Annotated in this window: 45 protein-coding genes; 23 read left to right on the top strand and 22 right to left on the bottom strand. The window is 62.9% G+C overall.

Annotation, left to right across the window (positions count from 1 at the left end):
- The first annotated feature begins 624 nt into the window (after positions 1-624).
- Positions 625-2,064, top strand: coding sequence for an IS1182 family transposase (locus ACLP2E_RS01905; protein ID WP_442462094.1), 1,440 nt, complete (start codon positions 625-627; stop codon positions 2,062-2,064).
- A 97-nt stretch (positions 2,065-2,161) separates the two neighbouring features.
- Here the strand turns inward: ACLP2E_RS01905 and ACLP2E_RS01910 are convergent, their stop codons facing one another.
- On the bottom strand, positions 2,162-2,554 hold the full coding sequence (locus ACLP2E_RS01910; protein WP_442462093.1) for a hypothetical protein: 393 nt from the start codon (positions 2,552-2,554) through the stop codon (positions 2,162-2,164).
- On the opposite strand from ACLP2E_RS01910, the gene ACLP2E_RS01915 reads away from it, so the two are divergent.
- A complete protein-coding gene (locus ACLP2E_RS01915; protein WP_442462092.1) occupies positions 2,553-2,738 on the top strand; it encodes a hypothetical protein in 186 nt (61 codons plus the stop codon). The genes ACLP2E_RS01910 and ACLP2E_RS01915 overlap by 2 nt on opposite strands.
- A 297-nt stretch (positions 2,739-3,035) precedes the next feature.
- On the opposite strand, the gene ACLP2E_RS01920 is transcribed toward ACLP2E_RS01915, so the two are convergent.
- From ACLP2E_RS01920 to argJ, 3 genes are all read right to left on the bottom strand, one after another.
- Complete coding sequence (locus ACLP2E_RS01920; protein WP_442462091.1) at positions 3,036-3,623, bottom strand: GNAT family N-acetyltransferase; 588 nt, start codon at positions 3,621-3,623, stop codon at positions 3,036-3,038.
- Between the two features lie 290 nt (positions 3,624-3,913).
- Complete coding sequence (locus ACLP2E_RS01925; RefSeq protein ID WP_442462090.1) at positions 3,914-4,315, bottom strand: (deoxy)nucleoside triphosphate pyrophosphohydrolase; 402 nt, start codon at positions 4,313-4,315, stop codon at positions 3,914-3,916.
- Positions 4,316-4,448: 133 nt separating this feature from the next.
- Positions 4,449-5,696, bottom strand: a complete 1,248-nt coding sequence (gene argJ, locus ACLP2E_RS01930; protein ID WP_442464993.1) for a bifunctional glutamate N-acetyltransferase/amino-acid acetyltransferase ArgJ — start codon at positions 5,694-5,696, stop codon at positions 4,449-4,451.
- Between the two features lie 175 nt (positions 5,697-5,871).
- Between argJ and ACLP2E_RS01935 the strand changes: the two genes are divergently transcribed.
- The 4 genes from ACLP2E_RS01935 to ACLP2E_RS01950 are packed head-to-tail and all read left to right on the top strand — an operon-like array spanning position 5,872 to position 8,510.
- Positions 5,872-6,816 carry a metallophosphoesterase family protein gene (locus ACLP2E_RS01935; RefSeq protein WP_442464994.1) on the top strand — a complete coding sequence of 315 codons (945 nt, stop codon included), beginning with the start codon at positions 5,872-5,874 and terminating at the stop codon, positions 6,814-6,816.
- On the top strand, positions 6,813-7,181 hold the full coding sequence (locus ACLP2E_RS01940; protein WP_442461088.1) for a c-type cytochrome: 369 nt from the start codon (positions 6,813-6,815) through the stop codon (positions 7,179-7,181). Before ACLP2E_RS01935 ends, ACLP2E_RS01940 begins: the two co-directional genes overlap by 4 nt.
- Positions 7,182-7,197: 16 nt before the next feature.
- Entirely contained in the window at positions 7,198-7,731 is a 534-nt protein-coding gene (locus ACLP2E_RS01945) for a sigma-70 family RNA polymerase sigma factor (protein WP_442461089.1), read from the top strand.
- Positions 7,728-8,510: an anti-sigma factor family protein gene (locus ACLP2E_RS01950; protein ID WP_442464995.1), complete on the top strand. Its 783-nt coding sequence runs from the start codon at positions 7,728-7,730 to the stop codon at positions 8,508-8,510. Before ACLP2E_RS01945 ends, ACLP2E_RS01950 begins: the two co-directional genes overlap by 4 nt.
- A gap of 224 nt (positions 8,511-8,734) precedes the next feature.
- On the opposite strand, the gene ACLP2E_RS01955 is transcribed toward ACLP2E_RS01950, so the two are convergent.
- The 5 genes from ACLP2E_RS01955 to ACLP2E_RS01975 all read right to left on the bottom strand — a co-directional run bounded on the left by ACLP2E_RS01955 (position 8,735) and on the right by ACLP2E_RS01975 (position 14,292).
- A complete protein-coding gene (locus tag ACLP2E_RS01955; RefSeq protein WP_442464996.1) occupies positions 8,735-9,508 on the bottom strand; it encodes a TonB family protein in 774 nt (257 codons plus the stop codon).
- Complete coding sequence (exbD, locus tag ACLP2E_RS01960; protein WP_442461092.1) at positions 9,505-9,930, bottom strand: TonB system transport protein ExbD; 426 nt, start codon at positions 9,928-9,930, stop codon at positions 9,505-9,507. The genes ACLP2E_RS01955 and exbD overlap by 4 nt, the downstream gene beginning before the upstream one ends.
- Positions 9,931-9,933: 3 nt before the next feature.
- Positions 9,934-10,824, bottom strand: a complete 891-nt coding sequence (gene exbB, locus ACLP2E_RS01965; RefSeq protein WP_442464997.1) for a tonB-system energizer ExbB — start codon at positions 10,822-10,824, stop codon at positions 9,934-9,936.
- Between the two features lie 44 nt (positions 10,825-10,868).
- Complete coding sequence (locus ACLP2E_RS01970) at positions 10,869-13,142, bottom strand: TonB-dependent receptor domain-containing protein (protein WP_442464998.1); 2,274 nt, start codon at positions 13,140-13,142, stop codon at positions 10,869-10,871.
- A 256-nt stretch (positions 13,143-13,398) separates the two neighbouring features.
- Positions 13,399-14,292: a peptidylprolyl isomerase gene (locus ACLP2E_RS01975; protein ID WP_442463273.1), complete on the bottom strand. Its 894-nt coding sequence runs from the start codon at positions 14,290-14,292 to the stop codon at positions 13,399-13,401.
- A 161-nt stretch (positions 14,293-14,453) separates the two neighbouring features.
- Here ACLP2E_RS01975 and ACLP2E_RS01980 point away from each other — a divergent pair, with 161 nt between their 5' ends.
- The 9 genes from ACLP2E_RS01980 to ACLP2E_RS02020 all read left to right on the top strand — a co-directional run bounded on the left by ACLP2E_RS01980 (position 14,454) and on the right by ACLP2E_RS02020 (position 22,811).
- Complete coding sequence (locus ACLP2E_RS01980; protein ID WP_442464999.1) at positions 14,454-14,690, top strand: hypothetical protein; 237 nt, start codon at positions 14,454-14,456, stop codon at positions 14,688-14,690.
- A 90-nt stretch (positions 14,691-14,780) separates the two neighbouring features.
- On the top strand, positions 14,781-16,370 hold the full coding sequence (locus tag ACLP2E_RS01985) for a glucan biosynthesis protein (protein ID WP_442465000.1): 1,590 nt from the start codon (positions 14,781-14,783) through the stop codon (positions 16,368-16,370).
- A gap of 22 nt (positions 16,371-16,392) precedes the next feature.
- Positions 16,393-16,545, top strand: a complete 153-nt coding sequence (locus ACLP2E_RS01990; protein WP_442463276.1) for a hypothetical protein — start codon at positions 16,393-16,395, stop codon at positions 16,543-16,545.
- Positions 16,542-17,285 carry a metal ABC transporter ATP-binding protein gene (locus ACLP2E_RS01995; protein ID WP_442465001.1) on the top strand — a complete coding sequence of 248 codons (744 nt, stop codon included), beginning with the start codon at positions 16,542-16,544 and terminating at the stop codon, positions 17,283-17,285. The genes ACLP2E_RS01990 and ACLP2E_RS01995 overlap by 4 nt, the downstream gene beginning before the upstream one ends.
- A gap of 28 nt (positions 17,286-17,313) precedes the next feature.
- Entirely contained in the window at positions 17,314-18,312 is a 999-nt protein-coding gene (locus tag ACLP2E_RS02000; protein WP_442465002.1) for a WD40 repeat domain-containing protein, read from the top strand.
- Positions 18,313-18,410: 98 nt separating this feature from the next.
- Entirely contained in the window at positions 18,411-19,484 is a 1,074-nt protein-coding gene (locus ACLP2E_RS02005; protein WP_442465003.1) for a sensor domain-containing diguanylate cyclase, read from the top strand.
- A gap of 134 nt (positions 19,485-19,618) precedes the next feature.
- Positions 19,619-21,259, top strand: coding sequence for a CYTH and CHAD domain-containing protein (locus tag ACLP2E_RS02010; RefSeq protein ID WP_442465004.1), 1,641 nt, complete (start codon positions 19,619-19,621; stop codon positions 21,257-21,259).
- Positions 21,260-21,337: 78 nt separating this feature from the next.
- Positions 21,338-22,072, top strand: coding sequence for an SIR2 family NAD-dependent protein deacylase (locus ACLP2E_RS02015; protein ID WP_442461245.1), 735 nt, complete (start codon positions 21,338-21,340; stop codon positions 22,070-22,072).
- A 94-nt stretch (positions 22,073-22,166) separates the two neighbouring features.
- Positions 22,167-22,811, top strand: a complete 645-nt coding sequence (locus ACLP2E_RS02020) for a 2OG-Fe(II) oxygenase (RefSeq protein ID WP_442465005.1) — start codon at positions 22,167-22,169, stop codon at positions 22,809-22,811.
- A 4-nt stretch (positions 22,812-22,815) separates the two neighbouring features.
- On the opposite strand, the gene ACLP2E_RS02025 is transcribed toward ACLP2E_RS02020, so the two are convergent.
- Both ACLP2E_RS02025 and ACLP2E_RS02030 read right to left on the bottom strand, forming a co-directional pair.
- The gene (locus ACLP2E_RS02025; RefSeq protein ID WP_442465006.1) at positions 22,816-23,886 is read right to left on the bottom strand and encodes a glycosyltransferase family 4 protein; all 1,071 of its coding nucleotides are present in this window, start codon (positions 23,884-23,886) and stop codon (positions 22,816-22,818) included.
- 79 nt (positions 23,887-23,965) lie between these two features.
- On the bottom strand, positions 23,966-26,305 hold the full coding sequence (locus tag ACLP2E_RS02030) for a putative bifunctional diguanylate cyclase/phosphodiesterase (protein ID WP_442465007.1): 2,340 nt from the start codon (positions 26,303-26,305) through the stop codon (positions 23,966-23,968).
- Between the two features lie 224 nt (positions 26,306-26,529).
- Here ACLP2E_RS02030 and ACLP2E_RS02035 point away from each other — a divergent pair, with 224 nt between their 5' ends.
- Positions 26,530-27,834: a UDP-glucose dehydrogenase family protein gene (locus ACLP2E_RS02035; protein WP_442461241.1), complete on the top strand. Its 1,305-nt coding sequence runs from the start codon at positions 26,530-26,532 to the stop codon at positions 27,832-27,834.
- A 24-nt stretch (positions 27,835-27,858) separates the two neighbouring features.
- On the opposite strand, the gene ACLP2E_RS02040 is transcribed toward ACLP2E_RS02035, so the two are convergent.
- On the bottom strand, positions 27,859-28,158 hold the full coding sequence (locus ACLP2E_RS02040; RefSeq protein WP_442461240.1) for a hypothetical protein: 300 nt from the start codon (positions 28,156-28,158) through the stop codon (positions 27,859-27,861).
- 241 nt (positions 28,159-28,399) lie between these two features.
- Between ACLP2E_RS02040 and ACLP2E_RS02045 the strand changes: the two genes are divergently transcribed.
- Positions 28,400-28,978, top strand: a complete 579-nt coding sequence (locus ACLP2E_RS02045) for a PRC-barrel domain-containing protein (RefSeq protein ID WP_442461239.1) — start codon at positions 28,400-28,402, stop codon at positions 28,976-28,978.
- A gap of 69 nt (positions 28,979-29,047) precedes the next feature.
- Complete coding sequence (locus ACLP2E_RS02050) at positions 29,048-30,253, top strand: MFS transporter (RefSeq protein WP_442461253.1); 1,206 nt, start codon at positions 29,048-29,050, stop codon at positions 30,251-30,253.
- Here the strand turns inward: ACLP2E_RS02050 and ACLP2E_RS02055 are convergent.
- Positions 30,243-31,298, bottom strand: a complete 1,056-nt coding sequence (locus tag ACLP2E_RS02055; RefSeq protein WP_442461238.1) for a glycosyltransferase family 4 protein — start codon at positions 31,296-31,298, stop codon at positions 30,243-30,245. The genes ACLP2E_RS02050 and ACLP2E_RS02055 overlap by 11 nt on opposite strands.
- A gap of 221 nt (positions 31,299-31,519) precedes the next feature.
- On the opposite strand from ACLP2E_RS02055, the gene ACLP2E_RS02060 reads away from it, so the two are divergent.
- Both ACLP2E_RS02060 and ACLP2E_RS02065 read left to right on the top strand, forming a co-directional pair.
- A complete protein-coding gene (locus ACLP2E_RS02060) occupies positions 31,520-33,289 on the top strand; it encodes an ABC transporter ATP-binding protein (protein WP_442461237.1) in 1,770 nt (589 codons plus the stop codon).
- Positions 33,290-33,414: 125 nt separating this feature from the next.
- Positions 33,415-35,637 (top strand): amylo-alpha-1,6-glucosidase, encoded by a 2,223-nt coding sequence (locus ACLP2E_RS02065; RefSeq protein WP_442461236.1) that lies wholly within the window; start codon positions 33,415-33,417, stop codon positions 35,635-35,637.
- A gap of 26 nt (positions 35,638-35,663) precedes the next feature.
- Here the strand turns inward: ACLP2E_RS02065 and ACLP2E_RS02070 are convergent, their stop codons facing one another.
- From ACLP2E_RS02070 to ACLP2E_RS02105, 8 genes are all read right to left on the bottom strand, one after another.
- Positions 35,664-36,287: a DUF2147 domain-containing protein gene (locus ACLP2E_RS02070; RefSeq protein ID WP_442465008.1), complete on the bottom strand. Its 624-nt coding sequence runs from the start codon at positions 36,285-36,287 to the stop codon at positions 35,664-35,666.
- 52 nt (positions 36,288-36,339) lie between these two features.
- Complete coding sequence (locus ACLP2E_RS02075; RefSeq protein ID WP_442461234.1) at positions 36,340-36,582, bottom strand: cysteine rich repeat-containing protein; 243 nt, start codon at positions 36,580-36,582, stop codon at positions 36,340-36,342.
- Between the two features lie 32 nt (positions 36,583-36,614).
- Entirely contained in the window at positions 36,615-37,733 is a 1,119-nt protein-coding gene (gene hpnH, locus ACLP2E_RS02080; RefSeq protein ID WP_442465013.1) for an adenosyl-hopene transferase HpnH, read from the bottom strand.
- Between the two features lie 90 nt (positions 37,734-37,823).
- Positions 37,824-40,772, bottom strand: a complete 2,949-nt coding sequence (gene dxs, locus ACLP2E_RS02085) for a 1-deoxy-D-xylulose-5-phosphate synthase (protein WP_442465009.1) — start codon at positions 40,770-40,772, stop codon at positions 37,824-37,826.
- A gap of 92 nt (positions 40,773-40,864) precedes the next feature.
- Complete coding sequence (locus ACLP2E_RS02090) at positions 40,865-41,362, bottom strand: hypothetical protein (RefSeq protein WP_442465014.1); 498 nt, start codon at positions 41,360-41,362, stop codon at positions 40,865-40,867.
- A complete protein-coding gene (locus ACLP2E_RS02095; protein ID WP_442465010.1) occupies positions 41,349-43,805 on the bottom strand; it encodes an efflux RND transporter permease subunit in 2,457 nt (818 codons plus the stop codon). The genes ACLP2E_RS02090 and ACLP2E_RS02095 overlap by 14 nt, the downstream gene beginning before the upstream one ends.
- A 185-nt stretch (positions 43,806-43,990) precedes the next feature.
- On the bottom strand, positions 43,991-45,352 hold the full coding sequence (locus ACLP2E_RS02100; RefSeq protein ID WP_442461230.1) for a chloride channel protein: 1,362 nt from the start codon (positions 45,350-45,352) through the stop codon (positions 43,991-43,993).
- Between the two features lie 55 nt (positions 45,353-45,407).
- Positions 45,408-46,442: a YeiH family protein gene (locus ACLP2E_RS02105; RefSeq protein WP_442465011.1), complete on the bottom strand. Its 1,035-nt coding sequence runs from the start codon at positions 46,440-46,442 to the stop codon at positions 45,408-45,410.
- 194 nt (positions 46,443-46,636) lie between these two features.
- Here ACLP2E_RS02105 and ACLP2E_RS02110 point away from each other — a divergent pair, with 194 nt between their 5' ends.
- Positions 46,637-46,945, top strand: coding sequence for an ArsR/SmtB family transcription factor (locus ACLP2E_RS02110; RefSeq protein ID WP_442461228.1), 309 nt, complete (start codon positions 46,637-46,639; stop codon positions 46,943-46,945).
- Positions 46,946-46,964: 19 nt separating this feature from the next.
- Here ACLP2E_RS02110 and ACLP2E_RS02115 read toward each other — a convergent pair whose 3' ends face one another.
- The gene (locus tag ACLP2E_RS02115; protein WP_442461227.1) at positions 46,965-47,639 is read right to left on the bottom strand and encodes a DsbA family oxidoreductase; all 675 of its coding nucleotides are present in this window, start codon (positions 47,637-47,639) and stop codon (positions 46,965-46,967) included.
- A 149-nt stretch (positions 47,640-47,788) separates the two neighbouring features.
- Here ACLP2E_RS02115 and ACLP2E_RS02120 point away from each other — a divergent pair, with 149 nt between their 5' ends.
- Both ACLP2E_RS02120 and ACLP2E_RS02125 read left to right on the top strand, forming a co-directional pair.
- Positions 47,789-48,109, top strand: a complete 321-nt coding sequence (locus ACLP2E_RS02120) for a hypothetical protein (protein WP_442461226.1) — start codon at positions 47,789-47,791, stop codon at positions 48,107-48,109.
- Between the two features lie 64 nt (positions 48,110-48,173).
- Positions 48,174-48,782 (top strand): DsrE family protein, encoded by a 609-nt coding sequence (locus tag ACLP2E_RS02125; protein ID WP_442465012.1) that lies wholly within the window; start codon positions 48,174-48,176, stop codon positions 48,780-48,782.
- The last annotated feature ends 447 nt before the right edge of the window (positions 48,783-49,229 follow it).

The following is a 49,229-nucleotide window of genomic DNA, read 5'->3' on the forward strand; positions in this document are numbered from 1 at the left end:
GAGAACCGGAACGCTTCGCGCCTCGCCGCCGGGAAACACAACCTCGCGGTTGAGCGAATGAAAACGGGGTGAAAATGAACGAAAAACAGCGGAAATAAGCACGTTTTTACGCAAATCGATCGAAAAACGCGCCTTTTTTCACATTTTCCCATCCCGCCGCGTTCGCTTTTTTTTGCAACCTATGCGTGATTTTCGAAAGACCGGCGCCTGAAGACGCTCAAGGCTCAAGGCTCAATCGGTCGAAGTTAACAGCGACGTCACGGCCGTCCCCGGACTTGATCCGGGGATTCGTCCCGGCCATCCACGCGGCGCCGCTGCGCATTATTTTCGGCTTTATGGCTCGCGGCTTGGCGTGGATACCCGGCACAAGGCCGGGCATGACGGCAATCACGCCAGGCGATTAAGTCAGGAGCCTACGGCCGTCGAAAGACGGCGTCTGACGACGCTCATCTGGCTTATGCGAGGAGTTCCATCATCGCGACGAGCCGCGATCACGGAGACTTGGTGTTATGAGCTAAGCCGCCCGCCTGAGGGCGAAGCTTCGCCCGTTGTCCGTCGCCGTCACAGGCTGTGTGAAAACGATGAATCAGCTATAATTTGGGAGGCCATGCTGCGGGGATTGCAATGAAGCGCTTCGTCGAGGGGGAAGACCGAAAACAAGGCGTATTGCTTCCCGAGTTCCTTGACGATTACGTGGCAGAGAACAATCCGGTTCGGGTGATCGAGGCATTCGTCGAAGAGCTGGATTTGCGGGGCTTGGGCTTTGAGGGCGTCGTTCCCGAGACGACGGGCCGTCCCGCCTATCATCCCGCCACGATGCTGAAGATTTACGTTTACGGCTACATCAACCAGATCCAGTCAAGCCGACGTCTTGAGCGCGAAACCGCGCGCAACGTCGAAATGATGTGGCTGACGGGCCGGCTGACGCCGGACTTCAAGACGATCGCAGACTTTCGCAAGGACAATGGCCCGGCGATCCGCGCCGCCTGCCGGCAGTTCGTGGCGCTCTGCCGAAATCTCAATTTGTTCACCCAGGCGATCGTCGCGATCGACGGCAGCCGGTTCAAGGCGGTCAATTCCCGTGACAGGTCGTTCTCACGCGGCTCGATCCAACGCCGCATGGAGCAAGTCGAGGCGAGCATCACACGCTATCTGTCGGCGCTGGAGACGGCGGATCGCCACGAGGGCGAACTGGCGCAGATGAAGTCGGGACGACTGAGGGACAAGATCGCCTCGCTGCGAGAGCAAATGCGCAAGTACAAGGCGTTGGAAGTCGCCGTGCACGCTGCGCCCGACAAGCAGATTTCGCTGACCGATCCGGACGCGCGGTCCATGGCGACGACCGGCAAGGATACGGGCCTGGTCGGCTATAATGTTCAGGCCGTGGTCGATGCGCAGCATCACCTGATCATCGCTCATGAGGTCACCAATATCGGCCACGACCGCACTCAACTCTCGAATATGGCGAAGCAAGCGCAGACGGCGACGGGAACCCGTGAGCTGACGGCGATTGCCGATCGCGGCTACTTCAAGGGCGAGGAGATACTGGCCTGCGAGGCGGCGGGCGTGACGCCGCTTGTTCCCAAGCCGTTGACCTCGGGGGCCAAGGCTGATGGCCGGTTCGGCAAGCAGGATTTCGTCTACGATCCGCAAGAGGACGTCTACCGGTGTCCCGCGGGCGAAACGCTGATTTGGCATTGTACGAGCGTTGAAGAGGGCATGAAACTGAATTGCTACTGGACGACGAAATGCGCCAGCTGCGCGCTGAAGTCGCAGTGCACGCGTTCAAAGGAGCGGCGCGTCAAACGCTGGGAGCACGAAGCCGTGCTCGACGCGATGCAGGAACGGCTGGACCGCGCGCCCAACAGCATGCGCATCCGGCGTCAAACCGTCGAACACCCGTTCGGATCCATCAAAGCCTGGATGGGCGCGACCCACTTCCGGATGCGCACGCTTGAAAAGGTGAAAACGGAGATGAGCCTTCACGTTCTCGCCTACAACTTGAAGAGGCTGATCGCCATCCTCGGCGTTGGGCCGACCATCCAAGCGATGAGAGCCGCCTGAGGCGCCTTCGCACGAAATCCAAACCGCCCGAAAACTCTCCGCGCTTCATGGCCGCTGTTGCCGCAAGTTCCGAAAATCGTGTTTTCGCACGGCCTCGTCACATAGCCGACGCGCGCCAGCGCCGCGAGAACGGCGGCGATCTTGTGCGCGACTTTTCTGCCCTGTTTGAAGGTTTTGGCGATAGCGTCGGCGTCGAGCGGATTTTGGGGGAAGCGAGCGCCGCTATGACCGCGGCGGTCTGCATGACGTCCTCGTTCGGAAAGGCCGGCTTCGCGCCGGCCGGCGCGGCGGCCTCGGCTGTCATGCCGCCGCCGACCAGATCGAGTTCGGCCTTTTCCTTCGGCGATCCGAAGCGCGGGATTTGATAGTCCGGGCGCAACCAGCGGATTTTTCCGCGCGCTCTTCCCTGGCTCGCTCCTTGTTGAGCGCGACGAGGCGCGCCAGAATGGTCGTCGTCGGAAAGGTCTGCCGGCCAGCAAGATTCGTGCATGGTCACGGCCAAGGGATTAAAATCCGACATGCGTCCGCCCGCCATGCTGCTCGCTGCTGGTCTATTACGAATTTTACGACGACATGAACGACGCCATCGCGCGCGAAAGCAGGTCAAGGCGGGCAGCCGGAAAAAGAAGCTGCTCATGATCGAAACGATGAATCCCGGCTGGGCGGATTTGTAAGAGACGCTGAATGTTTAGAGCCGTTTGGGCTTGATTAGCTTCGGCGCCGTCATTGCGGCCGCGAGCCGAAGGCGCGCCAGGAAGCAGTCCAGCTTTGCCTCGAATCGCAGCCGCTGGATTGCTTCGCTCCGCTCGCAATGACGCCCCCGGTTGAAATCGACGGCTTTAACGAAAAAAGCGCGCCGTTCTTCGCGGCGCGCTTTTTTCAATTCGGGGGTCCGGCCGCTTGTCTAACCGCATATGCCGATCCGAAAAGTCTGCAACTTTTCGGGCATATCCTCGCGCGGACGGGGAATTTTACGGGCGGGGCTGCAGCGAGAACACGCGCGTCTGCAGATCCAGCATCGCCGTGGCGAAACTCGTCGCATTATCGGCGAATTCGCTCCAGACCGAGGAGGCGGACGGCGCGCGCGCCACCAGCCTGCCGGTCATGTCGTCGGTCTCGAAGCGCAGATCCGCGGAGAACTTGCGCGCCAGAGACTGCATGGCGACATTGCGCGCCAGGCAGGACATGTAAAGCGCGTCGGCGCGACGGTTACGGGCGGCGCGCACGATGCGCGACATCAGTTCCGTTCCGACGCCACGCCGGCGCCAGCCCTTTTCGACGCTGAACGCCGCTTCGACCGAGCCGCCAATGATATTGTTGCCCACGGCGCGCAGTTCACCGGCGCCGCGCATGGTCCCATCGACATAATAGCCGTAGATCACGTCATCGATGCCGAAACAACGATCTGCGTAGCGAATGAGAAACTCGTCATTCACAGCCATTGCAAAGCGGTCAAACCGGCTCTGCGCGTCGAGGCGCAATAGATGCTCCCGAAACGCGGGAAGATCAGCCGGCCATAGTCTGCGTATGACGCCGCCATGGATCATGGTCTGTTCCATGTGGTTAATTCCTTATCCCTTACGCGGCCTTAGGCCGCTATTGCAGGCAACCCTCCAGAACGCTTCCTCTCTCTGCGCATAATATGCTGCACTGCAGCATAAAGTTCAAGCCTGAACTTTGTGCACACGCGATTATTCACATTTGCGTGATCGCACAATATGCCAAAATGTCACACCCAGCTTGGTAGATAGTGAAGGGTTGTTAGTTGATCAAGCGCTGCAATTTTGCAGTGCAGCATCCTAATTACACATAAAGAGATGAATGGTTCCTGAACCGGTTTTTGACCTAATCATGGCAACAATTCGATCAACGCTGGAATCAGCGGCTCATCGGCCGGCGGCATGGGTACATCCCGCAACTGCCTCGCGCGAAGCCATTTGAGCGCTTGGCCCTCGCGCGGGCTCACGAGCCCCTGCCAACGCCTGCAAACGTATAGCGGCATCAAAAGGTGAAAACTTTCGTAAGCATGACTGGCGAAAGTCAGCGGCGCGAGACAGGCCTCCTTGACCTCGATCCCCAGCTCCTCGCGCAACTCGCGGATCAGCGCCGCCTCCGGCCGCTCGCCCGGATCGACCTTGCCGCCGGGAAATTCCCAAAGCCCCGCCAATTGCTTGCCCGGCGGACGCTGGGCTAAGAGAATCCGGTCGTCGGCGTCGATCAGGGCCACGGCGACGACCAGCAGGATTTTCATGGAATGGAACCTCGTCCGATCCGATGAAATCGGATCGGAGCTCGATTTTCTTGTTTTGACGCGTATTCGGTAACCCGGCCCTTCGGGTCTTCACGCGAACCGGCGACCACTTCGCTCGAAAACACTATGTCCGTCACGAGCGGTAATCGCCGTTTATCGCGATATATTCCTTGGTCAGGTCGCAGGTCCAGACGGTCGCCTTGCCCTTGTTCAGACCGAGATCGACGCCAATCACGATCTTGTCCTGTTTCATGATCTGCGACACCGCCGCCTCGTCGTAATCGGGGTCGCGCAGGCCTTGGTGGGCCACGCGTATGTCGCCGAACCAGATCGACAACAGATCGCGCTCCGCCTTTTCGCCAGCCTTGCCGACCGCCATCACCACCCGGCCCCAGTTGGCGTCCTCGCCGGCCACCGCCGTCTTGACCAAGGGCGAATTGGCGATGGAAAAGGCGATTTTCTTGGCCGCCTTGTCGTTTTCGGCGCCAAAAACCTGCACTTCGACGAATTTGCGGGCGCCTTCGCCGTCGCGCGCCACCTGCTGCGCCAGATCGAGCAGCACGGCGTCGAGTTTTTCGCGGAAATCGTCCAGTTTCTTGTCGTCGGCCTTCTTGATTTTTTTCGCGCCGCGAGCTTCCGCCGCGCCCGTCGCGAAAAGCATCAAAGTGTCCGAGGTCGAGGTGTCGCTGTCCACCGTCACCGAGTTGAAAGTGTTTTTCACGCCGCGCGACAGCAGGGTTTGCAGCGCATCGGAGGAAATGGCCGCGTCGGTGAAGACATAGGACAACATCGTCGCCATATCGGGGGCGATCATGCCCGCGCCCTTGGCGAAGCCGTTGATCGTCACCTCGACCTTGCCGATTCTGGCCTTGGCCGTGGCGACTTTGGGAAAAGTGTCGGTGGTCATGATCGCCTTGGCCGCGTCGAGCCAGCCGTCGGGCCGCGCCTGCGCCGCCAGTTTTTCGAGAATTCCTTCAAATTTCGTAGCGTCGAGCGGTTCGCCGATCACCCCGGTGCTGCTGAGGAAAATCTCGTCCTCGTCGGAGCCGACCGCCTTGGCGGCCAGTTCCGCCGTCAGTTCCGTCGCCTCGCGGCCGAGCTTGCCGGTGAAGGCGTTGGCGTTGCCGGAATTGACCACCAAGGCCCGCGCCTTGCCCTGGCCGAGGTTTTTCCGGCACCAGTCCACCGGCGCCGAAGGGCATTTCGAGGTGGTGAAGACCCCAGCCACCGTCGCGCCCTCGTCGAATACCGCCAGCAGCACGTCGGTGCGGCCCTTGTAGCGGATGCCGGCCGCGCCGGTCGCCAGGCGCACGCCCTCGATGGCGGGCAGTTCGGCAAAATTTTTCGGGGCGAGCGGAGAGACGGGTACTGCAGCGGCCATGGCTTTATCCTGACGTTTTGGTCCCGCGGATTTGCGTCGGCCAATGCGGCGCCGTCAAGACGCTTTGGCGACGCATGGACGAAAATCTCGCGGCCTTTCTCTTTGCGGCTGGGGAATAAACCGGCCAGTCCTCGAGTCTCCTTATCGACGCTCCCTCGCGTTGCGGAGAAAGCCCATGAGCAAGCCCATCGTCCAAAGCGACAATGCAGTGCCGCCCAATCGCCGGCGCGTCCTCGAATGCATGGCCTGGGCCGGAACGGGCGTCGTCTGGACCGTCGCAGGCGGCGTTCCCTCCTCGCGCCTGATCGGCTCGGCGCAGGCGAAAACCGCCGCCTTTTCCTTCGTGCAGATTTCCGACAGCCATATCGGCTTTGAAAAGCCGGCGAATCCCGATTCGCTGAAAACCCTGAACGAGGCGCTCGACCAGGCAGTCGCTTTGTCGACAAAACCAGATTTCATGATCCATACCGGCGACATCACCCATCTGGCCCTGCCGCAGCAATTCGATGACGCCTCAAAAGCGATCGGACGCGCCGGTTTGGAGGTGCATTACGCGCCGGGCGAACATGACATTCTCGATGCGGAAACGGCCAAAGCCTATATGGAGCGCTTCGGCAAGGGCGCGCGCGACGGCGCTTACTATTCCTTCGACTTTTCTGGCGTCCACTTCATATCCTTGAACAATGTCGTCGATCTGAAAAAGAACGGCCTCGGCTTTCTCGGCCCCGATCAACTGACCTGGCTGGCGGATGACCTGCGGGACAAGACCGATTCGACCCCGATTGTCGTGTTCTGTCACATTCCATTGTGGACCATTGCGCCGGAATGGGGCTGGGGCACCGAGGATTCGCAGCAGGCCTTGGCCCTGCTGGCGCGCTTCGGCTCGGTCACCGTGCTGAATGGGCATATTCACCAATTGATGCAGAAGGTCGAAGGCGCCGTGACCTTTCACACCGCGCGCTCGACCGCCTTTCCGCAGCCGGCGCCGAAAACCGCGCCGGCGCCGGGGCCGATGCTGGCTCCGCCCGGCCAGCTGCGATCCCTGCTTGGAATAACCCAAGTCGCCATTGCGCACGGCGTGAGCCCCTTGGCGATCACCGATTCGGCGCTGGCGAAATGAGAGCCGCTCTTTTCCTCGCCGCATTGCTGGCGGCCGCCTTGCTGCTGGCGCCTCCCGCAGTGGCCGGCGGCGACGCCGAGCGCGGTGAAGCGCTTTACCAGGGCTGCCAGGACTGCCATTCGCTCGACAAGAACGATATTGGCCCCAAACATCGCGGCGTTTTCGGGCGAAAGGCGGGGTCGGTCAGCGATTACGCCTATTCGGGAGCGCTGAAAAATTCGAGCATCGTCTGGGACGAGGCCACTCTCGACAAATGGCTCGCCGGTCCGCAGGATTTCCTCCCTGGCGCAAAAATGTTCTATCATCTCGACGACGCCAAGGATCGCGCCGACGTCATCGAGTTCTTGAAGACTCTGCGCCGCTGAATCGGGGAAGAGGTCCGTGACCGCCAGCGAAACGGCCCGACGACGTTTCAACGCCAGCGTCCTCCCGCATCTCGACGCCGCTTACTCGCTCGCCAATTTTTTATGCGGCAATGGCGCCGACGCCGAGGACATTGTGCAGGACTCCTGCCTGCGCGCGCTGTCGGCGCTGGAGACGCAATCCATCGAACAGCCGCGCGCGTGGCTGCTGACCATTGTCCGCAATGCGAGTTTGAGCTTTCTGGCGCGAAAAAATCCGCGCTCTCGGCTGGATGCGGATATTGGCGACCTCGAAAGCGACGGGCTGTTGCAGGCGGGCGATCCGGCGCCGGACGCCGAGGCGCGGATGATCGCCGCCGACGAGGGCGCCATGCTGCGCAAGGCCATCGCGGGCCTGCCGCTGGCCTTGCGCGAGACCCTGCTGATGCGCGTTCTCAGCGGCCTGAGCTATCGCGAAATCGCCGCGGCGACCGACGCGCCGATCGGCACGGTGATGTCGCGTCTCGCCCGCGCCCGCGCGGCTCTGGCGACCATTTGGGGAGACGCAAAGTGAGCGCGGCAGAGGAAAAAATCCTGAAACTGCAAGCGGCGCTCGACGGCGAACTCGACGCGGCGGGCATGCTGGATTTCGAGCGCGCCTGCGCCGCCGATCCCGCTCTCGCCGCAGAATTCGCTCGGGCAAAGGCGCTCGACGCCGCATTGCGCCGCGCCCTGCCCGCCGAAGCCGCGCCGGAGGCTTTGCGCGCCCGCATCGTCGCCCTGGCGGCGGCGCCGCCCGCGCGGCGGACCAGAATTTTCAGTGCGCCGTGGCGCGCCATGGCCGCCTCGCTGCTGGTCGGGGTACTGGCCGGCTATGGCGCTTTTTCCTCGCGTGGAACCGCCCCGTCCGAGGACCGGGCGCTGGTCTCCGCCTTCATGCGCACGCAAATCGGCGGCCAGAGCGTCGACATCGCGTCGAGCGACCGGCATACGGTCAAACCCTGGCTGGCCGGACGCGCGCCTCTGTCCGTCGCCGCGCTTGATCTCGCCTCCGCTGGTTTTCCGCTGGCTGGCGGCAGGGTCGAGGCTATTGACGGTAAAATCGTCCCGACGCTGGTTTATCGGCGACGCGAACATCGCATCGACGTGACCGAACTGGCGCTGACAGGCGGCGGCGACGAAAGGGTCAGGCTGAGCCGCCTCGACGGCTATCATCTGGCGCATTGGAGCGATTCGGATCGCGCCTATGTCGCTGTCACCGACCTGCCCGAATCGGAACTGGCCGATTTCGTCGCTTTGTTCCGTGCCGCCGCCAACGGCGAACGCGAGGAAGTGAAAAAGCCTGCGCCGTAAGGCTGATCCGCGCCTGCCCTCTGGAAGCCGGTAGAAATTGACTGCAAAAGCGAACTGCGGGACGCTCGCCAAGGGCGCTTCTATCGGCTTCCGGCTCGTTGCGCTCTTACGACATGAAGGATCCGCCAGCCGCTTTTCCCGCACTCAGGCGACCTTCCGATAGCGAGATGAACCGGCGCTTGTGAAATCCCGCTCGGGCGGAGTGGCTGGCCCGCGCGACCAAATCAACGCCACAGCGACGAAGCGTAGCGAATAGGCACGACGAAGGACAGCCGATTCTCGGCGACGTCGCTCGGCGGCGCGGGGAAGGGTTCGGCCCGGCGGACCAGGGCCAGCGTCTCCGCGTCGAGGATGGCGGAGCCAGAACTTTTCACGATCCGGCTTTCCAGCAGGCGGCCCTGCCGATCGATGCTGAACGCCAGGCGCGCGACTCCCGATTGGCCCCAGGCTTGATGGGGATAGCGTTTCGCACGCTCCAGATGGGCGACCAAAGACCGCTGCCAATGCAGGTCCACTGCCGAGGGTCTTTGCGTCGCCTGACCGACGGCGGGCGCGGCCGCCTGAACGGCGGTCTCTGCGGCGGCGGGTGGCGCGGCGGCGACCGAGGCTTCGACCTGCGGCTGTTCCTCCGCCTCTTGCGGCTGTTTTTCCGCCATGACCGGCGCGGGGTCGGCCGCATCGGGGTCCTGGACCTTCTCCTGAACGGGCGGCGGGTCCAGCCTGGGCTTTTCGCTCGCTTCGACGCGGTCGATTTGCTCGGCGTCCGGCGTCGGCGGACCCGGCGCAAGATCCGTCTCGGTCGATGAAGGCGCGACCGGGATCGGCGCCAGTTCGATCAGCGCCACCGGCGATCCGCCGTCGAGGTCGGTTTCTTCGTCCCGCTGGAGCAGCGCGAAGGCGGCCAGTCCATGGGCCAGCAGAACGACGAAGGCGCACAAGGCCCAACGTAAAAATTCCGGCCGCATCGGCGAAACCAGTCCTGGCGCCGCGGCCGTCATGGCGGGGCGTCCGTTTCAAGGCCGACCAGCGCGAGCTTGAGATAGCCGGCGGAACGCAATTCATTCATCACCTGCATCAACTCGCCATAGGCGACCGTCTTGTCGGCGCGCAGATACACGCGCCGCTGCTTGTCGCCCTCGCTGGCCTCCGACAACGCCGCACCGAGGTGTTCCGGCGACACCGGCAGATCGCCGAGAACCAGCGAGAGGTCCGATTTCAGGGTGAGGAACAAGGGCTGGTCGGGACGTTTTTGCGGCTGCGCGTTGGCGATGGGCAGATCGACGGAAATATCGACCGTCGCCAACGGCGCCGCGATCATGAAAATGATCAGAAGAACCAGAATGACGTCGATAAACGGCGTGACGTTGATCTCGTGCATTTCCGCCAGATCGTCGTCGCCATGATCGAGACGCACGCTCATGGCTCACTCCGCTGCGTTTTTGGCCCGATAACACGACGACTGCGCGCTCTCGGCCCGGTCGAGGTCGCGGCTGGCGATGCGCAGGATTTCCGCCGTTCCGTCGGCGCAAAGCGCCTTGTAACCGGCGACGCCGCGCGAAAACATGTTGTAGATGACGACCGCGGGGATGGCGGCGAACAGGCCGAGCGCGGTGGCGAGCAAAGCCTCGGCGATTCCCGGCGCGACAATCGCGAGATTGGTGGTGTGCTGTTTCGAAATGCCGATAAAAGAGTTCATGATGCCCCAGACGGTGCCGAACAGGCCGACGAAAGGCGCGATGGCGCCAATGGTCGCCAGCGCGGCTGTCCCATGCATCATGCGCCGGCCGAGGGCCGCCTCGATCCGCTCCAGCCGCGAAGCCAGACGCTCCTTGATCGACGCCTTGTCATGGATGCCGTCCGACATTTCGATTTCACGCAGAGCGGCTTGCGCCGCCGCCTCCAATTGCGCCTGACTGGCCAAGGCCCGACCGGCTTCCGCCAGCGTGTTCGACCGCTCGAGCAAAAGGTTTTGCGCGGCGACGCGCCTCCTGGCGGCAAAAAGCTCCCAGCCCTTGGCCAAAGCGATGGTCCAGGTGACCAGCGAGGCCAGCACGAGGCCGATCATTACCGCCTTCACCACCACATGGGCGGAGGAAAACATCCCCCAGGGCGAAAGGTCCCTGGGCAGGAGCGAGGCGGCGGCCAAGCCGGGTTCATCCGTCGCCGGCCGATCGACGGCCGGATCGGTCGCGGGCGCGGCGGCGACCCCGGCCGCCGGAGCGGGCGGCGTCTGCGCCGGCGCCCCGAGCGACAGCGCGCCCGTCAAGATCAGAGCGGCGAACAGGCTCGAAAGCACGCGGCCGATGAGTTTCATGAGCATTCGATCCTTGTTTTCGCCAAGCTTCTCTCGCGCCGCGATCAGAGCTTTTGCGAAATCCCGAGGAAAAAGCCGATACGCGGCCCGTATTGCGGCGCGAAAACGCCGATGCCGCTGCCGGAGCGGATCTGGTAGATCGTGTCAAACAGGTTCACGACATCGAAACGCAAGGTGGTCGGCTTGGTGGCGTCGTCCAGCAATTTGAAATCGTGCGATAGTCCGACATTGAACTGCGTATAGGGCGGCACGGTGGTCAGATTGGCGAAGCCGTTGCGCAACCCGCTGCCATAGATCATGTCCATGCTGAAGCGCGTCCCCCACCACAGGTAGGAGGCGCCGGCCGAGCCCGTCCAGGTTTGCGAGTGATCCGTCGGAATCCAGTGCGTTTGCGCATAAGTATAGGTCGCGGCGTCGATGAGATATTGGTTCGACACAAACTGGGTGGCCATCTGGCGGCCTACAGCCAGATTGACGTAAGCCTGCAGATTTCCGTCCTGGTATTTGACCTTGCCTTCCAGTCCGTCGTTCCAGCCCTGCGCATAGTTGAACGCTGTCAAAGTATAGGCTTGGCCGAACTGTCCATCATCCAGCAGGTCGGTCGCGGTCTTGTAATAGGCGTCGAGACCGGCCGACCAATGGGCGCCGAATTTCTGATCGACGCCGATATCATAGACGTTCGACCGCTCCGGCTGGACGGCGGTGTCGAGATTGACCGAGGGCTGCTGCGAGGTTCCCTGATAGATGGCCAGATTGGTCGGGGCCGACAAGGCCATTTCCGGCGGCGTGAAATAACGCGCGTAACCCGCGTGGATCGCGGTGTCATCGAAAGGCCGGTAGATCATGCTGAAACGCGGGCTGATCTGATTGGCGTCCACATATTCGTACATCTGGTCGAAGCGCAGGCCGGCGTTGATGGTGAACTGCCTGTTGATCTTCCACTCGTCCTGCACATAGACGCCGAGCAGCCAGCCGGTCTTGGCGGTCTGGTCCGTCGGCGCGGTGAAAGGCGCCCCGGTGACATTGCCATTGGCGTCGACCGGAAACACCACCGAGGAATTGAAAGTCTGGGCGAATTCGCCGCTGGCGTAAAAGCCGGTGCGCACGGTGTGCTCGTTGTTCACCCGGATCGCCGTGTCTTCGGTCAGGCCATTGAGGAAACTGGAGCGGGAAACATTCGACGCGACGCCGTTATATATGAGATCGCCAATCGGATCTGGATAGTAATTGAGCGAACTGTAACGGGAAAAGGCGGCGATCTGGTAGTCGATATTGCCGATGGTCTGCTGGAAGGCGCCGATGTTGAAATAATTCTGCTCCAGCTGGTGCTCGTTGATCATCGAGGAGGTGTAATTGCCATAGCCCGGAAGCGGATAGACCTGCGGCTGGCCCGGATTGTTCGGAATCTGGTAATTGCCGACGGCGGTTCCGCTCATGAAGGTGAGACGCCCGCCATCGCCGAGCAAGGTGGAGGCGTAGCCGAAGAATTTGCCCTGATCGGTATGGTCGTGGATCGGATCGTAGCTCGGCGCCGGATTTTCGATGCCTATGTCGCTGCTCAGAAAGCGGGCGGTGACGAAATATTGGGTCTGCCCGAATGTCCCGCCGTATTCGAGGCTCGGCGTGAAATTGGCGAGGCTGCCGCCGTAAAGACCGATCTTGCCGCCGCCGTCGAAGGCGCCGTTTTTGGTGGTGATGTCGACGACGCCAGCGGTATGCAGGCCGAATTGCGCCGGAAGAGCGCCGTCGATCACCGCGGCATTGCCGATCAGGCCGCTGTCGAGCACCTGACCGAAGCCGGAGACGCCGTCGGGAAGCAGCACGCCATTGATGCGATATTGTACATTGGCGTGTTCGTTGCGCAGATGAAGCGCCCCGCTCGCCGCCGAATCCTGCGAAAATCCAGGGGTCTGGAGCAGGACCTTCTCGATCGGCGTATTGTCGCCCTGTGGCAGAGCGGCGATCGTCGCCTGGTCGAGATCGGTCGAATTGGCGCCGACGCGCGGCAGGATATGTTCGCGCGTCTGATTAAGCTGCTCGGTTTTGGCGGCGAAGGCCTTGGCGGCGGCCGCTTCCGGCGACTCGCTGGGGGCGGCCGGGGGCGCCACAGGGCGCACAGACCGCACGGGCTGATGGACGGCCTGCCGAACTTTCGGTCGCGGCGCGGTCTTGCGCGCGGCGGCAGTTTTTACCGGCGCCGCCGGCTTGGCCTGCTTCACCACGACTTCGGGCAGAGCGGTCTGGCCGATAGCGCCAGCATTCGCGCCCAAAAGCGCGACGAGCGAGCCGCCCAGCAGAAGAGCCCTAGGAATACGCATAGCCACCCCGCGCGAAAACCGTCATGCCGCCAGCCTTCGCCGGCGTCACGCATGACCAAGGATGTAATGTTATAATGTACGGTCTGTCAACGCCCTGCGTCGGGCCAGGGCCGGGATGGGTTGCGTGAGGAAGGCCGTTTGCCATAGAATTTGGCAGGATTTTTCGTCACTTGGATGCGGCGTCACTTGGATTCGCGCAAAGAAAAGCCCCGCCGGAGCGGGGCTTTCCTTTAATGCGGACATTTCTTGCGAAAAATTACTTCTTCGAGGCATCCGCGGGCTTGGCGGCGTCGGGCTTGGCGGCGTCGGCGGGCGCCGCCGCATTGTCGGTTCGGGTGATCTTGGCGCCTTCGCGCAATTTGACGATGGCTTCGCTCTGCGCCTTCTGGGCGACGTAATGCTCGAGCTGGTCCTTGACCTGATCCATCGGCGGGAACGGGTGTTCGCGCACTTCCAGCACCTTGATCACATGCCAGCCGAACTGGGTCTTGACCGGATCGGAGACTTCGCCGGCCTTCAGCTTGAAGGCGGCCTCGGCGAATTCCGGCACCATGCGCTCCTTGGTGAACCAGCCGAGGTCGCCGCCCTTCGAGCCGGGATCCTTGGACAATTGATCGGCCAGCTTGCCGAAGTCCTCGCCGGCCTTGAGCCGCTTTTCGACGGTCTTGGCCTCTTCCTCGGTCGGCACGAGAATATGCAGGGCGTGAACTTCCATTTCCGGCTTCTGCGCCTTGGCGGCCTCGTCATAGGTCGTCTTCATCGTCGCCGGGGTCACCGCGCCCTTGGCGACGACGCCGAGAAAGCTCTCCATCAGCAGCTTTTCGCGGAAATAGGCGAGTTTCTTCTGGAATTCGGGTGTCTGGTCGAGCTTGTCGGCCATGGCCTTCTGGGTGACCAGTTTGACGTCGATCAGATAATCGAGCAGCGCCTTGTCGCGCGCCTGGTCGTTCATCTGCTTGGGCAGGGTCGAACCGACGTCCTCGCGCGCCGTGGCCAGGTCGGCCTCGGTGATTTCCGCGCCATTGACCGTCGCCAGCACCTTGGTCTGGGCCAAGGCTTGGGATAGGCCCGGCGTCAGCGCCGCGGCGCAAAGTGTGAGGACAAGGGCGGCGCGACGGGCGCCGGCGATGGGGGATTTGAAAAAGACCATTTTTGGCTCGAAGCTCCCGATGAAGCGGCGCGCTACCGGCCGCCATTTGGCGCGCTGTTCTGCCCCAAAACGCGCTTGGCGACAAGCCGCGCATGAACCGAGCCGCATTGCGCCCTGCTTTGCGATGGTTTAGAGCTTTTGCCTCCAACAAGGTCAAGACCATGTCCGATCAAAAACCCATCAACTGGACGAACGCGCGGACGCTGATCGCCCTGGCGATTCTCGTCGGAACCGAACTCGTCGGCGCTTCCTGGGCGGCGGGCTGGGCGCTCGGCGGCCTGTTTCAGCTCGGTCCGACCGTCGGCCACATCTTTGAAGTCGTTTTCATCGTGATCGGTTTCGTTGGCCTCTATTATTTTATGCGCGCCGCCGTGGCGCACGAGCCGTTCCGGCGCTGATCTTCCGATTTTTAGCGCGGGAATCGCGCTATCATCGCTGCTTACCCTCCCTGATTCTTCCGTCCGGAAAATCGCCCTGAGCGGAACGCCATGCCCAAAATCCTCGATCGCCGGACCTTCTGCAAAAATCTTGCGCTCGCCTCCACGGCCGGGCTGGCGGCCGCCGGCGGCGCTCCGGCCCTTGCGGCGGCGGGCCTGAAACTCGGACCGTCAAAGCCTTTTTCCTTCGACCTGCTGAAGGCCCGGGCCAAGACCATGGCTGGAGAGGCCTATCGAGGCCCCGCCATGCCGTCGCCCGACGTGCTTTACAAGATTGACTACGAGGCCTGGGGGCGGATCCATTTCAACGACGCCTATGCGCTTTACGCGGAAGGGCCCAATCGATTCCCCGTGACCTTTTTCCACCTCGGCCGCTTCTTCAAGAAAGCCGTCGATATTTTCGTCGCCGAAGACGATACGGCGCGGGAAATCATCTATGATCCGGCCTATTTCGACATGCCGGAAAACTCGCCGGCCAAGGCCTTGCCCAAAGGCGCCGGTTTCGCTGGTTTTCGCTTCCAGGAGGCCAAGGACAGTCCGAAATTCGATTGGCGCAAGAACGACTGGGTGGCCTTTCTCGGCGCTTCCTATTTCCGCGCCATCGGCGAATTGCACCAATACGGCCTTTCCGCGAGAGGCGTGGCGGTCGATACGGCGGTCGCCGACCGCAACGAGGAATTCCCCGATTTCACCCAGATCTACATCGGGCCGCAATCGGGCGACACGGTCACCGTCTATGCCTTGCTCGAAGGACCGAAAATCGTCGGCGCCGTCAAATTCCTGATGACGCGCGGCGAAGGCGTGGTCATGGACATCGACCAGTCCTATTTTTTGCGCGGCGATATCGTACGCTTCGGCATCGCGCCGCTCACCTCGATGTACTGGTTTTCCGAAACGGAAAAACCGACGGCGGTGGACTGGCGCCCCGAAGTGCATGATTCCGACGGCCTCGCGATGTGGACCGGCTGGGGCGGACGGCTCTGGCGGCCGCTCAATAACCCGCCGCATATCATGGCTTCCGCTTTCAGCGACACGTCGCCCAAGGGTTTTGGGCTATTGCAGCGCGACAGAGTGTTCGATCATTATCTCGACGGCGTCAATTACGAGCGCCGCCCGAGCCTGTGGGTCGAGCCCAAGGGCGATTGGGGCAAGGGCGCGATCCATCTGGTCGAGCTTTCGACCGACGACGAAATCCACGACAATATCGTCGTCATGTGGGTTCCGGAGACGCCGGCGACCGCCGGATCGGAATTCACCTTTTCCTATCGCCTGCACTGGCTGGCCGACGAACCCTATCCGACGCCGCTGGCGCGGGTCGTCGCCACCAGGCTCGGCAATGGCGGCCAGCCCGGCCAGCCGCGCCCGAAAAACGTGCGCAAGTTCATGGTCGAGTTTCTCGGCGGCCCGCTCAACGACCTGGCTTTCGGGACCAAGCCGGAGCTGGAGGTCGAGGCGTCCCGCGGAAAATTCACCGACTACCGGATGATCGAACCGGTTCCCGACGGCGTCGCCGGCCATTGGCGCGTCACCTTCGATCTCGCCGAGGTCGAGGGCAAGGACCCGGTGGAATTGCGCGCCATACTCAAGCAGGGCGACAAGATTCTGTCCGAAACCTGGATGTTCCAGTATCATCCGTTCTGAATGTGAGGAGAGCGGCGGCGCGATGGATGCGGAAAATCATGCGCACGACCACGGCGAGCGGCGGCGCAAGGACGCCGCCTTCTCGCTGTTGCGCCTGTCCGCAGCGCAAAGACTGGCGATTGTGCTGATCGCCGTCGCCGCTCTATGGGGCGGCGTGCATTGGGCCCTGTCATGACCGACAAGACCATCCGTCTGAAAAATCTGACGCTCGGCTACGACCGCCACCCTGCCGTGCATCATCTCGACGGCGAGATCGCGCAGGGGGCGCTGCTGGCGATCTGCGGACCCAATGGCGCCGGCAAGTCCACCCTGCTCAAAGCGCTGACCGGCGTGTTGAAGCCGATGGGCGGCGCCATCGACTTCGGGGCCGCGCGGCCGCGCGACATCGCCTATCTGCCGCAAGCGACGCAGATCGACGCCAGCTTTCCCATCGACGTCTTCGACATGGCCGCAATGGGCCTGTGGCGGCGCATCGGTCTGTTTGGCGGCATGAAACGCGCCGACGAACAGGCGGTCCGCGACGCCCTGGCGAAAGTGGGACTGTCCGGCTTCGAGCGGCGCCCGATCGGCGCCCTGTCCGGCGGCCAGGCGCAGCGCCTGCTGTTCGCGCGGCTGTTGCTGCAGGACGCGCCGGTGATCCTGCTCGACGAGCCGTTTGCCGCGATCGACGAGCGCACCGTGACCGATCTTCTAGGCCTGATCGCCCATTGGCATGGCGAGGGCCGCACCATCGTCGCGGTGCTGCACGACACCGAACTCGTGCGCGCGCATTTTCCGGACTGCCTGCTGCTGGCGCGCGAAAAAATCGCCTGGGGTCCGACCAAAGCCGCGCTCGGGCCGGAAAATCTCGGCAAGGCCCGCCGCCTGATCGAAGCCTTCGACGATTCCGCCGCCGCCTGCGACCGGGTCGCATGACCCACCGTCTGTTTGGAAATTTTCCACGATGAGCATGTCCTCCATCACCGAATGCGTCACGCCGATCGAGGCGAAAGCCGGAGTCGTCGCGGCCAATTTCCTGGGCCGCACGCCGGCTCTGGCTCTGGCGGACGGCGCCGTGCTGCTGGCCGAAATCGGCGCGGAGCGGCGCATACCCGCGCATGACGACGCCGCCATCCTCGTCGCCGCCTGCGACGGCAAGCGGATGCTCACCGGCGGCGACGACGGCCGCGTCGTCGCCATCGACGCCGCCGGCAAGGTCGAAAATCTCGCCAGGGAAAAGGGCTGGATCGACGCCCTCGCCTGCCGCGACGACGGGGCTATAGCCTGGTCGAGCGGCAAATTCGTCCGCGCCCGCGACGCCAAGGGAGAGGTCAAGAACTGGCAGGCGCCCTCCAGCGTTCGCGGCCTTGGCTTTTTCCCTAAAGGTTATCGCCTCGCCATCGCCCACTACAACGGGGCCAGCCTGTGGTTCCCAAACACCGCCGCCGGGCCGGAAGCGCTGGAGTGGAAGGGCTCGCACCTCGACGCCGCCGTCTCGCCGGATGGGCGTTTCGTCGTCACCTCGATGCAGGAAAACATGCTGCACGGCTGGCGCCTCGCCGACAAGAAGAACATGCGGATGTCGGGCTATCCGGCCAAGCCGCGTTCGCTGTCTTGGTCGCATGACGGCGGCTGGCTCGCCACTTCCGGCGCCGACGGCTGCATCGTCTGGCCGTTCTCGGGAAAAGACGGGCCGATGGGCCAGCCTCCGCGCGAATGCGGCGTGCGGCCCGACGTGGTGGTCACCAGCGTCGCCTTCCATCCCAAGGCCCTGGTCGTCGCCATCGGCTATGACGATGGCTGGATATTGCTGGTGCGGCTGAGCGACGGCGCGGAAATCCTGGTCCGCCGCACCGAGGGCGAGCGCGACGCCATCGCCGCCCTGGCCTTCGACGCCACGGGCGCAAGGATGGTGTTCGGAACCCGGGGCGGCCAGGCCGGCGTGCTGGATTTTCCAAGCTGAAGCGGAGAGAAGCGCCAGATTTCACATCGATAAATCGCGAGGGAATTCGATTGTTAAGGAATGTGTCCTAGGGTAGTCGGCAACCCAGGGTTGAAACCGTGCCGCCTTTTGATGCCGATCTTTTGCTGCAGCTGCATGTCACCCCGACATTTGTCCTCGACAGGCGGGGACTGGTGATCGTCTGGAACAAGGCCTGCGAAACCCTCACAGGACTGAGGGCCACCGACGTTCTCGGAACGAGCAATCATTGGCGCGGTTTTTACGACGAGGCCAGGCCCTGCCTCGCCGACCTGATCCTGCAAGACCGCATCGAAGAAGTCGAAGAACATTATGCGGCCTTTTCCGACATCCAGGTGAGCCGCGGCGCTATCGCCGTGGAAGACTGGTTCGTCATGCCCATCAGCCGCCGCCGGCTTTACATCGCCATCGAAGCGGTGGCGATTCGCAACCAACAGGGCGAACTGGTCTGCGTTCTCGAAACGGCGCGCGACTTCACCGCGGCCAAGGAGGCGGAAGCCAATTTCAGGAGCCTCGCCGGCTTGGACGCTCTGACCGGCATCGCCAACCGTCGCACTTTCGACGTCCTCCTCGCTGCCGAATGGCGGAGGGCTATTCGCTCCGACGCGCCAATCTCGCTGCTCATCGCCGACATCGACCATTTCAAGCAGTTCAACGACAGCCTCGGCCACCAGAGCGGCGACGAATGCCTGCAACATGTCGCCGAAACCCTGGCTCTTGGCGCCAATCGCGCCGGCGATATCGCCGCCCGCTATGGCGGCGAGGAATTCGCCATCGTCTTGCCGGCCACCGACCGCAATGGCGCCGCCGCCATCGCCGAAAAACTGCGCGCGGCCATCGAAGACAGGAAAATCCACCATCCGCTCAGCAGCGTAGGCTCCCATGTCACCATTTCCATCGGCGCGGCGACGGTGACGCCAGGGTCCGGCGAGCGTCTCGAAAAACTGGTCTGTTTCGCCGATATCGCGCTTTATCAAGCCAAGGATCGCGGCAGGAACCGCGTCGTCGCCTTCGATGAAGAAGGTTCGCTGATCGCCCCGGCTGCGCGAATGAAATGCCGGCAGGCTCTCCACGTCGTGGCGAAACGACGCATCGTGGCGGCTGCGCATCGGTCCGCAGACTTCGACCAGGTCCCCGCCGATTCCATTTTTTGAAACAACATCAGGATCAAAGCGAAATTCCGCGCCTTTTTTTGCCGAATTGTCTTACACTGCCGGCATAAGGAAAGCGTCTCCCGCGACCTGCCGGCCCCTCGCTGGCCCGCCGCGCCCACCAGGTTGATCTCGTCTTGACCGAAACAGAGCCTTCGCCGCCAATCGAAGCCGCAAATACCAGCGCCGCCGTCCCCGAAGCCGCCTCGGACGAAAAAGCAACCGCTGAAAAAGCGCCCGCCAAGCCGCGCGAAATCGAGATGCCCCGCGAAATCGAGATCAAGTTCATCGCCGACGCGGCGGGTCTCGCCAGCGCCCTCGCCTCGCCGCTGCTTTCCGGCGAAGCGGCGCCCAGCCGCAAACTGACTTCGGTCTATTTCGACACGCCCGACTGGGTCCTGCACCGCAACCGCATCGCCCTGAGGGTGCGCCGCAGCGGCCGCGCCGCCCCGATGATGACCTTGAAATGGCCGGCGGAAGCCATGGAAGGCGTGTTCGCGCGAGGCGAGATCGAGTTTCCGGTGCCGAAACTCCAGCCGGACCTGACGCTGTTTGAAGGCGAATTGGCCGAAAAGCTGCGGGAACTGATCGGAGACAGCCCGCTCGCAGCCAAGTATGAAACCAGGGTTACGCGCGTCACCCGTCTGGTGAGCCATGGCGCGGCGCGGATCGAGGCGGCTTTCGACGAGGGCGTCATCGCTGTCGGCGAGCGCAGCCGCCCGCTGTGCGAACTCGAACTGGAGCTGAAATCAGGCGAGCCGCGTGAGCTTTACGAATTCGCCGCGCTCGTCGCCGACAGCCTGCCGCTGGTCCTCGACATTGTCAGCAAGGCCGAGCGCGCCTTTCATTTCGCCAAGGGGTCAGCGCCCGCGCCGCTGAAGATGCGACCGGCCCCGCTGGCGCCGGAGGTCATTCTGGACGAAGGCGTGGCGCGGGTGGCGCTCGGCTGCTGCGACCATTACATCGCCAACTGGGCGGCCCTACGCGACGGCGACGATCCGGAGGCGATCCATCAGATGCGCGTCGCGCTGCGGCGGTTGCGCGCGGCGCTCGCCATGTTCAAGCGCGCCATTCCCTGCGGCGAATTCGAGCTTTTCCGCGCCGAGGCCAGGGATCTGGCCACGGCGATGGGCCCGGCGCGCGATTGCGACGCCCTGCGCGAACTGGTCGAAATCGGCCCATTGGCGCATTTCGGCGAAAGAAAGGATTTTTCGCCTCTGCTCGACGCGCTGGAGCAGCGCCGCCTCGGCGACTACCAACAGGCGCGGGCGATGCTCGCCTCCAGGCGCCCGACGCTTTTCGTGTTGAAGCTCAGCGCCTTCGTCGCGCGGCGCGGCTGGCGCAACGCGCTCTCGGTCGAGGAACTTTCGATCCTGACCGGGACGATCGACGTTTTCGCCGCCGAGGCTCTGGAACGGCTGTACAGTCGCGTTTTGAAGCGCGGAAAAAATCTCGCCGAACTTCCCGACGCGCAGCGCCACCGGGCGCGCATCGCCTTGAAAAACCTCCGTTACGGCGCGGAATTTTTTGCTTCCTGTTTCGCCCAGAACCGCGACGTCGCCGCTTTCATCCGCGCCACCGCGCAACTGCAGAACGTGCTCGGCGCGCATAACGACGCTTCGAGCGCCGATCATTTCCTGAGCCAGCTTCACGACAGCGGCGCCGCGCGCGCCGCCGGGCTGGTCACGGGCTGGTACGCAAGGGGCGCCTTGATCGCCGATGAGGAACTGGCGCAGGACTGGAAAAACTTCAAGCGGATCAAGCCATTCTGGCGCTGACCGTTGCGATTTCAGGAATCGTGGCCGGCGGTTTTCGCGCCGTTTCTGTCGCCGCATGCATTGAGGGAAAGGCTTTTGATGCGAAAACTCATCGTGCTCAGCGGCAGCGGAATTTCCGCCGATTCAGGACTGGAGACTTTTCGCAGTTCCGGCGAGCGCAGTCTTTGGGCGCAATATGACGCCGACCTGGTCTGCAATTTCGATACCTGGGAAGAAAATTTCGATCTCGTCCACGAATTTTACTCGCGCCGCCGCGAACAATTGGCGAAAGTGGCGCCCAATGACGCGCATCGTCTTTGTGTCTCCTGGCAGGAGCGTTTTGGCGCCGACCTGATCACCCAGAACGTCGACGACCTGTTCGAACGCGCCGGCGCCCACGACGTGTTGCACGTTCACGGTTTTCTCACCTCGATGCGCTGTGTCGAATGCGGCGCGGAATGGCATTTCGGCTATCGCAAATTCGATCCCGCGACCGATCGCTGCCCGCACTGCCAGGGCCTCCACGTCAAGCCCAATGTGGTGTTCTTCCATGAACAGGCGCCGCTTTACGCCGAAATGTGGCGCCGCCTCGCGGGCCTGACCCATGACGACGTGCTGGTGGTGATCGGCACCTCCGGCAATGTCCTGCCCATCGCGGAAATCGCCCGCCGCACCCCCGCGACCACCGTCCTGTCCAATCTCGAAACCGAAAGCGCGATGACGGAAAATTATTTCACCCATGTCCTGCATGGCCGCGCCGCCGAAATCGCGCCGCAACTCGACGCGCTGGCCACGAGCCTGATGGAGCGCGGAGCTGAGCTTGTAAATATCTGAAAACATAGACTTTTGTTAGCATTTTGACAGGCCAGAGCGCGGCGAATATAAACCGGGCCATGGATGGCGCAAGGTCGTCAGGGAGGTGCTCGCAATGGCTTTACGCTATTTTGACCTGGAATCGCTCAAGACGACTCCACTGACCCGCGAGCCCTTCCAGTTTCTCGCCGTTCCCAACTTTCTCACCGCCGAGGCCTGCGCGGCGATCAACCGCGACTATCCGAAAATCGCTGAGAGCGGCAGTTTTCCGGCCGCCCAGCTGAACTTCGGACCGGCGTTCCAGGAATTGCTCGATGAATTGGGCTCCGACGAATTCCGCGCCGCTTTCGAGCAAAAATTCGGCGTCGACCTGACCGGGCGCCCGCATACGGTGACGGTTCGCGGCCGCTGCGCCGCCAAGGATGGGCGCATCCACACCGACACCAAGAGCAAGATCATCACCATCCTGATCTACATGAACCCGGAATGGGAACATTCCGGCGGACGGCTGCGGCTGTTGAAGTCGAACGCCAGCCTCGACGATCCGATTATGGAGGTTCCGCCCGCCGCCGGAACCCTGCTGGCCTTCAAACGCTCGGAAAACTCCTGGCACGGCCACATGCCCTACGAGGGCGAACGCCGCGTCATCCAGTTCAACTGGGTGACGTCGGAAGGCGACCGCCGAGTCGCCATGCTGCGCCACCATATATCGGCGGCGGTGAAGCGGCTTCTGGGCAAGCGCGAGAGCGAATACGCGTGACCTTTCACACGTCCCACAGCTTGCGGTAGACCCCGACGATCTCGTCGACCTCGCGGTCGCGATTGAAATCCTGCAAAACCACTTCCCTCGCCTTTTCGCCGATTCGCGCGGCCTTTTCGGGCTCGCGCATCAGCGGCTCGATCGAGGCGACCAGCGCCTCGACGTCGCCCGTCGGCGCCAGCACGCCGCTCTCCCCGTCCTTGATGACGATTTCGGCGGCTCCGGCGCGTGTAGCCACCACGGCGGCGCCCGCGGCCATGGCTTCGAGCATGGTCAGCCCAAAACCCTCCACCCGCGAGGCGAAGACATAGATCGAGATGCGCTTGTACCATACCGGCACTTCCTCGATCGGCAGTTCGCCGAGGAACAGGATGCGCTTTTCCAGACCCGCCGCCGCCACCTGGGCTTTGAGACCGTCGAGAAAGGCGCGATTATCGGCGGTGGTCAGGCCGATCACCACGGCGGTGAAATCGGGGTAGCGCGGCAGCAATTGCAGCATGGACTCGACGAACAGGTCGATGCCCTTCTGCTTGCGCACCCGGCCGAAAACGCCGACGCCATATTTTCCCGGCAGGCCCGATTCAGCGAAGGCTTTGAGCCGGTCGGCGGGCGGCGCGTAGGTTTCGACGTCGATGCCGTGATGGATGACGGTCGAAGGATGCTCCAGAAAGCCGGCGGCAATCTCGCTGGTGGCGATGATCGCATCCATCTTCGACAGCAGGAAGCGGGTGTAGCGCGAATGGCGGCGCTGGGCGGCGGAATTGAAGATCAGCTTTATCCGCAAGCCGAGCGCTTTCAACACCAGTCCGGCCAGCATTTCCACGTTGCGGCGGGCATGAAAAATGCGGAAGGCGTGATTTTTCGGCGCGCGAAAACGCAAGGCCAGCAGGTCGCCGAAACTCAAGCCCTTGACGCCCTCCGGCCGGTCGACGCCGAGCCAGGCGGCGTTGCAGCGCCCGGCGATCAGCGGCGCGATCGTGCGGTTGACCGCCGTGCCGCCGGAATAGCGGGCGCTCAGATTGGGAATAATGACTTCAAGGTCGTCCAGAAAAACATCGTCGCATTCCCGCTTCATCCACTTGGCCCCGTTCCGAAAGTCGCGCTTTGGAAAGGGTCTATAGCATTTCTGGCGATTTCCGCGAGAGCATGCGCCTTCAATGCAGACTCACTACTGAAGGGCTCACGCGCTCATATCTTTTCATCCACGGCGCGCAGGGCGGCAGGATCAATTTGCGTCCCCGCACCAGTTGCGCGGGATCGGCGACAATCTGCGCGATTTCGCGCGCCGGACGCGGCTTGCTGAAAAGATAGCCCTGAGCCTCGTCGGCGCCGTTCTCCCGCAAAATATCGAGCTGTTCGATAGTTTCGACGCCTTCGACCAGCATGTCGACGCCCAGTTCATAGACCATCGCCTTGACCGCCTTGATAATCGCCAGCGCCGCGTTGTTCTTCGCCATGTCGCGGACAAACGCCTGGTCGATCTTGACCTTGTTCGGCCGGAACCGGCTCAGATAGGACAGCGACGAATAGCCTGTGCCGAAATCGTCGAGGGCGACGCGTATCCCCAGATCGCGCAATTCGTCGATCGCGGCGAGCACGGAGTCGGCGTCGTTCATCAACACCGATTCGGTAATTTCCATTTCAAGCCGCGCCGCAGGAAATCTGGTCTCGCGAAGAATCCTCTTGACCATTTCGACAACGTCGGCGCGCACGAATTGCACGGCGGAAAAATTGACCGCCAGCCCGACTTCCCTCGGCCAGGATTTCGCGTCGATACAGGCCTGTCGCAGCACCCATTCGCCGAGCGGCGCCACCAGCCCGGATTCCTCGGCCATGGGTATGAATTCCGCCGGCGAGATCATTCCTTGCGTCGGATGACGCCAGCGAACCAGCGCCTCGCAGCAGCAGATCCGGCGTTTGCCGATGCTGACGATCGGCTGGTACCAGACCTCGAGTTCGTTGCGCCCGATTCCGGCGCGCAGATCGGCTTCGATCTGCTGCCGGCGCCGCGCCTTTTCCGCCATCGCAGTGTCGAAGAAGCGAAACGTTCCGCGCCCGGCGTCCTTGGCGGCGTAGAGCGCCATGTCGGCCGATTTCAGAAGCTCGTCGCTTTGGGCGCCGTCCTGGGGCGCCATCGCAACGCCCACCGAGCCGCCGATCATCAGCTTCTCGCTGTCGATGTGGAAGGGCTTGCCCAATTCCTCGACGATCCGGGAGGCGAAGACGCCCGCGTCCTCGCGCTCGCCCACTCGCAGCAGCACGAATTCGTCGCCGCCGAGCCGGGCGACGAAATCCTCTGATGACGCCAGTTTCTGCAGCCTTTCGGCGACTTTTTTCAAAAGCTTGTCGCCAAAGGGATGGCCTAGCGAATCATTGACCTGTTTGAACCGGTCGAGATCGATGACCACGACGGCGAAGGGTTTGGACTCACGGCAATTCGCAACGGCTCCTTCCAGCCTTTCCCGGAAGTGAACCCTGTTCGAAAGGCCGGTGACGTCGTCGTTGCGAGCCATGCGCTCGAACCGTATTTCGGTCTCGCGCCGGAGCGTCACATCGTCGACCAGCAGCGAAAAACCTTCCGGCATCGGACGAAAAGTAAATTCGAGAAAGCGCCCGTCGGCATGACGAAGCACGACGCTGCCGCCGAGACGCCGGCCAACGACCAGTTTCCCGATTTCGACCAGCCGCTGCGCCTCCGCCGGATCCTCGAGCCTCCGGGCGAATTTCCCGACGAACCATTCGTCGAGCGGGGCCTGCGCCGCGGTCGCGGCGGTCAGTCCGGTCAGCTCATCGAAGCGTCGGTTTCCTTCGATGAAAATCGAGGCGGAGTCGAACATGGCGAGGCCCTGAATCACCCCGTCCATCGCCGCCGCGAGCTTGCGCTCGGTCCCAAGCCCCTCGATGGTCTTGCGGTTGAGCCGTTTGGCGCCCTGGATGACGGCGAAGGCGACGCCGAGGGCGGCGGCGATGGCCACCGGGGTATAAAACTCCCAGCGGAAGCACAGTCCAAGGATAAATAGTGGGACGGCGCAGCCAGCCTGGAGATAAACGAGGCGGGGTCGCCCGGCCTCCCGCATCGGCGACAGCGCGAGATGGCCGATCGCGCCAATGGTTGCGGCGATGGCGATGCTAGCCGGCGTTTTGGCGATGAACGTCGCGCAGGACAGGAAGCCGATCGCCGCCGCCATGCCGACGCTCGCGACCCCATAGGCCTTTTCCCAGGCCTGAACTGACTCGCTGGCGCGGCCTGATTTTCCATTGAGGATCTGGACGACTCCGACCTTGATCGCGGCGGCCGCGATCAGCGCCAGGGCGGCGATATTGGCCAGCAGGCTGAAATCGCCGGTCAGAAGCGCCCCGCCAAGCGCCAAAGCGATCACGACGTCGAAGAAAAAGGTCCGCTTCACCCGGGGCGAGGCCGCGCTGGCCTCTTTCCCGCCGGGCGCCCTGGTCTCCAGCCGCGCTGGCGGCGGATGATCCTTTGATCTCGACAATCCCGAATTCCTTGACCTGCGCATGCGCGCCTTGGCGAAATCTAACGCGCCGGGGTAAAAAATGACTCAACCTTTACGGGTATATTTAAGGTCATGATCTCATGGCGTGTTTTGCTTCGGCTTTCGTGGCGCCAGCGCGCGACTCATGCTAGTCAGCCTTGTGCTAGGCGACGCCACCCGTCGCCATGACTTCATTTTCTCCTTTAAAAAGAAGATGTTAGCCTATGAAAATCGCGATGATCGGCTCCGGCTACGTCGGTTTGGTCTCAGGAGTCTGTTTCGCCGATTTCGGCCATAACGTGACTTGCGTCGACAAGGACCCAGGCCGCATCGAATCCCTGCTGCGCGGCGAAATCCCGATTTTCGAGCCGGGTCTCGAGGAACTGGTCGCAAAAAATGTCCGCCAGCAGCGGCTCAGCTTCAGCACCGACCTGCCTGCCGCCGTCGCCGAGGCCGACGCCGTGTTCATCGCGGTTGGCACGCCTTCGCGGCGCGGCGACGGTCATGCCGATCTCTCCTACATCTATGCCGCGGCCCGCGACATCGCCAAGGCGCTGAAAGGATTCACCGTCGTCGTCACCAAGTCGACGGTGCCGGTCGGCGCCGGCGACGAGGTCGAGCGGATCATCACGGAGGCCCGGCCCGACGCCGAATTCGCCGTCGCCTCGAACCCGGAGTTTTTGCGCGAAGGCGCGGCCATCGACGATTTCAAAAGGCCCGACCGCATCGTCGTCGGCACGACCGATCCGCGCGCACGGGAGGTGATGAGCGAGGTCTATCGCCCGCTGAACCTCAACCAGCCGCCGCTCTATTTCGTCGAACGCCGCACGGCGGAGCTGATCAAATACGCCGCCAACGCCTTCCTGGCGACCAAGGTGACTTTCATCAATGAAATCGCCGATCTCTGCGAAAAGGTAGGCGCCGATGTCCAGGACGTGGCGCGCGGCATCGGCATGGACAATCGCATCGGCTCGAAATTCCTGCATGCGGGCCCGGGTTTCGGCGGGTCGTGTTTTCCCAAGGACACGCTGGCCATCGTCAAGACGGCGCAGGATTACGACGCCCCTCTGCGCATCGTCGAAGCCGTGGTCGCGGTCAACGACCAGCGCAAGCGCGGCATGGCCAAGAAGGTGATCGCCGCCTGCGGCGGTTCGGTGCGCGGCAAGACCGTTGCGCTGCTTGGCCTCGCTTTCAAGCTGAACACCGACGACATGCGCGACGCGCCATCGATTTCCATCGTCACGGCGCTGCAGGACGCCGGCGCGAAAGTGCGCGCCTATGATCCGAAAGCCATGGACCAGGCGCGCGCCATCATGCCGCATGTGACCTTGTGCGAAGACCCTTATCATTGCGCGGAGGGCGCCGAGGCCCTGGTCATCGTCACCGAATGGGACGAATTCCGCGCGCTCGACCTGCCGCGCATAAAGAAGCTGCTGGCGGCGCCGAACCTGATCGACCTGCGCAACGTCTATCGTCCCGCCGACGTGCGCCGGCACGGTTTCGCCTATGTCAGCATCGGCCGGGCCTGAGCCCGGCCGCTCCGGCTGATCGGATCAGGCTGCCTTTTTCATATTGTTGATGATCGCGCCGACAATCGCGGTGACGATCGCGCCTGAAGCGCCGCCGCCGACGAGCTGACCCGCCAGGGCGCCGAGGTCGAGGCCGCCGGCCCCGCCCTGGAGCATGGGGATGAGCGAAGACAACAGCGAACCGCCCGCCGCGCCGCCCGCCGCGCCGGCGATGGTGTTGCCCACCCCGCCGAGGCTGATATTTTTCAAAAGACCGCCGGCGGCATTGCCGCCGACAGCGCCGGCAACGAGTTGAATGAGAAGATTGATGAGAGTTGCGGACATGACGTTCCCCTGAAATGTCCTCAGGCTCCAGAACGCCGCTTGCCTGGAGGGCCTTGAGGGGTCGTTGACGCACCAGTGGACGCTGCGCCAACGTTAAATCGAAGCGTTTGACTGCTCCGCTTGCTCAACCCCGAACTCTGGCTTTGGTTCAATAAGAGCTCGAACAATGTCACTCCCTCCAGACCGCCTCACCAATGACACGAAACAAGGGGAGGATCGCCTTCGCTTGGAGCTGTCCTCGATGGCCGCGTTCGCCGCGACGCGCGCAATTTTTCCGCGTCTCCTGATCGCCTGCTGGCTCGTCGCCGCAGGCGTATCCATGCCGGACGTCGCTGTGGCGCAGACGCCGCCGACAGACCTTTCAAAACCGACGCCGGAACAGCCCGCGCCTCCCACCGAGGCGGCAAAGCCCGAACCGCAACGCACGACCGAAACGCCGGCGGTCGTCATCGACGGAAGCGCCGCCCAGTCGCTGCTCGGCAAATCCGTGCAAAGCCTGAAAGGCGAGGATCTGGGGCGGATCGTTGACGTGATTGTCGACCGCGCGGGGATTTTGCGCGCCGCCATCGTCGATTTCGGAGGCTTTCTCGGCGTCGGCACCCGAAAGATCGCCGTCGACTGGCGCTTGCTGCATTTCCCGGAAAACGGTCCGATGAACAAGCTTTCCGCCGATCTCCAGCGCGATCAATTGCGCAATGCGCCGGTCTACAAGGAGGGCGAACCCGTGGTCGTGATCGGCGGGGCGAGCGCATCGCCTGCGCCCGCCGCGCCGGCGCTCCCGTCTCCTCCGCCTCCCCCGGTCTCTGCTGAAAAACCTTGAGAAGAGGACGTCGCGACGAAGCGCCATGACGATTGCGCGCGAAAGCCTTCGCGCCGGAGCAGCCACGGCCTGGACTGGCTTGTTTTCTTTGTCGCCGACATCCAGACCGGATTCGGACCCTTCGTCGCGGTCTTTCTCACCACACAAAAGTGGACGCAAGTCGATATCGGCCTGGTCCTCACCGTCAGCGGCCTCGTCAGCCTGATCGGCCAGGCGCCGCTTGGAGCGCTGGTCGACGCCTCGAAATCCTTGCGCCTCCTCGCCGTGGTGGCTTTGGCGATGATCGGCGTCAGCGCCTTCGCCTTCGCCTTCTGGCCAATTTTCGTCGTGGTGATGCTCTCGCGGATTGTGCATGCCGCGGCAAGCTGCGTGCTCGGCCTCGCGCTGGTCGCGATCAGCCTTGGGCTGTCAGGCGAAGAGCGGATCAGCGAGCGCCTTGGCCGCAACGCCGCCTTCGCCTCGGCGGGCACGGGAATCGCCGCCGCCGCCATGGGCGCCTGCGGCGTCTATCTGTCCAATCGCGCGGTGTTCTTTCTCGCAGGCGCCCTGACGGTTCCAGCCATTGTCGCCCTGTTGCGGATCGACGCCGCGGAAATCGGCCCGGCTTCGGACGCGGCGCGGGGGGCGCGAACCAGCGCCAGGTCGCTGGCGCAAGGCTTTGGCGAAATCATGCGCAATGCGCCCTTCGTGACGTTCGCCTTCTGCATCCTGGTTTTTCATCTCGCCAACGCCGCCATGCTGCCGCTTGCGGCCAGCATGTTGACTCTGCGTTCGAGCCAGGCCGCGACGATCATGGTCGCCGGCGCCATCGTCGTTCCGCAATTCGTCATGACCGTGCTGTCGCCCTGGGTCGGTCGGCGGGCGGAGGTATGGGGAAGGCGACCGCTGCTGCTGCTCGGCTTTGGCGCCCTGGCCTTGCGCGGCCTGCTTTTCTCGTTGACCAGCGCGCCTCACCTCCTGGTGATGGTGCAGGCTCTCGACGGCCTGTCGGCGGCGACGCTTGCCGTCCTGGTTCCGCTGACGATGGTCGACCTGACCCGGACGCACGGGCACTTCAATCTTGCGCAAGGCATGGCGGGTTGCGCCATGGGCGTCGGCGCCGCAATGAGCACGGCTTTGGCCGGCTATGTCAGCGACCAGTTCGGCAGCCACGCCGCATTCAACATGCTGACCGTCTTCGCCGCCGGCGGCTTTGTCGCCTTGGCCTTGCTCATGCCGGAAACCCGGCCGAGAGCGCTTGAGGAAGCGCCGCAAGCGCCCGTGACTAGAAACTAGCCAGCCGCGGCCGCGGCTTCGCGCCATCGATCAGCCTGCGATAAAGATCGAGATAATCCTGCGCCATGCGGCGGGCGGTGAACCGTTGCTCGAATCTCGTGCGGATGGCGCTGCGCGAGAGCGACGCCACTTCATGCACCGCGCCGACCGCGCTGGTCTCGTCCTCGACAATGAAGCCGGTGACCCCGTCTTCGACGATTTCGGCGACCGACCCCCGATTGAAAGCCACGACGGGAAGGCCACAGGCCATGGCTTCGATCATCACCAGCCCGAACGGCTCCGGCCAGTCGATGGGAACCAGCAGCGCGATCGCGCCGCTCAAGAAAACCTTTTTGCGATCGTCCCCGATTTCGCCGATGAATTCCACGCCTGGCGCCTCCAGCAGCGGGCGGATTACTTCGTTGAAATAATCGGCGTCGGCGCGGTCGACCTTGGCGGCGATTTTCAGCGGCAAGCCGCAACGCTGCGCAATGCGGATGGCGGCGTCCACGCGCTTTTCCGGCGAGATCCTGCCGAGAAAGGCGAGATAGGACGGTCTTGCCGGTTGCGGCCGCAACAGGTTTTCCGGCAAGCCGTGATGAACCGTTGCGACCCAGTTCGCCGTGGGAATGGGCCGGCGCTGCGCATTCGAAATGGAGACCAGCGGAACGGACGGAAAGGTGGCGAAAACCGGGTGATGTTCCGGCAGGTCGAGACGTCCGTGCAGGGTGGTGACGAAGGGCGTAGCCTGGCGCGACATCAACGAAAAAGCATAATAGTCGAGATGGAAATGCATGATGTCGAACTGGCTGGCGCGACGGAAAACCTGTTCGATCATCGCCATATGCAGCGCATTGGGATCGCGCACCGTGCCGTCGAGTCTCAGCGATCGCGGCCACATCGGCTCCAGTCTGGCGGCGGTGATCGAATCGCCGCTGGCGAAGAGGGAAACGTCATGCCCGAGTTCGACCAGTTCTTCGGTCAGCCAGGAAATGACCCTTTCGGTGCCTCCGTAAAGCGGCGGCGGCACGGCTTCGGTCAGGGGGGCGATTTGCGCGATGCGCATCGAAACACCTGCTTTTAGCGGTTACACTTTTGATATATAGTGAAAATGGCGCTGTATTCGCCGCGAACCATTTGCCGCCGCGAGGCGTTGGTATCGCGCGAAGTCAACGCTCCGATGTCTTTCCGGGTTTCGGTGCGGCGCGATATATTCGCCAGAGACCGCGCGGCGACGGAAATTGACGACGCCATGCTCCATGCGAAGAGGCCCGAAGGGGCGCGCCATTGACCCAGGATCTTTGCCGTTTCAGGGACCGCCCGGTCGCATTTTTCGCCCGCTACGTCAGGCGTCGGCCGTTCGCTCATAGCCTGATCCTGCTGTCGGTGGTCGGCGCGGTGATTTGCTCGGTGAGCACCCAATATGGCGTCAAGTGTCTGGTCGACGCCTTGTCGCAAAGCCCCCCCTCGTCCAGCGGGCCATGGCCTGCCTTCGTCCTCATCGTCTCGTTCGTCGCGGCGGATAATTTGCTCTGGCGCGTGGCCAGCTGGGTCGCCAGCCATGCCTTCGTCAAGGTGACAGGCGACCTGCGATCCGAATTGTTCCGCCACCTCACCGGCCATGCGCCGGCCTATTTCGTCGACAGCCTTCCGGGCACGCTCACCAGCCGGGTCACCGCAACTTCGAACGCCGTGTTCCAGATCGAGAACATGATGATGTGGAACGTGCTGCCGCCTTGCGTGGCCACGCTTTGCACGGTGTTTTTTCTCGCCATGGTCAACGCTCAAATGGCGGCGGTGGCGGTCCTGGTCGCCACCTTCGTGGTGGTGACGATGTTTCGCCTGGCGGCGGCCGGCCGGCCGCTTCATCGCGAATTCGCCAGCAAGGCGGCGGCGGTGGATGGCGAAATGGTCGACGTCATCGGCAACATGCCGCTGGTGCGGGCGTTTGGCGGACTTTTTCGCGAGCATCTGCGCTTCGACAACACCGTCGCCGCCGAAATGACCGCCCGCCAGCGCAGCCTGCGCTATCTCGAAAAATTGCGCCTGCTGCACGCTCTCGCCGTGATCGGCGCGACGCTCGCGCTGCTCGCCTGGGCCATCCGGCTATGGCAGGATAAACGCGCGACGGCTGGAGACGTGGTGCTGGTGTGCACGCTCGGCCTGTCGCTGCTCAGCGCCACCCGCGACCTGGCGGTCGCGCTGGTCGACGTCACCCAGCACATGGCGCGCCTCTCGGAGGCTCTCGCTACCCTTCTGTCGCCGCACGAATTGGCGGACCATCCCGAAGCTCTGGCCCTGGTCCCGAAAGGCGCCCGCGTCACCATCGAAGACATCTGCTTCGGCTATTCCAGCGAGCGGCAGGTGTTCGCCGGCTTCAGCCTGGACATAAGGCCCGGCCAGCGCGTCGGCCTCGTCGGCCCCTCGGGCGGCGGCAAGTCGACGCTGGTCGCCCTGATCCAGCGCTTGTACCTCGCTCAGTCCGGGCGCATTCTCATCGATGGACAGGATATCGCGCTGGCGACCGAGGAGAGCCTGCGCGACGCCATTGCGGTCGTGCCGCAGGATACGGCGCTGCTCAATCGCACGCTGATGGAAAACATCCGCTACGGCCGGCCGGAAGCCAGCGACGAAGAAGTCTGGGCGGCCGCGACGGCGGCGCGATGCCGGCCCTTCATCGAAAACCTGCCCGAGGGACTGGAGACGATGGTCGGGGACCGCGGAGTGAAAATGTCGGGCGGCCAGCGCCAGCGCATCGCCATAGCCCGCGCCTTTTTGAAGGACGCGCCTCTGCTCATCCTCGACGAGGCGACCTCGGCGCTCGACAGCGAGTCCGAGGAAGCCATTCGCGAGGCGCTGGAACGACTGATGGCGGGGCGAACGGTGATCGCCATCGCCCATCGCCTTTCGACCCTGCGCAATTTCGACCGCATCGTCGTGTTGCAGGCTGGAAAGCTGGTTGAAGACGGGCCGCCGGATGCGCTGATGCGGTGCAACGGCGTTTATCGCGAGCTGGTCAACCGCGAGCTTGACCGATTGGCGCGACAGGCCGCCTAAGCCGACGCGTCAAACAACAAGCAGGGGCCGAACCGATTCCAGCGGATCGGAAAAAGGCTCGGGAGGAATTCGACAAGCGCTCCTTCATCCCATGGAGCGCGGCGAGGTTTCATTGCGGGTGTCCCATGCAGATAGCAAAAAGCCATGCCGGCGTTGGCGTTGGCGTCTCCGGTCCCGGCGCGCCCAACGAGCCGAAACTGGCCCAGTTCTTCATCCCCGCGGCGGCCTCGTTGCAGGAACGGAGACCGCGAACACTGAAACACGGCGACACTTTCGGCCTGTTCGACCACAATGGCGACGCGCTGGCCGGCCACGGCAATCCCGAGGGCCTCTATCACCTGGACACGCGCTATTTGTCCTTCTTCACGCTGACGATCAATGGCGAGCGGCCAATGCTGCTCAGTTCGACGCCGCGCGACGACAATGCCGCCCTGATCTTCGACCTGACCAATCCCGATCTCTACGATCGCGCGGGCGCGCTCGTTCTCGAACACGACCTCATCCACATCCGCCGCTTGCGATTTCTGTGGCACGGCGCCTGTTACGAACGCCTGGCCGTGCGCAATTACGATATCGCGCCTCGCCGTGTGCGTCTGGGCCTGAACTTCGCCGCCGATTTCGCCGATATTTTCGAAGTGCGCGGCAGCCGGCGGGCGGCGCGGGGCGAAGATCACCCCCCTGAAATCACCGCCGACCACGTGACCTTGCGCTATACCGGCCTCGACCATTTCACGCGCCGCACGACGCTGCGATTCGAACCTGCGCCGACGGAAATCGATGGCGAACAGGCGGAGATCGACCTGGTGCTCGCGCCGCTCGAAAAGCAGCTGATCTTTGTCGAAATTCGATGCAATTCGGACGACCGCGGCGCATCGGTGCGCCATGGCTTTTTAACCGCATTGCGCGACGCGCGCAGGGCGCTACGCGATTCGACGGCGCGCGCGGCTTCGATCGCCGCGTCGAACGAGATCTTCAACGAGACCCTGCGCCGCTCCGTCTCCGATCTCGCCATGCTCATCAGCCAAACGCCGCAAGGGCCGTTTCCCTATGCCGGGATTCCCTGGTTCAGCACGGTCTTCGGCCGCGATGCGCTGATTACCGCGATGGAGACGCTCTGGTTCGACCCCGCCATCGCGCGCGGCGTGTTGCGCTATCTCGCCGCACACCAGGCGAAAGAGTTCAACCCGGCGGCGGATTCCGAACCCGGCAAGATCTTGCACGAGGCGCGCAATGGGGAAATGGCGCAACTTGGCGAAGTGCCGTTCCATCGCTACTACGGCAGCGTTGATTCCACGCCGCTTTTCGTGATGCTGGCGGGCGCCTATCTGGAGCGGACTGGCGACATCGCCACCATTGGATCGATCTGGCCCCATATCGAGGCGGCCCTGAACTGGATCGAAAACGACGGCGACCGCGACGGCGACGGTTTCGTCGAATACGGCCGGCGAACGTCCGAGGGCCTGGTCAATCAAGGCTGGAAGGACAGCAGCGATTCCATATTCCACGCCGACGGCTCCCTGGCGCAAGGGCCCATCGCGCTGGTCGAGTTGCAGGCCTATGTCTATGGCGCCTGGCGCGCGGGTTGCGACATGGCGGGGGCGCTGACGCTTCCCTTGCAGGCGGAGGCATGGCGAGAGAAGGCCAAAGTCCTGCGCCAGCGTTTCGACGAGGCGTTTTTCGACGAGGCACTTGGCTCCTATGTGCTGGCGCTCGACGGCGACAAGAAACCCTGCCGGGTCCGCGCCTCGAACGCCGGCCACGCGCTTTTTACCGGCATCGCCTTACCGGAGCGCGCCCGTATCGTCGTCGAAACCTTGATGGACCCAATCTCTTTTTCCGGCTGGGGCGTACGCACCGTGGCCTCGACGGAAAGCCGCTACAACCCGATGAGCTATCACAACGGCTCGATCTGGCCCCATGACAACGCGGTGATCGCCGCCGGCTTCGCACGCTATGGCTTCCGCCGTGAAGCCGCGCGGATTTTCGAGGGCGTCAACGCCGCATCGACCTATATCGATCTGCGGCGGCTGCCGGAACTGTTCTGCGGCTTTCCACGCCAGCGCAGCCAGGGACCGACCTTTTATCCGGTCGCTTGCGCGCCGCAGGCGTGGGCGGCGGCGGCGCCCTTGTCGATGCTCGAGTCTTGCCTGGGGCTGGGTTTTGACATCAAGAACGGCCAGATCACTTTCGATCATCCGGTTCTGCCGGAGTTCCTCGACGAAGTGGTGTTGCGCAATTTGTCCCTCGCAGACGGATCGGTCGATGTTGCGGTCCAGCGCGCCGGCGACGGCATCGTGGTGAAGGTGCTGTCGCGCAAGGGAACGGTGCAGATTTTGACCGCAAGCTGAATCGCTTCAGGCCGATTGGCCCTCGGTCAAGGGTGCGCCGAAGCCGGAGCCGTGGCGGGTTTTGGATTCGGGCTGGGCTTGGGCTTGGGCGCCGCTTTGGCCGCCACGGAATCCGGCGGAATGTCGGCGGCGGCGATCACGTTATCGGGCAGCCGCGTCCAGGTCTTGGTCTGGCCAAGGATTGGCATTCCGACATAGCCGCGCACAAACAGGCTCTTCCCGTCCGGACTCAGCTCCATTTGCGCGTGATAGACCGTGCCGTCGCGCGGGTCGAGAATGGTTCCGTCGCGATATTCGGCGCCCTCGCGCTTCATGCCCTTGACGATGGTCAGGCCAAGCATCGGCGCGTCCTTCTGGGCCCCGGGGCAATTGCCGCAGGTATCGAACGTCGGCTTGCCGGGAATCCTGAAGGTCTTGACCAGACGCCCTTCGAAAACGCCATTCTTGTCGACAAAATAGAACCAGCCGGTCGGCTTGCCATCGTCGTCGGAAGATTGCCAGAACCCGGCGGCTGTGGTCCAGGTCTGGGCGAAGCCTCCGGTCGAAACCGCCGCCAGCATTGCGGCTAGGCCGAGGACCAGACGGAGACGGGGTTGAAATGCGCCGGCGGGGCGCGGCGGGACGCTTGCAATACCCGAAAGATCACGCATCGATTTTCCTCCAGGGCTTTTGCAAGAAGTCACGCCAGATCGCCTTGCCGCGTCACATGCCGTTGGACTCCAGCACTTTGCGACACGGCGCGGATAGTTTGGCGCGATTCTCCTGCAAACAGGCCAGGAAGGCGTTGTCTCCTGCATTCTGGGGGATTTTATGGCAATAGCGGCGGACATCGGGTCGGCAGGCCGCCTGCTGCTCGGGCGAGCCCGAGGCGGCCTGTCCCAAACCAGCCGGGCCAATCACGGCTCCGATGGCCAAGGCCAACAATAGTCCCTTGCTTTTTTTCATGTTCGCTCCTTTTCACCTGTCCAGGCTGTTCTTCAGGCCTCGTTGTTTTCCGGCGCGGCCCCGCCGAGGCGCCCGAAGGAACTGCGGTGCGTTTCGCTCGAGCGCAGCACAAATTCGGGCGCCATCGGGCCTTCGGTGCGCAGGCCTCCCAACCACAACCGCAACGCCGCCATGGGCCGCCGCACGCTGGCGTGGGCCGCTGTGGCTTCATAACCGCAGTGGGCCATGCAATTGGCGCATTTTTCGTGGCGCCCGGTTCCATATTTCTCCCATTCGGTCGTCTCCATCAGCTCCTTGAAACTGTCGGCGTAGCCTTCGCCGAGCAGATAACAGGGCTTTTGCCAGCCGAAGACGTTACGCGTCGGCATTCCCCAGGGCGTGCACTGGAAGGACTGATTGCCGGCGAGGAAATCGAGATACATCGGCGTATGGATGAGGTTCCAGTTTCGGCCTTTGCCCAGGGCGAAGATATTGCGAAAAAGCTCCCTGGTTTTGCGCCGGCTCAGGAAATGCTCCTGGTCGGGCGCATGTTCATAGGCGTAGCCGGGCGAAATGGAGGCGCCGACGCCGAGCGTTTTGGCGAAATCGAGAAAATCCGCGACCTCTTGCGCCTTGAATCCATCGTAGATCGTCGCGTTGACATTGACGTTGAAGCCCTGCGCCCGGGCCCTTCCGATCGCCGCCGTCGCAATCTCGAAGACGCCGTCCCGGGAAACCGCGCGGTCGTGATGATCCTTCAGCCCATCGAGATGGACCGAGAAATAAAGGTAAGGCGAAGGCTTGAACAAATGCAGTTTCTTATCGAGCAGCAGGGCGTTGGTGCAAAGATTGACGATCTTCTTGCGCGCGAGAATTCCTTCGACGATTTCCCCGATATTCTTGTGGATCAACGGCTCGCCGCCCAGGATGGCCACCATCGGCGCGCCGCATTCGTCCACCGCGTCGAGACATTGCTGGACCGACAATCGCCGGTTCAAAATGTGATCCGGATAATCGATCTTGCCGCAGCCGGCGCAGGCGAGATTGCAGCGAAACAGCGGCTCCAGCATCAGCACCAGCGGGTAGCGCTCGCGGCCGAGCAGCCTTTGCTTGAGCAGATAGAGGCCTATTTTCACGTCGCGGAAAGATGGCGATAACCCTGGCCTGCCCATCACGCTTCCTTTCAGAAATTTCGCGCCGAAAACCTGGCCTGAAGCTTTCACTCCGGCCTCCTGCCTGGACTTTGCTCGCCAAGGCTCTCGTCAATCGCGATCGAGAAGTTCCGCCGGCAATCGGAATTCGACCGTTTCTTCGCGGCCGTCGATCGTCGAGACTTCGACCGGTCCTCGCCGGCTGAGCCATGCGACGACCCCCCGCACAAGTTCCTCCGGCGCGGAGGCCCCCGCCGTCACGCCGATGGATCGCGCGCCTTCGAGCCATTCCTCGCGCAATTCGCTGGCGTCGGCGATCAGATAGCTCGGCAGGCCCATTTCGGCGCCGATCTCGCGAAGCCGGTTGGAATTGGAGCTGTTCGCCGCGCCGACGACGAGGATGACATCGACCTGGGCGCAAAGCGCGCGCACCGCCAGTTGCCGGTTTTGCGTGGCGTAACAAATGTCGCGCGTGTCCGGACCGGTCAGGTCTGGGAATCGGCGGCGCAGGGCGGCGATGATCGCCGCCGTGTCGTCGACGCTCAACGTCGTCTGGGTGATATAGCTGACAGGCGCATCGGGCGGGATGTCGAGCTTTTCGACGTCCTGTTCGGTCTGGACCAGACAGACCGGCGCTGCGATCTGTCCGAGCGTGCCCTCGACTTCCGGATGCCCCGCATGGCCAATCAGCACCAGGCTGCGCCCCTGCGCCACATAGCGCCGACCCTGGTTGTGGACCTTGGCGACGAGCGGACAGGTGGCGTTATGCACGATCAACGGCCGCGCCGCCGCCTCCTCCTCGACTCGCCTGGCGACGCCATGCGCGCTCAAAATCGCCACCGAACCATCCGGAATGTCGGAAATTTCCTCGACGAACTGCGCGCCCTTGGCTTTCAGGCTGTCGACGACATGCTTGTTGTGGACGATCTCATGCCGGACGTAGACCGGCGCCTGATGTTTCTCCAAGGCGCGATCGACGATCTCGATGGCGCGGACCACGCCGGCGCAGAAGCCGCGCGGCTGCGCCAGCACGACCCGCAGCGCCCGGCTGGAGACTCGCACCGGCGCCGGCTCCCCTGAAAGCGGCTTTCTGGCGACTGCGCGCGTTGAACGCTTCGGCCGGCCGGGCAGGCGCCGGTCGCGGTTGAGCGCGACCAGCGCCTGGTTCACAATGCCCGCTGCGTCGAGGCCGGCGGCCGCATACATGGCGGAGCTGTCGTCTTGCGGCTGAAAAATATCCGGCAGGACCATCGGCCGGACTTTCAAGCCGTTTTCGAGCCGGCCCTGGTGGGCGAGCGTCTGCAGGACATGCGACCCGAAGCCGCCGATCGAGCCTTCCTCTATGGTGATCAGGACCTCGTGCTGATCGGCCAGCTGCAGAGCCAATTCGACGTCGAGCGGCTTGGCGAAACGCGCATCGGCGACCGTCGTGGAGATCCCCTGCTTTTCCAGCTCCGCCGCCGCCTTCAGGCACTCGTCGAGGCGGGCGCCGAAGGACAGCAGAGCGACGGTCTCGCCCTGCCGGACGATGCGTCCCTTGCCGATCTCCAGCGCAACGCCGGTCTCGGGCAAGGCCACGCCCACGCCTTCGCCGCGCGGGTAGCGCAGCGCGCAAGGGCGGTCGTTTATGGAAGCCGCCGTGGCCACCATGTGAACGAGTTCGGCCTCGTCGGCCGCCGCCATGATCGCCATTCCGGGCAGGCAGCCCAGATAGGCGACGTCGAAGGAACCCGCATGGGTCGGTCCATCGGCGCCGACGAGACCAGCGCGGTCGATCATGAAGCGCACCGGCAGCGATTGCAGCGCCACGTCATGAACCACCTGATCGTAGGCGCGCTGCAAGAAGGTCGAATAGATGGCGCAGAAAGGCTTGAACCCTTCGGCGGCGAGACCGGCGGCGAAAGTAACGGCATGCTGTTCAGCTATGCCGACATCGAACATCCGCGAGGGATGGGCCTTTGCGAAAAGATCGAGGCCGGTTCCAGCCGGCATGGCGGCGGTGATTGCGACGATTTTGCTGTCCTTCGCCGCCTCCTTGATCAGGCTTTCGGCAAAGACCTTGGTATAGCTCGGCGCCCGCGCCGGGGGCTTGAACTGGGCGCCTGTGGCGATATCGAATTTGACGACGCCATGACCCTTGTCCGCGGCGGTCTCGGCCGGGCCGTAACCCTTGCCCTTTTCGGTCAGGACATGCAGCAGTATCGGCCCGTTCTCCGCGTCGCGCAATTGGCGCAGCACGGGGACCAGCATGTCGAGGTCGTGGCCGTCGATCGGCCCGACATAGCGAAAGCCCAGATGCTCGAACAGGGTTTCGGCCCTCGTCTTTCTATCGCTGCCGGCGGCCATGTCGGCGTCTTGCAGCTGCCGCTCGACCTCGGCGAGAGAGCGGACGCCGTTCGCCGCCGACAAAGCCGAAAGATGGTCGGTCATCGCGCCGACAGCCGGCGAAATCGACATGCCATTGTGGTTGACGATGACGATGAGCCGGCTGGCGTCGGCGCCGGCGTTGTTGAGCGCCTCATAGGCCATGCCCGCCGATAGCGAACCGTCGCCGATCACAGCTATGACATGATGCGCCTTGCCGCTCAGGTCGCGCGCCTTCGCCATGCCGAACGCCGCGGAGATGGACGTCGACGCGTGGGCGGCGCCGAAAGGATCATATTCGCTTTCGCTTCGCTTGGTGAAGCCGGACAGGCCGCCGCCGGAACGCAATGTGTGAATGCGGTCGCGCCGCCCGGTGACGATCTTGTGGGGATAGGCCTGGTGACCGACATCCCAGACAACGCGGTCGTGCGGCGTGTCGAAAACCGCATGCAGAGCCACGGTCAGTTCGACGACGCCCAGCCCCGATCCGAGATGGCCTCCAGCCACCGAAACCGCTTGAATCGTTTCCCGCCTTACTTCGTCGGCGATGCGTCGCAACTCGCCGACGCCGCGGGTCTTGAGGTCATGTGGCAGCCGGACCGTGTCCAGCAGCGGGCTTGCGGCTTGGGGCGCATTGTCGCCGCCCGCGTCACAAGATAAAAAAGTTTCGTCGAGGCGGAGCCCAAATTCTTGCATTTTAATCTCCCCGTCGCTGGAAACTAAAGCTCGCTATGTTCAGTTCCGCGACGGCGCTTGTTAGTGGCGCCTAAATGACAGCAACGGCGCGACTAATGGGTCAGCACGACGCTTACGCTGGCTACGTCGCCAGTGCTTGGCCGTAACGTGTAGAATTCCTTTCGGCCGGACGTCCGCAGCGAAAAGGCTGCGGTGAAGCCCTGCCCCGAAACGGCGCCGCTCAAATGGCCGCCTTCGACCCTGCCAGCCAAGGCCCCCTGCACCCCGCGCGTAGTTTCCTGCCATTCGCCGCGCACACGGCCGCCCTCGGCGACGGCGTTGGCGCGGATGTCGAAGCGATAATTGTCGCTGGCGCAAACCATCGATTGCGTCATAGCGGCGCCGCCTTGCGAAACGGCGCCGTTGACGCGGCAGGAGATGCGCTCGCGGACGCCGTCGCGCGAAACCACTTCGCCAACGCCGCGCGATGCGCCGGCGAAAGGATCGAAAGCTCCGGCGGCGGCCGCGGCGTGGCTCCATAACACGGCGCCACTGGCGGCTAGACCAAAGGCCGCGACGAACCTCTTCAGCATGTGTTCATCGCGAGACATGCGAAATTTCGGCACGATTATCTCCCTTGAGAATGTTTCGCGTTGAGACCTCTGACTGGCTTTGCCGGCGTCCAGCCGGCGGCGTGCGACGCGCCAGACGCATCAGGAAAGTGATCGTCGGGCGCAGGATCAACAGGTCGGCGACAAGCGCGGCGAGCATTGCGAAGGCGCTGAGCCAACCGAACAGCTTCAGCATCGGCAGGTTCGAGAAAGCCAGCGCTTCGAGGCCGCAGGCGAGCACGAACGTCGTCAGGATCAGCGCCGGGCCGATCAGCACCGTCGAACGCTCCACGGCGATGGCGGGGTCGGCGTCCGGGCGATCTTCGGCCCACATGCGATTGAGGAAATGGATCGTCGCGCTGAGTCCGAGGCCGAACGATACGGTCAAGGCGACGATGCTGGCGAACTGGAGACCGTCGCCCATGGCGCGCAACAAGGAGCCCGCAGCAAGGATCGGGAAAAGACCCGCCGGCAATATGGCCAGCATCACCGGAACGGAACGGAAAGCGAGGCCGATGAAAATCGCCAGAAAGGCGAACTCCACCGTCAGCCCGCGATTGAGCTTGTTGATCATGCTGGCGCTGTTGCGCGCCGCGATCACCGACAGACCGGTCGGGGCGATTTCATAACCCGGATGGGCGGCGCGTATGGCGTCGAGCCGCTTGTTCAATTGCTGGACGATCGGCAGCAGCTTCGCCGAATCCTTGTCCGGCGCGCGCCCCGAAACGATCACCGAATCCTGGTCCCGCGAGACGAAGCGACGGACCAGGAATCTCGGCAATAGTTCGAGATATTGGCGGAGCGTGGCGACATCGGGCTTGCCGAGCTTTTCCGCGAGCCAGCGGCGCAGGGTCTCGATCGACCAGACATTGCCAAGGCCCGGCTGTGTCTCCATGGCTCGATGCACCTCGCCGATCACGGCCAGGGTCTCGGGCGAATAAAGACTGGCGCCCGGCGGGAATTTGATCAGCACGTCGATGGGGTTGGCGCCCGTCAATTTGGCGTCGAGCTGGCCGCTGGCGCGCATCGCCTGTTGCTGATCGGGCACCTGGTCGGCCAGGCGATAGCGCGGCTGCAAACCTGAATAGACAAAGGCGAGAGCCGTGACCACCAACAGGCCGATGGCGCTGTTGAGGGCGGGCCGACGCACCATGCGAAGGGCTACGAAATCGCAGAAGGCCCGCAGCGCGCGAACGCCGGTGTCGGCGCCGCGGATGGTGGCGACGAAGGAAGCCTGTTTCGGCGCCAGCAACGTCCCAAGCAGAGGAACCAGAGAAAGCACCGTGACCAGGGCGACAACCGTCGAAATGAAGCCCGCTTCGCCGAAGGCGCGGATCAGGTCCGAATCCGAAAACAAAAGGCCTAGCAGCGACAGCCCGGCGGTGGCGTGTGTCAGCACGCAGGCCGGTCCTACGACGAGCAAGGCGTTGCGAAAGGCGCTGGCGCGGTCTTCGCCCGCCATCATCCGGTCGCGCGCCGCAAAGGTCAGCTGCATGCTGTCGGAAAAACTGATCACCATGATCAGCGGCGTCATGACATTCAGGAACATGTTGAGCCGGAAGCCGAGCCAGCCCAGCACGCCGAGCGAGAATAAAATGGCCAGCAGCGGCGGCGCGGCGGCGACGATCATGAAGGACACGCGCCGGAAAAACAGGATGGCTATGACGCAGCCGGCCAGAAATCCGATGCCGTTATATAATAGCCGGTCGCGTTCCAGAGCCTTGCGAATCTCCAGCTGCATGACCGGCACGCCGGACAGTTGCGCCGTCAAAGGCGCTCCTTCCAGATCGTCGGTCATTGTGCGGCGGATCTCGGCGATCGCTGTGTCGAGATCGCCGCTTTCGACGACTTTCGGTTCGAGCGACAGCACGACGAGCGCAAGCCGGCCATCGTCCGAGACAAGCTTGCCTCTGATGAGTTCGTTGCTTCTCACCTTGTCTATAAGTTTCTGGTAACTGGCCCCTTCGGGCAGCGGATCCGGAAACAGCGGCGTCGGCAGGCCGGCGCCCTCGGATGGCTGACGCGCCGAGAACATCGAGATCACGCCGCGCGCGCCATCGATCAATTGCAGGTCCGTGACCAGATTTCGCAATTTCTCGACCGACGCGCGCTCCAGCAGCGCTTTGCCTTCGACGACGACGAGCACATCATATTCACTGGAGGGAAAATCGTGCGAAACCTGCTCGAATTGGTGAAATTCAGGAGTTTCCGAGCGAAACAGCTGGCTCAGCGAATCGTCGATCCTGATGCGCAGCAAGCCGAGTATCGCGGCGATGGTCAGGAGCGCTATCACGGCGATCGAGAGCGCTGGCTTGATCAGGGCGATGAGGCCCAGCCGCTCGATGCCCAGCGCGATGCGTAGCTTCGACGGTTCGCTCGACGAACCTGGCCCAGTTCCCGCTGGTTCGGAAATTCGATCAGCGTCTCTTTCCCGATCCCTCATGCGATCCTCGAGCACCCCGATCCCGGCTCGTCCGGACAAGAGAGAATGCAAGAGGCAAGGATAGGTTCCTTGCGCCGGCAAAGCTTAAATCAGCATCCGCGGAAGCTTTTGGCCATGGGCGGTTCGGGTTGAATAGGGGCAGGCGCGCCGGCAAAGCAGCCGCGCATCTCAATTTGCCTCGGGTCTCACAAGGGCGCCGGCTCGCGAAGCCTTCGCCGCTCCATAAACTCCTCGTCGGTCAGGCGCGCGTCGTAGATCGAGCGCGGGTCGATGGTGCGGGCGACCAAAGTGGCGACGGCTACGGCGACCAGCATGGGGACGATGAACGCGCGATCACGCCCTGTCATTTCAATCATGAGAACGACCGCCGAGATCGGCCCCTGGGTCGTCGCCGCAAGCAATGCCCCAGCGCCGGCGATGGCAAAGAGGCCCAGCGGCGCGCCCGGCCAGATCGATGTCCAGCCATAGCCTAACACGCCGCCAAGCAAGGCGCCGAACGTCAACGAGGGCGTAAAAAGGCCGCCAGGCGCACCGCTGCCCAGACACATGAAAGTCGCCAGCGGCTTCAGCACGAGCAACGCCAGCAGGAGTTTCGGCGCAACTGCGCCATCGAACGCCAATTGGGCCAGGTCTTTGCCATTGCCCAACAATTGCGGAAAGGCGATCGAGACCAATCCAAGGAGTCCGAACGCCATTAGCGGCGCGATCAACCGGAGCCGGCCCTTGGGCCTGTTCCGATCCGCCAGCGCGATCAGGCGCACGTAGCCGACCGAAGCAATGCCGATCACCGGTCCGGCCACCAGGGCCCATAGAATGGCCGAAGCAGAATTGGCCTCCTCCGCGACGCGATAGAGCGGCGCGTTTGGAATAACCAGCCACGCCACCATTGTCGCGATCAAGGACGCCGTGAGCGCCGGAAGCACAAAACGTAGCGCCAGAGCGCCCCGGAGCACCTCAAGCGCGAATAATGCTCCGCCGAGAGGCACGCCATACACTGCCGACATTCCAGCTCCTGCCCCGCAAGCCACGAGCAATTTGCGCTGCTCGTCGGAAAAGCCAGCGCAATCCGACAAAGCATTGGCGATCACAGCGCCCGTCTGTTTCGGCGCTCCCTCCCGTCCGAGAGAGGCGCCCATCGCGACGATGATCACAGACAGAAACGCGCTGCCCAGCGTTCGCAACGGCGGAAGCCGGCCGGCGGCGAACCAGAGCGCGGTCGTGATCTCGATGGAATTGGCGCCCGATAGATTCACGAGCACGATTTGCGCCAGTCCAGTCAGCAGGCCCGCGCCGAGGAGAACGAAAACATGCCGCGATGGGCTAGCTGCAGTCGCCGCAGGAAGAAGGCCGTCCGCTGACGGCCAGGCCAGATGCTGCACCTGCGTCAGCAGCAAGGTCAGCGCCGCAGCGCTGGCGCCCGCGCCGATCCCCGTAAGAACGACGGCCAGCCAGAAGCGCGCGGCTCCCGGTTTGGTCAGAGTGGCGGGGACATGGCCTTGCGCGGCGTCGACAGCTCCTTTCGCAGACTTTTGGTCGGGCCCTTGCATTTGCGCGTCCGTTTCCCCTGGCCCAGTTTTTAAACAGGCATGCGCGTCGCAAATTTCAAACGAAGATCACGGCGATAGCCGTAATGGCCGCGATCCAGACCGTCTCCAGCACCATGAGGGCAATCGGCTTCCACCCGACCGCTGCAAGGTCTTTGAAAGACGTTTTCATGCCGAGCGCCGCGATTGCCGTGACGAGGCTCCAGCGAGACGCGTCATTGGCGACATCGGTTGTCATTTTGGACAACAGGCCGGCGCTGTTCAGCGCCACGAGGACGGCGAAGCCGACCAGGAAAAGCGGAAGGTTCACCTTCGCGTGGCTCTGACCGCCCTTCGCCCGGCGACTGACGAAGAAGGCGATGGAGAAAACCACCGGCAACAACATGCTGACCCGCAGCAGCTTGACGTAAGTGGCCACGTCGCCGGTCTCGGGCGAGATCGAATATCCCGCACCGACCACCTGGGCCACATCATGAATGGTCCCGCCAAGAAAAATGCCGGCATGAATGTGATCGAAGCCAAGCACCGTCACGAACAAGGGATAAATGATCATGGCGATGGTGGACAGCAGCGTCACCGTCACCACGGTCAGAATCGTGTCCCGTTCGCTTTCAGACGTGCGTGGCAATACCGAAGCGATCGCGAGCGCCGCGGAGGCGCCGCAAATTCCTACGGCGCCGCCAGACAGCACGCCAAAGGATCGACTGAGACCGAGCATTCGGGCTGCGAAAGCGCCGAGGGCGATGGTGCTGATGATGGCGACCACGACAGTCGCGATCGGCATCGCTCCCAGTTGCAATATCTGATGGGCGGTAATGCGCGCGCCGAGCAAGGCGACGCCGACCCGAAGCACGGCCTTCGACGAGAACTCGATCCCGGCGACGCAGCGGCCCTCCTCGTAAAGGAAGTGAAAGGTCATCCCGAAAAGAAGGGCGAACAACATCACCGGAGAGTGATACTGCTGAGACAACCAGGTGGCGGCCAGAGCGATCGTGCCAGCCACCAGCAGACCCGGATAAATACGGTGGAAAAACGCGCGCCATTCCGCCGGATGGGACTGAGCTGACGATTCGATCGCCGCCAGGCCCTCCATTCCGTCATAGGACTGAAAGATTGCGTGCGCCGAGGCGGTGTCCGTATCAAGATCAGAACTCATGACGCCTCAATGTTGCTCGGCCGGTAAAAAGCCAATCTGTAACATATAACTTTAGACAGCCGAACGTCGCGGCGAAATGACGGGCGTCATGCGATTCACCCGTTATTCCAACTACGAACCCCGGCGAATGGATGGACGTCAAGCGATTAAACGACGCGGCCGAAGAGGCCAGCGAATTTCTAAAGGCTCTCGCAGCCCCGGGACGATTGCGTGTGCTGTGCTTGCTCGCCGCTGGCGAACGTTCCGTGACGGCCATCGCCGAGGCAATGGGCGCCCCGCAACCGACTGTGTCGCGCCATCTCACCCTGTTGAAAAAAGACGGGATCGTAGCTTCGCGCAGCAGCGGCGCGACGCGCTTTTACCGCCTCGCGGATGTCCGCGTCGAAAAGCTCATGAGTGTTCTGTCTGATTGTTTTTGTGAAGAAAAGCTTCACCCATGACCATCGACAGCGATCGGCGTCAGCACCAGCTTGCCTGATCCGGATTCGGTTCGCGTAGAAGCTCTTGAATATTGGCTTCGATAATTCGGTAGCCGACATTGCCAAAAAGCTTCTGGCGTCCCTCGTTCAGGATCATCGTCGGGCTGCCCTGCACGCCGACCTTCTCCGCTTCCTTGTAGTCCGCGGAAAGGGCGGCATGGGCGCGACCGTCGTCTAGATAATTCTGTGCGACCGCCATGTCCAACCCAAGTTCCACACCAATCTCGTGATGAATCTCACGTCGTGAAACGTCGAGTCCTTCAACGAAAAACGCCTCTCGAATCACCCGGAGCGTTTGGGCGAATGTTCCCGGCTGGTATTGGCCGTCCAATTCCCCGCTCTCCACGGCTTTCAGAAAAAGGTGCGGCGACAGCGAAGAGGCAGGCCGTACTTTGCGCCATAGGTCCGGATGCAGGGTCAATTCCGGAAATGCTTGGCTCGCGTGCTGCGCATGATCCGCAAAGCCATCGAAGCCGCCTTTGCTCTGCCAGGCGGTGGCGATCTTGCCCGGAACATCGCCAAAGACGGGGCAAAAACGAAATTGGAACTCGACCTGATCGCCGAATGTGCGCCGGACCTCCGCCAGACGCGGCTCGGCGAAGAACGCCCAGACGCAAAGCACATCGGAAAAATGAGTTATCTTGATGGGGCGCACGCCTCAGACCTTTTTACTCGATTCAAAGGACGACATTTCCGCCAAACATCGCCATGGCGGTGGCTCAAGACCCAGCACGAGGCCCTTGCACGTCACGTCCAATTTCATAAGCTTCTTGCAACTTTGAAAGCCTCGAAGGGAACCGGCTGATGAGCGGAACAGATTTCGGCGTGTGGCGGCCCATCGCCACAGCACCAAGGGATGGCGCGCGGATTTTAGTGGTTATTCGCCCCTCGGAGCAAGGGGCGGGCGAAGTCGACGTCGTCAAATGGGGACGTCCGCAGCATTCGAGCGACGACTGCTGGATCGCGGTGGATTCGGATGCGGAATGCCAGTTCGTCTATACCGATACGGAGTTGGTGTTCTGGATGCCGCTGCCGACGAATTTTTCGACGCGCCGCGCTGATCTTTCGGATGCCGATTTGCCTGAGCCGCCGTTCCTGAGCGAGGACAGCGGATCGGGCATTTAGCCATGCCGCCGCGAATTGGTCCCTCGCTAATCGATTGCAATCGTCGCGGAAAGCGGGACCAACCATGTTGTGGAAGCGGGCCACGCTGACAGATGCCGTTGGTCAATTTATAAAGGACCGCTTTTCGCCGTCGATTGCCGCTCAGATGCGAGGAAATTCAATGTCGCCAATGAAGTTCGCACCAATGTTATTGTTTTGCCTTCCTTTCATGGCGGCATCGCCTTCGCTGGCTCAACAACCTGCGCCAAAGCCCGCGATCCGAATTGACGTGCCTGTGGCCCCCAAGGCGTCGAAGGTCGTTTTCAACATGGATCATGTGGCTTTCGCTGGCGACCAGTCGATCGGCCTGAGGCAGATGCAATCAATGATCCAGGCGTACAAGGAAGAGAATACGCCGCTTGAAATCATCGCTGTTTTCCATGGCGCCGCCGGCTATATGATGTTGAATGACGAGGCCTACGATCGGGCGCGAACGTCCGGAACGGGCAACCCTTACAAGCAACAGATCGTCGCGCTGCAAAAACAGGGCGTACAGTTCGAGGAATGCGTCCATACCGCCGAGGCAAAAGGCTGGACCAACTCCAATCTGCTTCCGGGCGTAAAAGTCAACGGGGGCGCCGTCCTGCGTCTGGTGCAACTGATGCAGGACGGATTTGTGCAACTCCAGCCGTGAACTTCGCACTCAAGCCAATGAACACGCCTGCGCCTTCGAGGCGGTGAAGAAAACTGATTCGAGCCAATGCCGATCTCCCCGGACGAGAGACGGCGCTTGGTCACGAGTCAGGAGCTTGACTCGCTACCCCAACATAACCCGTTGATTGTGGCTCGAAAATTCCCGTCGGAACGAAAGTGGTAGCGGAGGAGGGCTTCAGTTGGGTCGAAATACTCGATTTTCCGCAGTTCTCGATCCGGGTTCCTCTGGTCGCCGGGTGACGGGCGGGCTGTGGCGCGAGGAGGGTTTGCCCTCGGCCATCTGCGGCTGATCTGGTTGGGGATGGCTTGATGGGTTCCGAGGGGCCGAGTTTGGGGGCTGAGGTCATGCGGCTCGGACTCCATGACGTGGCGGTAAATTTTCAATCACGAGTGCGCAGTCCTTGTGATCCGGGCTCGCGCCCGTATG

The organism is Rhodoblastus sp., from assembly GCF_052145335.1.
Taxonomy (GTDB): Bacteria; Pseudomonadota; Alphaproteobacteria; order Rhizobiales; family Beijerinckiaceae; genus Rhodoblastus.

Bases quoted from the DNA above. Each gene is read 5' to 3' on its own strand.
- ACLP2E_RS01905 (WP_442462094.1), top strand. From the start codon at position 625: ATGAAGCGCTTCGTCGAGGGGGAAGACCGAAAACAAGGCGTATTGCTT.
- ACLP2E_RS01915 (WP_442462092.1), top strand. From the start codon at position 2,553: ATGGTCACGGCCAAGGGATTAAAATCCGACATGCGTCCGCCCGCCATG.
- ACLP2E_RS01910 (WP_442462093.1), bottom strand. From the start codon at position 2,554: ATGCACGAATCTTGCTGGCCGGCAGACCTTTCCGACGACGACCATTCT.
- ACLP2E_RS01920 (WP_442462091.1), bottom strand. From the start codon at position 3,623: ATGGAACAGACCATGATCCATGGCGGCGTCATACGCAGACTATGGCCG.
- ACLP2E_RS01925 (WP_442462090.1), bottom strand. From the start codon at position 4,315: ATGAAAATCCTGCTGGTCGTCGCCGTGGCCCTGATCGACGCCGACGAC.
- argJ (WP_442464993.1), bottom strand. From the start codon at position 5,696: ATGGCCGCTGCAGTACCCGTCTCTCCGCTCGCCCCGAAAAATTTTGCC.
- ACLP2E_RS01935 (WP_442464994.1), top strand. From the start codon at position 5,872: ATGAGCAAGCCCATCGTCCAAAGCGACAATGCAGTGCCGCCCAATCGC.
- ACLP2E_RS01940 (WP_442461088.1), top strand. From the start codon at position 6,813: ATGAGAGCCGCTCTTTTCCTCGCCGCATTGCTGGCGGCCGCCTTGCTG.
- ACLP2E_RS01955 (WP_442464996.1), bottom strand. From the start codon at position 9,508: ATGACGGCCGCGGCGCCAGGACTGGTTTCGCCGATGCGGCCGGAATTT.
- exbD (WP_442461092.1), bottom strand. From the start codon at position 9,930: ATGAGCGTGCGTCTCGATCATGGCGACGACGATCTGGCGGAAATGCAC.
- exbB (WP_442464997.1), bottom strand. From the start codon at position 10,824: ATGAAACTCATCGGCCGCGTGCTTTCGAGCCTGTTCGCCGCTCTGATC.
- ACLP2E_RS01970 (WP_442464998.1), bottom strand. From the start codon at position 13,142: ATGCGTATTCCTAGGGCTCTTCTGCTGGGCGGCTCGCTCGTCGCGCTT.
- ACLP2E_RS01975 (WP_442463273.1), bottom strand. From the start codon at position 14,292: ATGGTCTTTTTCAAATCCCCCATCGCCGGCGCCCGTCGCGCCGCCCTT.
- ACLP2E_RS01980 (WP_442464999.1), top strand. From the start codon at position 14,454: ATGTCCGATCAAAAACCCATCAACTGGACGAACGCGCGGACGCTGATC.
- ACLP2E_RS01985 (WP_442465000.1), top strand. From the start codon at position 14,781: ATGCCCAAAATCCTCGATCGCCGGACCTTCTGCAAAAATCTTGCGCTC.
- ACLP2E_RS01990 (WP_442463276.1), top strand. From the start codon at position 16,393: ATGGATGCGGAAAATCATGCGCACGACCACGGCGAGCGGCGGCGCAAG.
- ACLP2E_RS01995 (WP_442465001.1), top strand. From the start codon at position 16,542: ATGACCGACAAGACCATCCGTCTGAAAAATCTGACGCTCGGCTACGAC.
- ACLP2E_RS02000 (WP_442465002.1), top strand. From the start codon at position 17,314: ATGAGCATGTCCTCCATCACCGAATGCGTCACGCCGATCGAGGCGAAA.
- ACLP2E_RS02015 (WP_442461245.1), top strand. From the start codon at position 21,338: ATGCGAAAACTCATCGTGCTCAGCGGCAGCGGAATTTCCGCCGATTCA.
- ACLP2E_RS02020 (WP_442465005.1), top strand. From the start codon at position 22,167: ATGGCTTTACGCTATTTTGACCTGGAATCGCTCAAGACGACTCCACTG.
- ACLP2E_RS02025 (WP_442465006.1), bottom strand. From the start codon at position 23,886: ATGAAGCGGGAATGCGACGATGTTTTTCTGGACGACCTTGAAGTCATT.
- ACLP2E_RS02035 (WP_442461241.1), top strand. From the start codon at position 26,530: ATGAAAATCGCGATGATCGGCTCCGGCTACGTCGGTTTGGTCTCAGGA.
- ACLP2E_RS02040 (WP_442461240.1), bottom strand. From the start codon at position 28,158: ATGTCCGCAACTCTCATCAATCTTCTCATTCAACTCGTTGCCGGCGCT.
- ACLP2E_RS02045 (WP_442461239.1), top strand. From the start codon at position 28,400: ATGGCCGCGTTCGCCGCGACGCGCGCAATTTTTCCGCGTCTCCTGATC.
- ACLP2E_RS02055 (WP_442461238.1), bottom strand. From the start codon at position 31,298: ATGCGCATCGCGCAAATCGCCCCCCTGACCGAAGCCGTGCCGCCGCCG.
- ACLP2E_RS02065 (WP_442461236.1), top strand. From the start codon at position 33,415: ATGCAGATAGCAAAAAGCCATGCCGGCGTTGGCGTTGGCGTCTCCGGT.
- ACLP2E_RS02070 (WP_442465008.1), bottom strand. From the start codon at position 36,287: ATGCGTGATCTTTCGGGTATTGCAAGCGTCCCGCCGCGCCCCGCCGGC.
- ACLP2E_RS02075 (WP_442461234.1), bottom strand. From the start codon at position 36,582: ATGAAAAAAAGCAAGGGACTATTGTTGGCCTTGGCCATCGGAGCCGTG.
- hpnH (WP_442465013.1), bottom strand. From the start codon at position 37,733: ATGGGCAGGCCAGGGTTATCGCCATCTTTCCGCGACGTGAAAATAGGC.
- dxs (WP_442465009.1), bottom strand. From the start codon at position 40,772: ATGCAAGAATTTGGGCTCCGCCTCGACGAAACTTTTTTATCTTGTGAC.
- ACLP2E_RS02090 (WP_442465014.1), bottom strand. From the start codon at position 41,362: ATGTCTCGCGATGAACACATGCTGAAGAGGTTCGTCGCGGCCTTTGGT.
- ACLP2E_RS02095 (WP_442465010.1), bottom strand. From the start codon at position 43,805: ATGAGGGATCGGGAAAGAGACGCTGATCGAATTTCCGAACCAGCGGGA.
- ACLP2E_RS02100 (WP_442461230.1), bottom strand. From the start codon at position 45,352: ATGCAAGGGCCCGACCAAAAGTCTGCGAAAGGAGCTGTCGACGCCGCG.
- ACLP2E_RS02105 (WP_442465011.1), bottom strand. From the start codon at position 46,442: ATGGAGGGCCTGGCGGCGATCGAATCGTCAGCTCAGTCCCATCCGGCG.
- ACLP2E_RS02110 (WP_442461228.1), top strand. From the start codon at position 46,637: ATGGACGTCAAGCGATTAAACGACGCGGCCGAAGAGGCCAGCGAATTT.
- ACLP2E_RS02120 (WP_442461226.1), top strand. From the start codon at position 47,789: ATGAGCGGAACAGATTTCGGCGTGTGGCGGCCCATCGCCACAGCACCA.
- ACLP2E_RS02125 (WP_442465012.1), top strand. From the start codon at position 48,174: ATGTTGTGGAAGCGGGCCACGCTGACAGATGCCGTTGGTCAATTTATA.